This is a genomic window from bacterium (assembly GCA_016699125.1).
Classification (GTDB): Bacteria; Babelota; Babeliae; order Babelales; family Vermiphilaceae; genus AWTP1-30.
Map to the genome: position 1 here is coordinate 115,343 of CP064961.1, position 57,671 is coordinate 173,013.

Sequence of the window (57,671 nt, forward strand, 5' to 3'; positions counted from 1 at the left end):
CATAGAGATTTAATAGTGAAATTCCGTAAAGAATACTTTTTTTGTTTTTAATATACATGGGTCCAGCCTTTTTATTTTATAATATCTAATATACATAATAGAAGACAGAGCTCTTAAAAAGCAACAATTTCATAAAAGTTAAAGTAATCAATCATTTTTTTTAATAACTATAGTTGAATGTACTATAGCCGTAAGCTTTTTCATAACTCGTGTAGCTCGCTGTGTTATTGATGATGTTTACTCAAGATTATATTCTTTGATTCTTCGGCTAACGGAAGATCGGTTGACGCCCAAATAGTGAGCAATCTTGTTCTGATTTTTTTCAAAGCGGTACCACAAAAGGGCAACGGTGTGCCTGTCTTTCAAGGCATTTTTGCCTAGTTTTGCAGCCCGTTCGATTGTGGCATCGGCGGCAAGAAAGCTTGCGGTAATGACCGGTCCAGTATTTTGGACTGGCGCTGTTGGATTTAAATAGTTTTCTTGCATATACACCATGATCTGATTGCGCAAAGCGGCAAATGAAAGCGGTCTTTGAACAAAAATTCGTTGTTTTTGTAAAGCGGTGAGTGACGGTTTGTTTTTGTAGTCACTGTTTTTTCTAATCTGCATCGTATATCCGTCAATAAGTTGAGCTACGTCGTCAGGTTCAAAGGTACTCAGATCGGGCGCGGCAAAAAAGGACTGTTTACAGATCTGATAGAGTGGTGAATCTTTGAGCATGTCGATATCGTTCGGTTCCATCGTGGAATGCAAGAACAGTCTGACGTCTGATTGAAAGACCTCGGTGCTGTAAAATTTGCAGAATGACCCTTTTTAATGTAATCAACCAGCTTTTCTGCCACCTCCGTGCGGAGCTGGTCAACACGTTCAATAAACAGGGAGCCGCCATCAAGTTTTTCAAGCAGGCCGGCTTCTTTGGGTGGATCATACGGAGATGCTTGTATGCCGAAAATGCCGTTCTGATATTCAGGAAAATAGATCGGATCGATATCTTTAAACTCTTTTCTTTTGGTTGCGTGATGAATGAGCTTGGCAATCGCAAGTGCATCGACTCGTTCGCAGCCAAAAAACACCGTTTTGTGTGACAGGATACTTTTTAACATAGCAACTTTTAATACAATGCCCCGTGGCGTGTTGATAGGAAGAAAGGAATGGAGCTGGTTTCCTAACTCGGTTGATTGTAGATGCAACAGATAATCAAACTCATCAACAGAGGGCAGTGCCAAAAGCTGCTTGTGCATCACGTCGGCAATGTTTGGGTGGGCGACCACCATAATAATATGTTTCTCGTCAAGATGCGGAATGGCCATGGCAAGCACGCCTCGACTGTCCTGCTCCGTTTTGATCAGACGGGTGATCATCGTTTTGTGTTCAGTCACCTTTTGAATGAGTGCTTTGCACTGTTTGGTTACTTCATGTTCATGATCTTTGTTCAGGTCAATGTTGATAAAGGTTGTTGCAAAATAGTTGCAGGGATAAAACAGTTTGTTGCGATAAAAAAAGATGCCAACTTCACGAGTTTCCTGCTGATTAAGAAAGGTTTTCACACTCTCTTTGAGCATTTTCAACTCCTGTTTATCTTTGAAGATCTCCTGGCGCAAAAGCCCAACTTCGTCAACGAACGCTTTTCGTTTTCGATGATAAAAGTTGGTAATGACACCTGAAAGATAGCTTCCAAACACACCGACTGCCTCTTTGTATGTCTCGTCGAAAAACTCACCACGAGGCTTACTTTTTTGAATGATGACATACGCAGTGATATCATACTTTTCAAAGACCGGAATAATCGCGTCACAGTTGATGTTTTCAAGTGTAGTCATCATCATCTGCAACACATCACTCTGATCATAAAAGTTTGCAAAATCAAGTTCGTGATAATCGATAATTCGTTTCCTTTTGAAAATCTTGAACATGAGTGAGCGGTTGTACGCAACGAGGTTATCAAGTTCACGCAAAATAAAGTCGATACGTTCACGATAGCCCTGAAACATGCCAAACGTGTAACTGTCTGTGGCCATGCGACTATTCATGAATGCACCGGTTGCTTCGTTTTCCTTGAGCCCATCTGAATCTTCTGCGGGCCTTACCAGCAGGTCGATCTGTTTGTATTCGATGTTTAATGCTTTTGCAATAAAACCACGTGTGTGCTGAATGAGCTGATAATCATGTTCAACCATGCTCAGATCGATGAGTATGTCACGAAATTCGTCATTAAAATCAGGATCTGCAAATGCAGAAAGCATCTTTTTTTTGTCGGGGAACATGTCGATATTCAGCACATGTCGCGAGCAATAATAGAGAAAATAGGCTAAAAGTAACGCCGAAAATCCGACAAATCCCTGATTTTGCACTGCTGATGCAAAATAACTGAATTTGAACGGATTCATGTTGACCAGATCTGACAACACATATGGAATGAAAAGGTGCGAAATGAGTAGCTGCGTATGTTGGCGGACCATGAACGGAATATGAATATCCGTTCGGGTCATCTGCCTGTAGACTATCCACAAAATATAGGGCACCATCATGCACATGGTATACACATTGTACAGACTACGCATGAGATACTCAATCTGTGGTCGATCCGGTCGGTCAACCAGCTCGTACGCCCAGAAGGCCAACGTCAAAAAGTGCACCGCAAAAATACTACTCACAACAGTAAAAAATCTGTGCTCTTTTAAAATCGCCCATCGTTCGCTGCTCAAAAGACTTTGTATTAAAAGTAGCATTGAGTGATACTGAATAATAAATGCTACCCAACCCAACCGTCCTAAAAAATTGCATTTTGGTGTGTGATAATATAAGGAGCACTTCGACTTATTACCCCATAAATCCAGCCAAAATCAACAAACGCACTTGAAACGATCGTGTAAAACATGATTGCTTGAGGCACCGGCCTGTTGGGGTTATCAAGTAGATGGCGCAGGAGCCGTACCATCAGAAAGAACTTGACGCAAAATGCGATCACGTTTGCTGTCAGGACGAATGCGTTATTATCAAAAATGTCTTTTAAAATCTGTATCATTTCATTCATGTGCAATCTGCGTTTTAAAACTGCTTGCAATTTCAAATATTGATGATACACTAACTTCTGTATTTTACAATCTTAATTTTAAGGAGTTCATCATGAATAAGCTGCTCAGTGTATATATGGCACTCTCAAAGTACCGCTCCATGGTTATGCTTGCAATCGCTGTGATTTCTGTTGTTATGTTAGATCCAGCAGGTCCCCATTTGACGGATTTGTGAAGTAAAATTAGATCAAGATTGATTAAAACAAGATAAGCTAATTTTAAGGAGTTCATCATGAATAAGCTGCTTAGTGTATATATGGCACTCTCAAAGTACCGCTCCATGGTTATGCTTGCAAGTGCTGTGATTTCTATTGTTGTATTGGATCCAGCAGGTCCCCCATTTATGGGTTAATTTGAATTTGAATTTATAGTTAGATATTGATTAAAAAAGGTAAATATAAAATAGACTTAAAGCAGTGAAAAAAACAGGTAGTATGTTGTCTTGGTTGAAGTCGATAACTGGATAGATGTAAGTATGAAAAAAGTATATCGTTCTATAAGGGTTCATCTAAAGTGACAGCTTCTTGGTGCCCGACTATTAAAGAATTGATATAATGCTTCAAAGCATTCAATACTAACACACAAAGTTTTTGACTTTCCTAGTAGAAAAAAGGAGGGTGGTAGTGAAGAGAAAGCACGCGCCCTTTTCTATGTGACTCCGGTCCTGGTGGCTAAATATCCATTCTATGTTTTTTGATTCTACGACTCACAGAAGAGCGATTGACCCCTAAATAGTGGGCAATCCTGTTCTGGTTTTTATTAAAGCGTTGCCACAATAATGCCAGCGTTCGTCTGTCTTTGAGGGCTTTTTTGCCAAGTTTTTTGGCTTCTTGAATTGCCAGATCTGTTGCAGCAACAGCTGCAGGGATCGCAGGTTTTTCTTCTGTTTCTGTGATAGTCGGCGCCGGTTTGCCGTCATTTTGTAGCATCAAAGAAAGTATCTGATGACGTAAATCAGTGATGGATAAAGGTTTGTGAAGATGGAGTTTGCGTTTTTGACTTTCAGAAAGAGGCAGGAGGCCGGTATGACCCTTTGCCTGACGAATTTGATGCATATAGGCATCCACGAGCGCGTAATAGTCAGATTCTGTTAAAGATTCTAAAGTAGGCAGCCAGAAGTAGTGTGTTTTGCATGTGGTGTACAGGAAGGAATCTTTTATGGTCTCAAGTGCATCGTAAGATAGTGGTGTGTGTAATATAATCTGTACATTACTTTTTACCTGTACATTGCTATTTATTTTGGTGAATGCGCCAGTTTGAATATAAGTATACAGTTTTTGTTGAGTAGGTATATTTAAATAGGTGATATTTTCAATGAAAATAGTTCCATTATCCAAGGTTTCCAACAGTCCAGCTTTCGGTAGCATATTGTAGGATGTATGTGTACCAAAAAGGACCGCTTCATAATCTGCATATCGCATAGGATTGAACTGTTTGAATTCTCTATTTTTTTTACTTTCGTGAATCAACTTTGCGACTATTAATGCATCTGTGTGTGGACAGCCCAAAAAAAAGACCCTGCTGTTTAACATATTTTTTAATATATGTATTTTTTTAATGATTCCCTCTGTGGTATTAAGGGGGAAAAAAGTATGTAATAAGTTGCCGACTTTTGTTGATTGTAAATAAAGAAAATAGTGCCAGTCTTGGGTAGATGGCATAGATAAAAGTTGTTTATTTAAAACATCTGAAAGATTCGGCTTTGAAAGTATCATGATTACCTGCTTCTGGTCAATATGAGGAATGCCAATAGCCAGGATACCATGACTGTTTTGTTCCGTTTGTATGACTTTTGATAGTACCGATTTTTGTTCAATGACCTGTGCGATCAGTTTTTTGCATTCTTTTGTAATTGTATGGCCTTGATCCATATTCAAATCAACATTAGTAAAGGTAGTTGTAAACCGATTGCACGCAGTGAATAGTTTGTTTTTATATAAAAAAACGCCCACTTCCCTTACCTCTTGCGGCTCTATAAATGCTTTTATGCTTTCTTTTAGAATGTCTACTTCTTGCTCACTTTTAAGAATTCTTTCCATGAACATATGTTCTTTTTCTGTGTGATAGGTTAATTGGCGAGCCTGAAATGAACATATGATTCCGGCAAGATAGTTGCTGAATACGGTGATGACATCTTTGTGTGTTTCATCGAAAAATTGGCCAGATTTACTATTTCTGTCAAGTATAATATAGGCGATAATCTGGTTTTTTTCAAAAACTGGAATAATGGCTTCTGAATTAATGCGGTGTAAGATCTCGATCATTTTTTGGAAAAAATCATTTTGAAAATAGAAATTTGCAAAGTCTATTTCGTGATATTCGATAATCTTATGTTTTTTTAGTGCGGTCAGTACTAACAACCTATTTTGATCGGTGAATTTTTCGATTTCCTGGATAATAAAATAGGTACGATTGGTGTAGTTTTTGAAACTATCGATTGAGGTTGTCCTTTTAATCTTTTTTGCAAGGACACTGATCATGTTGTCCTGTTCAGCTTCAACTGGTTTTACTAGAAGATGAATTTTATTATAAGAAACACCAAGTGCTTTGCTAATGAATTCTCGTGTGTATTGGAGAATTTCATATTCATTTGCAGCGGTACTTAAATTAATGAGCGTTTCTTTGAAATTATTGTTAAAGGTCTGATCATTAAATAAGGAGTAGGTCTCTTTTGTATAAGGGAAAACAGGAATATTGACTATATATCGGGTGCAGTAATAGAAAAATGCGGTGAGTATCAGTGATGCCAAAACAATGAACAATGGATAGGATATGATAAAATAAAATGATTTTTCATGTAACAGATTCATATTAATAAAATCAGATATGACATACGGAATATAAAAATAAATAAGCAGATTGCGTGTTCTATTTTGTATGGCAAGTGGCACGTTTGTTGTTGCATTACGTAAGTGGTTAAACGTAGTCCAGATCGTGTACGGTATAATAAAGCACATAATATATGAAGCGTATAGGTTATGTATGACATATTCTATGTACGTTGTTTTTGTTTGCATTGTGTTATCGCTGTTCATTACAGCACTGAGTATAAAATAGATTCCAAAAAAACCGCTTACAAAGTTGGGCAGTATATGTGTTTTTAAAAGAGATCGCGGTTTTTTTGTTAAAAGGTTTTTTAACAGAAGCATTATTGAATGATAGTGTAACAGGCAGAAAAATAGGCAGAATTTAGTGAAAAAAGTGCTCAGTGTCTGTGGTGTGGTGAGGATTTTACAGTGGTATAGTTGGTTGATGACGCCATGTGTATCAATATAAATGCCTGAAAAAATGCTAATAAGCAGTATGGTTAACAGATATATTCCATGGTCAAGTCGTTTTGAATAATCATGTATTTTAAAAAAGAGGTACATCTTTCCTCCTAATCCCAACGCATGCGCAATAAGGAGAAGGCTGGAAGGTTTTACTAGTTCTTTAAAAAGATATACAAGATGGTTCATATTCAATTTGTCAAAAATTAAGCTCTGTTACTAGTTCATAATACACTAATTTTTCTGTTTTATATACTTTCTATTATTAGCTGAGTGTTTTAAAAAATCTAGTAAAGAAGTAGTTGTATGGAAATCTTTTAGAGAATTACTGATATAAAAGAGAGTAGAATGTGGGGTTTAAACTTTGTGTTTTTTTTAAAAAAAGCTATTATAGTCTTCATATGACGTCTTTTTAAAACTAAGTTATTATATTGCAAAATCCAAAGGGGTTACCATGCCAGTACCAAAACGTAAGCGTTCTCGTGTTCGTCGTGATAAAAGATTTGCCAATAAAGGTATCAAAGTTAAAACAGTGGTTGGTTGCAAAACCTGCAACAGTCCGTTAAGTCCGCATGCGATATGTACCCAATGTGGTCATTACAAAGGTGTTAAGATTTTAAGAACAAAAGTCGATCGCAGTGAAACACGTGCAGTTTTAAAACAGATGAAAACATCCAAACGTGTGCAGACAACTCCTGATGCGGCAACGGAAGCTTCTTAAACCATTCAATCCGAATAGTTAGTCATGCCAAAAATAGCTGTTGATGCAATGGGTGGTGATTATGCACCCATTGCGGTTGTCAAAGGTGCCGTAGCTGCCGCAAGAAAAGGGGTGAAGGTAACCCTTTTTGGTGATCATGATCGTGTAGCTGAGCTTCTTTCTGACGAATGTTCAGATTGGCAATTAAGGTTGCCTATTACGGTTGAGCACTGTTTTGATGTTGTTGATATGGCTGAGGTTGCAATTAAAAAGATGCTTATTAGAAAAGCATCATCGATGGCATGTGCAATTGATGCAGTTAAAATGGGGCGATTAGATGCATTTGTCTCTGCAGGTAATTCAGCAGCGGTACATGCATTTGCAATGTTTCAGCTTGGACGAATCAACGCAGTTTTGAGGCCTGCATTAGCCGGTTTTTTTCCAACTTTAAGTGGTGCGCAGGTCTTTTGTCTTGATTTAGGAGCAAATACCGATTGCAAGGCGGACTATCTGGTACAGTTTGCACAGATGGGATCCATATACGTTCAACATGCTACGGGGGTTAAGAATCCGCGGGTTGCACTTGTTTCAAATGGTCATGAACCATACAAGGGTTGCTCGACTGTGAAAAAAGCATATGAAGTGCTTTCTTGCATGCGTGATATTAATTTTATTGGTAATGTTGAAGCGCGTGACATCTTCCAAGGTGGTGTTGATGTGCTAGTGTGTGATGGCTTTATCGGAAATGTAATGCTAAAAACGGCACAAGGTACGGTTAATATGATGATGCAGATGTTAAAAAAATATGCTGAGCAGTCATTGTTTGATCGTTTTTTACTTGCTTGTAGTGGTCCATTGCTGCAAAAGTTGAAATCTAGTGTTGATTATGTCCATGCAGGTGGGGCCTTGCTGCTTGGTGTGAAAAAACCTGTTATTATTGCGCATGGTAGTTCAAATGCACAGGCGATAGAAAATGCTATTTTATTGGCTGAGCGTACGGTTAAAGACGGTGTTATTGCAAATATTAATAATGCAATACAAGACTGTTTGACAAAAAACCCTTTGTCTGTAGGGTCAAATCTGAATTTTGTTGATAAAGGATTACTGTAAAAAGCTTTTTCTTTATCTTTTTTATCCCCTGTGGTAATTTTGCTTTCATGATTTGTTTAACGTTAAAGATGGTAGGATTTTTATGAATTTTCAAACAATAAAACAGGAAGTATTAGAGCTTTTTAATGGTAGTTTCAATATCTATGAGCAGAAATATATTCAGTACGTATTAGGTTTTGTTCTAGCAATCTTAGTAGCTGGTGGCTTAGGGTATGGATATTCTGCTTATCGAAACATTCAGAACAGCAAAGCATTTGAGGCCTTGTCTGAATGTATTGTACGTTTAGATGAGTTTAGTTTGAAAAAAGAAACCGTTGATTGGCAAGAGTTAGTCACATTTTTTGAGCAAAAAAAACGTGAACATGTTGCGTCGGGCATTGCTCCGTATTTTGATATTCTCATTTCTGATGTGCTGATCAAAGATGGTAAAATAGACGGTGCGTTAGAACTGTTGAAAAATCTGAGAGTTGAAAATAATGCGTTGCGTGACATGCTGCGCTTAAAATATGCGCTTATTCTTGTAGATCAAGATGCACCTGAGCGCCAAAAAGATGGCTTTGTGCTTATTGATGAACTTACAAAGTCTGCTGATCCGTTAGTTAAAGATGCGATTTTGTATCAATCAGCTCGTTGTTATTTTGCTCATAACGATCAACAGAAAGCAAAACAACTTCTGCAGCAGTTAGTTGATGATCAGGCATACAATCAGTTGACGGCGCCTTCATATTGGTCTTCATTAGCACGAGTCAAACTTGGTCAACTTTTATAAATTACATCGTTAGTGAGTATTCATGGAACATAAAACTGTCCGTGTACGTTTTGCCCCGTCACCAACGGGGCATCTCCATGTTGGGGGGTTGCGTACTGCGTTGTTTAACTATCTTTTTGCAAAACATAATAACGGTGTTTACCTTCTTCGTTGTGAAGATACTGATCTTGAACGTTCAACAGAAGCGTTTTTTGATTCTCAGATGCGTTCGTTTGAATGGGTGGGTCTGATTCCTGATGAACCGGTGGTAATTCAGTCTACACGGTTTGCTCAGCATTTTAAAGTTATTGACTCATTAATTGAGCGAAAAAAAGCATATAAATGTTATTGTACGGAGCAAGCGTTGGCAGCACGCCTTGGCAAAACTGATGAAAATGATTTTATTCGTTATGATAGATACTGTTTTTACAATCAAACGGCACATGATGAAAAAGATCCATTTGTTATCCGTTTTTGTATGCCAGAGTCTTTGTCGGAGTATATTTTTGATGATCTGATTAGAGGTCAGATCAGTTTTTCGCCTGAACAGTATGATGACTTTATTATTGTACGTACCGATGGTGTTCCTGTGTATAATTTTGTGGTTGTTGTTGATGATGCTTTTATGGCAATTACTCATGTGATTCGAGGTGAGGAGCATATTGCAAATACGCCAAAGCAGATAGCCATTTATAATGCTTGTGGATATAAGGTTCCATTCTTTGCACATTTACCAATGATTTTGGGCGCTTCTGGGGCAAAATTAAGCAAGCGAGATGGGGCGACTTCGGTAAATGATTATAAGGAGCATGGATATTTACCAGAAGCACTTGTTAACTATCTGGCAAAACTCGGGTGGGCATACAAAGATCAAGAGATTTTTTCTATGCAAGAACTTATTACACATTTTTCATTAGAAGGCGTGGGTAAGAAAGGTTCAATTTTTGATCCTGAAAAACTCAACTGGATGAACGGACTCTATATTAAAAATATGTCTGCACGCACATTATATGAATATATGTGCACTGAGCTTGAGTATAGGTTCGGCGAACTGTTACCAGGTTGGTCACAAGAGCGTATTGAAAAGGCGATTGACGTATTCAAGGGCCGTGTTATAACGCTTGAAGAGTTAAAGAATGAGTTAGGTACATTGCGTGGTCAAGGTAATGTGCTTATTCCTGAATTTACAAAAGAGATGAAGCAGTATGTAGCAATGGTGAGGGAGCGATTTTTAAAGGAGGGTATTTCTGCAAATACTATTAAAGAGGTAGCCAAAGAAGCGGACGTTCCAATCGTTTTAGTTGCACAGCCAGTACGCCTTGCATTAATAGGCAAATTACACGGACCTGGTATAGGCGATTTAATACATTTGCTTACGACGCAAGAGGTGCTGGAAAGACTGAAAAAACTGGAGGACGTCCCATTTATATAAAAAAGGAGTAGGGCGTAATGAAGGTTGCAGTAGTTTTTCCTGGGTATTCAGGACAATATGTGGGTATGGGCAAGGATTTTTATGATAATCATCGGTTTGTGCAAGAATATTTTGAAGAGGCGTCAAGCTGTTTGAATCTTAACTTTGTTAAGTTATGTTTTGCTTCTTCTGATGCTGAACTTGGCAAAATCCATAATGCCTATCCTTCACTATTTCTTGTAAGCACGGCAATTGGTTTGCTGATGATAAACGAAGGCATCATACCATCTGTTTTGGCAGGATATTGTGATGGTGAATTTGCAGCGCTTTCAGTTGCAAAATGTATTAACCTTGCAGATGGTCTTTACTTTCTATCTAAATACAGTGTTTTTTACGAAGATTTTATTAAAAAAAGTAAGTTTTCAGCGTTGCGTATCATGGGTGTTCCTGCAGAGCTATTGCAAGAAGGATGTCTTACAGTAAGTAATGGTAATGAGGTTGTATTTGTTGGTATCTGTTTTTCAGGTACTGATCATATCGTTTCTGGTCATCGCGATGCGCTTGAGCGACTGATCGATTTTTTACATGGACAAAAGGCCATTAAGTTTGAGCATGTCAGCATCGGAATGGGTCTGCATTCTCCAATGATGATCGATATTGTTCGTTTATTAAAAATGTACTTAGAAAAACTTGATTTTAGGCCATTGAAGACTCCGTTTGTGAGTGCATTAAATGGCGAGTTGGTACTTGATGGACCGGCAGCAAAAAACTTATTGTTGCGTCATATTGATGGATCTTTATACTATTCAAAGATTGTGTCTTATTTGGCAGATTATGACCTTATTATAGAGATAGGAAACAGGGTTATGTTACATCACCTTTTGAAAAAAGAATATCCTGAAAAAAAGATATTTGAGGTACGAAGAAGTTCGGATTTACTTGCATTACAGCGATTAATACATAATCAATAACTATGGAGTTGCAGTGGCAGAAAAAAACAGATTAGATACATTTACTAAGATTGCAGAAATAGTTGCAGACAAGTTGAACATTGATAAGGGATTAATTACTGGCTCGGCGACACTTGAGGGGCTGGGTGCTGATTCACTTGATGTGATCGAAATTATTATGAAGATCGAAGAGCAGTTTGAAGTACAGATTGATGATCAGGAAGCAGAGACATTGCATACATTGGATGCAGTAGTTGATTATGTGCAAAAACTGCGTACGTAGGCAAGAAAGTTTTTATTACTATATGTTTTAAAGGAAGTGCATTGAAATTTTGCAATGTGCTTCCTTTAAAATTTTAATCCAAAGTTTGCATCAAGGCTCCAGTGACACGCAGTTTGTAGATTTTTCACACTCCTTTTATTCTGATCATGGTGACCATCAAAACTGATTGCAGTACCGATTCTGTAAAAAGAGTTTACCGTTTCTGTGATGAACTGTTGATATTCTAGTGCACTGAAAAATCTGTGTATCACTGTTAATGGATTTCGAGCAGAATGTATACTTACATCTGAGGTCTGTATATATGTGGTAATGGGATCTGAAAAGCTTGCTTGATCAGTGATAGATCCAGTAGTAATTGTTGTTGTACTTGCAGTTGTGTTGTCAATAGTGTTGGTACTTGTATTGAAAAGATTTTGCGTGCCTTTTATGCCGTATCGTTCTGGAGTGACTGTTTCTTGCAGTTCTATTTTGTCTCGGCTTTTTATATAACCGTTATATCCAATGTGTCCGTTGATATTTTTGTACTGCATGCCAAACATGCATATGCCTTCAAAAATGATGTCGTTACTCACTTTGCATGACAGTGTGGTTACATTGATTGCAGGAATAATGCTGCCTGTTGCTTGGCCTTGATTGAACTCTTTGAGGGGTATATATCTGCTGAGTGGGCCATTTTGTTTAAAATCAAATGAGCGTTTTTCCGTTTTTCCAAATCCGTGGGCAAGCGTGCAAGAGACAAAAAGCTCAATGGTGCTTTCAAAATTTTTGTAAAGTTCCGTATTCCATATGCCAGAAATGCCCATGACTGTCTGACTTCCATTACCAGAGATTGGTTCAAAGACTGTTTTATTTTTTGAGTGACGACTGGTTGGAAATGTAAAGTGAACTTCTGAGGTCAGTTTGTGAATCGGAGTTTTGACCCATTGCAGTCCTAGTGCCCATGATATGTCACCAACTCCTTGTCTGTTTTTGACTTTCAAAAGTCCGTTTTGCAGCGGTTGGAGACTACCAGTTGTTTTTGGATAGGTCACTGCATCGGTAAAACTGGTATATGGTGATCTGGTCGTTTGATGTGTGTTGATTATGTTTCCTGCTGGAAACGCGGTTGATCTGTTTTCTGCGTCGATAATTTCATGCATATGAATGCCAGATTTTTCAAACGACCATGGTATTACTGTGTAGCAGTACATTCCTTCCAGCATAACGTCCAGGAATGTTCCAACGATGGTAGAAACTGTTACGTTATAGTTGATCGGTTTTAACTGTACAGTGCTCGAAAACGATGGAGAAAGACCAAAATAATCGGCAATAAGCGCGGTATCGTTGCGATTGACAACTGAGCTGCCTTGAATAAATAAGGTATCGGAGCCAAATATCTGATCAGCAATCCGTTCGTTTTTAAAGAGGTGTTCAAAAGTGACATCGATGGAACAAAGGTAGTGTGATTCTGTCATGTTTTTCTTTTGGATGTTTTGATGTAGATAAAGCTGCCCAATACCGCTGTAAACTGTTTTGTTTTGATTAACAGATGAAATAGTGTCATGCTTGGTTTGTGCACCCAGTTGACTGTACATGATTATTAAAAAGGTGATTAGCATAACATACATAATGGGTTGCGTATTTTTTGCGACGTTGTTCATCAATGTGACTTTCTTTGGCCTTTTTTAATAGCTTACTGCACAGTTTAACCAGATACCCCATTGTGACACCGGCGTGTGGTGATACATCTTTTTATCCCTGCTTGCGTGTCCCCATTCAACCTGCCCGCCCAATCCAACTGTTGGATTCCATCCATGTATTGCATCAAATGAATAGCTTGTGTTTGCAAACAGTTTGCATGAACCGGCTTGTGTTCGTGCACCTTCAATATCAAGATCATTGAAGGTAATAAATACTGGTGGATTAGAAGTTTTGATTTGTTCTCTTTCCTTTGTGGGATCTAGGTTCGGTGCGTTTGTCAAGCCGGTTGCGGCTGATGTTCCAGTTGTATCTTGAATCTGTGCAATACCAGGATTGTCAATCAGACCATTTTGTACCACCGCAAGGTCTGTTGGACTGTTTTTCTTTGTAAATCTAAGTCCTGAAAATATGGTTGCTTTATTTTGTGTTGCCGATAATGGAATGGCATCCTCTGCTGAAAATCCGTATACCTGTGAATCACCTTTCAATCCGATATCAAAGGTTGGATTGGTGGAAAACTCTATCTTATCTTTGCTGCGCATCCATACGTTAAAACCACAATTAAATGACCAGTTTTTCTGGCTGTATTGTAACATGCCTAACAGTTCTGTTTGAATACTATTTGATACATCAACTTTTAGTGCAGTTGCGTTTGCAACAGGTAAGAAATGTTTTGCAAACTGGTAACCAACTGCTTTGCCGGTTGCCGCACCCTCTCCGGCTCCTGTTTGCAACGTATCGGCAGCTACTGTATTTACTGATTCAAGTTCACCTGCGAGCATATATCGTGACAGTGGTTTATCTTGCAGATCAAATACACGCATTTGTGATGTCCTGAACAGATGGCCAACATAGACATCAAAAGCGAAAGTAAGATTCTGATTTTGATCTGCATTCTGCCACAGTTGCATAGATCCGTTCAGTTTGCCACCAATTTCCCAATGATGTCCATTTCCAGTTACCGGCTCTAAAAGATCTGTGCTTTGAACCTTTTTTCCAGTTGGCGCAGTTATTTCAAATGCAGCACCGAGTGTAGTTTTTTCTGACCATTCTCTGTTGACACCGCAGGTTATGATGGTGTCTGCCATACCGTTGTGTTTTAATGCTTCTTTTCTTATCTTTGCATATTTTAACGGTTCAAATAACGTTTGACTTGTATTTGGAATTTCTGAGCCTGCAAAATAGTCTGATGCTGTTGCAAGTAGTTGTGCGGGTGTTAATAAACTATCCGAAACAAAATAGCCGGCAGGGTGTGTTTGTGTGCCTTGATTCGTCACGGTTTCTTTGAAATTTAAATGAGTCACCATATGTACAAAGGAGGTTCGTGCAGCAAGATATAAACCATCATACCAGCTGTGTAAATCTAATCTGAAGGATGGAGACAATGCAAACTGTTTTATTTTTGGATGAAGGGTGACGATGCTTTCAAAATTTTGCGGCAGATAAAAATAGTCGGCTAACAGTGCTGTATCAAGGCGTTCAGTAATCTGTGAGCCGGAAATTGAGATAAACTTCATGTTATCGTCATCGTTGCTATTAACAGAACTTAATACACCATCAAACAGACAGTTGCTCATAGTTCTTTCTTTAAAATTGCTATTCCATTCGCCAGCAAGGGATAGTCTGCCATTGAGCCCTTTTTTGTTTTGCGTCGGTTGATAGATTGCATAATCTCGTGCATAGTTTCGTGTTGCGGATCGAAATGTAAAATGGGTTACGTTTGCAAAAAGCTGAACAGAAGACAGGAGTCCAATGAATAGCAAGAACTGTGGATTATAAAGTGAGGTAAGCATGTCTCTCCTTTTTATGATTAAAAGACTCTTGACCAGGTATACCTCATTTGCCCAAAAAACGCAATCGATAATAAAAAAGGCTGATTGATTATGCACCAATCAGCCTTGAGTACTATTGCTTTACCATTTGGAGATCTAACACATTAAAAAATGTTACATCTACCTTTAATTAAAGGACAATCCGCCCTTCAACCATACACCCCACTGGGACAACGCGCCATTTACGGTTGAGCTTATGTTGCTTGTAACCGTTGCAGAGGTATTATCATCGTTGTCATTGTGGTGACTTCCACGGCCGAATTCAACTTCAGCACCGATACCAATGAATGGAATCCAATCTTCACGATCGATCCAGGTGTAGTTTACATGGGTGAAGATTTTGTGTGATTGAAGTTTGGTTTCTGCGCCTTCAAAATCAATATCAGTTAATGCAATTAACACAGGAGCTGATGATGTATTGATTGCTGTTCCACTTGGTTTATCATTTAATGCTTGACTGTTAGTTGCGTTGTATGCTGCAACGGCGGAATCAATTCCAATATTTGTTGTTCCTGTTACTTTTGAGCTGTTTACTGTTGCAGCGCTGTCTGTTGCTGACAATGCAATGGTGTTGGTGCTTTCAAATCCGTACACTGATGAAAGGCCTTTTAATGCCCAGGTGTTTGCAGCAAAGGTGATCAGCTTGTCATCGGCGTCGGTATCTTGATGGATTGTTTCGGTGCTTCCGCCAAAGAACTCATAACCAAGATCCAAGCTCCAGCCTCTGCAGGTGAAGTTGAACATACCAACCACGTCTGCCTGTACGCCTACGCTTGTTTTTACATCAAGGGTAGTGATGTTTGCAACGGGAGCATATTCTGCTGCGAACTGATAGTTTGGTTTTGTGGTTGCATTTCCTGCGCCAAGGTCAACGTTTTTCATCATTTTTTCAGCCAAAGCATAACGGCTTAATGGTTTACCTTTTAGATCAAAAGTACGTGTTTGACGTGCTTTTAATAGATGAGTGAAATCAGCTTCAAATACAAAATCAAAGCGTTTTTCGTCATCTTCTGATCTCCACACGGTGTAATGTGAAGTTACGCCACCGCCAACTTCCCAGTGTTTACCGTTACCAGCTGTTGGTTCAAAAAGCAATACTGCATGTGGTTTGCGGCTTGTTGGAGCAGCTGCTTGGAAGTTCAATCCAAAATGGTAGTCTTCATCCAACAAAACGTTATAACCGACTTCAAAACGCAATTCAAACTCATTTTCTGAATGTTTTTGATTGTCTATTTTTGCATATTGCAATGCATTTGCTTTTACTGTTGAGCTGGTTACTGTTTTTGTTCCAGCTGCATAATCAGCAAATGAGCTTAAAAGGTTGCCAGAGGTGATCGCTGTTTTATCAAAAAAACCGGCCTCATATCCAGCGGTACCTGCTTTGTTAACCTGTTCATTAAAGCCTAATTCATGACGTGAATGAACAAATGGTCCAAATGCTCTGAAGTACAAGCCTTCTACCCATTCATCAAAAGCCATATAAAAATTGAAATCTACTTGGAAGCGTTGAACTTTTGGCTTGAATGTTAATGTGCTTTTGAAATCTCTTGGAAGATAGAAGTTTTCAGCAAGTAGATCGCCTGATGCACGTCCAGCAACAGCAGATCCTGAAACAATCACTTGTTGATTATCGTCAGCAGTACCAGTAACGATTGATGATCCTAAAAATGCTTTTGCAATTCCACTTGATTTTAAAGATTCGCTATATTTAAAACGTGAGGACAAGGTACCGTACAGTGCTTCCATTTCTGGGATAGCTGTATGATGACTTGTTGTTCCGACGATTTTGCCAGCAGTGTCGCGTGATGCTGGACGAAGATTTATAAACGGTGCGCTGTTATTATTGCTATCTGCAACTACTGACAGCATGCTTGTAAAACCTATTGCTGCACCTAAAAATTTAATACGTATTGTATTCATAAAACTAACTCCTCATTACTCTGAACTAGATAGATAAACTGTAAAATAAGACATCTTACAGTGACGTGTTGTATAGCCTTTTTTTAGTAGGTCGATTGGCCTCCTTTCGATTCTTACAATGGTGATATTGCCCTTGTCAAACGTAACTTTTATTAAAAAAGTTGTTTGGACATTTTGCAATATCTTATCGATTCAGTCATGCAATTCAAATACTTTATCTAACCCTCCTACAATATATAATGATTTTTTTAAAATTGTAAAGAGATGTTTGATTTGGAGAAGCCATCAGTAGAGCAGTTTCCCTGTTTTGAATAATTATTTAAAACAGCTAGAGCCAATTTTCATTTTACTAGACTCTTTGAATGCGATTGGGTCGTTATTTTTTGATTTTAATTCTTTTGAGTATCTAGAAAGCTGGTTAACAGTTATTAAAGGATCTTTTATAATTTCGATGTGATCGCATTCATAGTTTAGTCTGTGTGTAATATTCTGATTGTTTATCAGTTTCGCTTTATCTTGTGCTATCAATAAATCCTGTTGTTGCATTAGAGTGCCAACTTCTGTTTTGCAGCTACCACTTAAGATAGGTTCATTGTAAGAACTATTGTGCAAAGTAAGATTCATGGCCAGATTTTTGGTAACGGTTAAAAGTAAAAAAATGTGAATAGGGAGGCATATGATTTGTACATTGCAGTTCTTTATCCGTCATTAAAAACAGTACTTTAAAAGTATCTTTGATCATACGGTCTTTGATTCAGTTTCAAATTTTTTTATAAAAAAAGCAATTTTTTAATCTGCTGTAGTTTGCCTTGCTTATCTTGCGATTATTTCTGTACATATTGTAGGATTGAAAAAAGAATGATTAAGGTCTTATTAATGTTGAAAAATATTTTTTTGCAAAATTCTATTTTTGCGTTGTCTACCGTTTTGGTTATGTTTGCCGTTTTCGTGCATCGTTTTGAAAACAATTTCTTTTTGACTGCTTCTGATAATTTTGGTCAAGGACATCCTTTTTTTATTATCTGTAATGCAATTAGTTCTTTCTTATTTTTTTTAGTAGGTTCTATTGGCATGTACGCAGTGGCTTTTGTTTGTGGGGCTATGATGTATTTTTATTTTTTTCAAAACGGTTTTTATCCTTGGGAAAGATTCTTCGCTTTGTTTTGTCTGCCGTTTTGTATTGCAATACTATCTTCACTGGCTTCGTTCCAACAACTACAGGTTTTCTCTTTTGATGCAGGGGGAATCGTTGGCTTTTTCTTTGCGTCTCTGTTAAAAGATCATGCTTCGTTTTGTGATTACATTATTCAGGGACTGTTTTTTATACTGATTCTGTTGATTTATCAGTGTGCGTACATCGAGGGGTTATTGTTTGTTTTAAAAACAGTTTTGTTTCAGCTCTGTGCTTTTTTTCTTTTCTTTTATCAGTTTTTAAAGGGTGTAGTATCAAATGTATATCGAATGTTGTCTTCTGTTACAAAAACCGATTTACAGGCTGAGGATTCCAGATCTAAGCAAAAAGAGGTTTTTGGTCATATTCAAACAGATATTTCTACTAATCATGTTAAAACTGGCAAGCACTATGTGGTGTTGAACGAAAAAAAGAGTGGGTATCATCCCTGTCTTGCAGCTGCCCATTTTACAGAGACAGTAGTGTCAAGCAAAATGGAAGAGCAAGCGGCTCTGCAGATTGATCAAAAGATAGTCGTTTTGGAAAAAAAATTAGCATGTTTTGGGATAGAAGGTCATGTTACTGAAGTTCATATTGGACCAATTCTTGTGTTGTTTGAATATCAGCCAGCTATTGATATTAAGTTGAGTAAGATTATGGCATTGGAAGATGATCTTGCAATGGCTCTTGAGTCAGTTTCAACGCGAATTTTGGCACCCATTCCAGGAAAAGCGGTAGTTGGATTTGAAGTTGCACATACTGCCAGAAGGTTGATTCTGTTTGCAGATCTGTTTGTTGCTGATCAATATTGCAATAGTGACAAGCTATTACCATTAATTTTGGGTGTTAATGTGTTATCCGAACCTGTGATAGTTGATCTTGCGGTGTTGCCTCATTTATTGTTGGCAGGATCGACCGGTTCTGGAAAGTCTGTTGTGCTCAATACGATGTTAGTAAGCTTATTGCATAAAAATAGTTTTGATAAAATGAAGTTGATACTTATTGATCCTAAGCGGCTTGAGTTTTCGGTTTTTGCAGATATACCACATCTGTTATTTCCCATTGTCACTGAAGCACCTGAAGCGGTACGTGTTTTGAAATGGGTAGTTCAAGAGATGGAGGACCGTTATGAAAAAATGGCCGCTTGTGGTGCGCGTAGTCTGTATGAATTTAATCAAATGCATAAAAATAAAGGCAGTGCAATGCCATTTGTTGTGATAGTCATTGATGAGTTTTCTGATCTGATTTTAACTGCAGGTAAAGAGCTTGAAACGCTTATTATTCGTATTGCACAGATGGCAAGAGCATCCGGAATTCATATGATTATTGCGACACAAAGACCTTCTGTTGATGTGGTAACTGGAATTGTGAAAGCAAATTTTCCTGCACGCATCTGTTTGCGGGTTGCTTCTCGGGTTGATTCTCGTACTGTTTTGGATGTGTGTGGTGCTGAAAGGTTATTAACCAAAGGTGACATGCTTTTTTTAAATCCAACAGCTGGAACGTTAGATAGAATACATGGTTCATATTTCAAACTGCATGAGTTAGAGTCTTTTCTTTCTTGTATTCGTAAACTTGGTTCACCTTCTTATATACACTGTGTTGAAACTTCTGTTACAAGCTTACCTGATATGATAGAAGATTCTGATTTTTATAAAGAGGTTATAACGTTTGTTAAGCAGGAGCAGGCCGTGTCAATATCCTTATTGCAAAGAAGATTTCGAATAGGATTTAATCGATCAGCTCGAATTATTGAACTACTTGAAAAACAGGGCATTATCATGCCAATTGAGGGTTCAAAATTGAGGCGCGTAGTTCGTTAATATTGTTTTTCTATGTTTATTTTTTATTTCTTTACTTGACAAAGGATAAAAAAAAGGACATGTTGTTCCCCAAATCAAAGGAAAATATACAATGGTGTGTTATCTAGAGTAAGAAATAGTATTACGTAAAAAGATTGGTAGTAGTGTTCATAAAAGACGGGGTGTCCATGCAATTTGATGAGAAATTTTTGATCCATTCTTTATCGAATGTTTTTATTAAACAGTATTTTTTCCCTAAAGAAGTGTCTGTTTCTATAGATTCAAGGACGCTACAGGTAGGTGATATTTTTATTCCATTAAACGGTAAATGTGTTGATGGACATATGTTTCTTGAAGATGCGCTAAAAAAGGGTGCAGCTGGAATTTTTATAGAGCAGCATAAAGCTGATATCTTATCAGCTATCGACAAGGCATTACTCAAAGAAAAGTTAATAGTTATTGTTCCTAGTACCTTTGATGCGCTCTTACAGTTGGCGTTTGCATGGCGGTCTGCTTATCAGGGTAAAGTAGTCGGCATTACCGGGTCTGTTGGAAAAACGTCAACCAAAGAGGCTTTGTCACATTTATTAACGAGTGCTAATATTGAAAATATTGCATCAATTAATAATCAGAATACACTGCTTGGGAGTGCTATAAATATTATGCGCATACGACCACAGCACAAGGTTGCTATTTTTGAAATGGGTATTTCTCATCGAGGTGAAATGGCTCAGATTGCCAACATTGTTCGACCTACGATAGGTATTATTACCAATATTGGACATCAACATATGGAAGGCCTTGGCTCTTTGAGTGATATTGCAATTGAAAAAAGGGATATTTTTAAGTTTTTCAAGGAAGATAATATCGGTATTATCAATGGTGATCAGTCAATTTTGAGCGATGTATCTTATTTGCATCCTGTCATAAAATTCGGTGCAAAGATGAGTAACCAGATCCAAGCAAGAAAGGTGAGGGTTGTCGGTGCACAGATTAATTTTATTATTAAACTATATAATAAAAAATATACTTTAAACATAAAAAAACCACATGCCGGTATTGTTTTTCAGACCTTAGCGGTTGCTGCAGCTGCACAGCTTCTTGGTGTTGCCGATGAGGTGATTATCAAGGGTATACAGTCGGTCGTGACGGTTGAGGGTCGCTTTCAGGAGATGAGCTGTAAATTTGGTGGTGGCGTTTTAATTAATGACTGTTATAATGCCAATCCTGAAAGCATGAAAGCAGCACTTATGGCTTTTGAGCAGCTTGAAGGCACGGGCAAAAAAATTGCTGTGCTTGGTGATATGCTGGGCCTTGGTATCAATAGTCCATTTTGGCATAGACAGATAGGTAGATTTTTACGCAAAGTTCCCTCCATCAAGAAAGTTATTCTTGTTGGAAAAATGGTCTGCTGGATCCAAAAAACTGCACCCTTTTCAGTCGAAGTTATACAGGTCCCTGATTGGAAGATGGCTGTGGATATTCTCAACCAAGAGATGTTATCGGCTCCTTTTGTGCTCGTAAAGGGTTCGCGTGACGTTGGACTGAGTAATCTGGTTGAGCAGTTTGGCTCTAAAAACTGATTTTTATATTTACATGGGTCATGTAAAGCGTTATATTCAATTACTATAGTGTTGATGGGCAGGGATTAGATTGGGATATACGATTGTTCATGTTTCTGTTCTCAAACAGGAAGTTATTTCTTATTTAATGCAAGATACAGGTATCTATGTTGATGCAACCTTTGGAGCAGGTGGTCACACACGGGCTATCTTAGATTCGGATCCTTTTTGTAAGGTACTTGGTATTGACTGGGATAAGGACTCGCTAGATCAGTTTGGCATGTTAATACATAATGATTTCACCGATCGCTTTATACCGGTCTGGGGTAGTTTTGCACACCTCTATAAACTTTTAAATACGCAACAAAAAGGATCTATAAAGGGGATTTTGGCTGATTTTGGAACATCGTTTATGCAGATACATGAGAAAGATGGGTTTTCTTTTGGTATTGATACTCCATTGGATATGAGAATGTCGGCAAGTCATTTTGGCCAAACAGCTGCAGATTTTGTCAATAGCTTATCTGAATATGAACTTGCGCAACTTATTTGGGATTATGGCCAAGATCGTTATTCAAGGGTAATTGCAAAAGCGATAGTGCAGGCTCGCAAGAAAAAGAGGTTTTCAACAACTGGTCAGCTTGTACAGGTTATTTTATCAGTATGTCCTTGGAAAAAAGATACAAAAATTCACCCTGCAACCAGAACGTTTCAAGCATTGCGTATCAGGGTAAATAATGAACTTGAGAATATTAAATCATTTCTAAAAGGCGCATATGATGTGTTGTTGCCAGGTGGGCGTATTGTATGCATCAGTTTCCATTCATTAGAAGATGAGTTAGTGAAGAGGTTTTTTAAAGACTATGAACAGCTTGGCCATGGTACGGTGATAACAAAAAAGCCAGTAACTCCCTCTGACGATGAACTTAAGCAAAATCGTGCATCTCGCTCGGCAAAATTGCGTGTATTTCAAAAAAAAGCTTAATGTATAGATTTATCAGCTTCAATCTTCGTATAATCAGAACAGGTAGATGATTAGTATGGATTGCAGATATGATACTTCTGGGAGCTCTTTTTTTGTTTGTAAATGTGTTACATAGTATGGACAATCAGCATATTCCTTCACAGGTTACAAAGTTTTTTAGTATTGTGGCGCCAGGAGGAACTATTCTTTATGATCAAGAAAGAGAAGGATGGTCTGTTTTGCTTGATATTGATCAGAACATAGTTGACCTAACCTTTTGTTTCAATAGTCCTGATTTTAAAGATTTATGGTTGACTGACTATAAAGATGAATGTCAGATACTTGATGTTATGGTTAATGATAAGTTAACCGATTTTTCATGTAGCCTCTTTTCTGATGAACTACCAATAACTTTGAGTGATGCTTTTCCTGTAACCTATTTTAATACAGAACGGCTTAAAGAGGCTTGGAGTTATATTAAAAATTATAATAGATTGGTTTTTCTTAATTTTTTAACACATTATGTCCCCAAAGATGAGATACCAGCATTTGACAAAGTTTTGCAGGCCCATAAAAGTTTTACGGGTGCCTCTAAAAAAGATCGGCATATGGAGTTGAAAATTAAACATGATATTTATGCCATGTTGTTGTCAATTGAACTTTTGGTCATTAATAGAGAGTATCTTGATAGGTTAGAACTTCTGAAAAAAACTTTTCAAAATGAATCTTGTCCGTATCCGGGTGAATATAGCAAATTTGATAGGCTCCTTAAACGGAGCTTAAGGTTTGCTTATGCCATTGCAGACACGATAGTAGGTAAAACGACTGCAGCTGGTTCTTCTGAAGCAGAAACAGAGTGTAATTCAGATAGTTCAAGCACGCAGGAGACTCATGAACCGTTTGGAGGAGGTGCCGAAGTTCTTCAGACGGTACCTGTCCCTGAGCATGAGATAAAGCCGCAGGATGAGCAAAAGCTACAACGGAAAGATGAGTTTGTGTCTTTAAAAAAAATGCATTTATTAAGGCTCGTTTTATTTTCGTATGTGTGTAGTTATGGACTCTGTTTTTTTGTGCGTCAATGCAATATTGCTCAGTCTAATAATCAATATGCTCTATTGTTATCCTTACAAGCCTATGCAAGCTTAATTGTATATCTAGGACTCGCTATCAAAAAGGGGTAAAAATGTACCTGTTTTTCACCCCTTTTTTCACCGTTTTATTTTTAAAAAAAGCCTTTTATTAAAAGATAATTCAAAATGTTTGACAAACCTTATAGTTGCGGTACAATAATCTGCGTGTTGGAGTAGTAGAAAAGAAGCACGAAAAGGTTCCGCTTAAGGATTTACGCAATGAAAATATCAGAAGTAAAAGTTTTTCCAACTAAGGAAGTTGGGCGTTTAAAGGCATATGCAACAATAGTCTTTGACAACAGCTTTATCGTTCGTGATCTCAAAGTAATTGAGGGAAATAAAGGTTTGTTTGTTTCTATGCCGTCGCGTAAACGAAGAGATGGTACTTTTCGTGATATTGTACATCCATTGAATGGCGAAACACGTCAGATGATAGAAAGTACCGTGATAGAAGAATACAACAAAGTAATGCAATCGGGTGGTAGCTACAGCTATTCTGATGAAGAAAATTACTAATTATTTGAAAAATCATTAACTGTGGGGCGTGGCCAAGCGGTAAGGCAACGGGTTTTGGACCCGTCATGCGCAGGTTCGAATCCTGCCGCCCCAGCCATGTAGTTTTTAAAATTTATGCTTATCGCATCAGGCATTGTTTGTATGTGCAGATTTTTAATCGCATCATTTATTTGGTAATTTAAAAAAATATGAACATAATAACATAGATAGTCAGGGCGCGATCTGTTTGGCAACTGTGGATTTTCAGGTTCCAAATGGGCAAAAAATGCATTAAAATCATTGTGATTAACTGTTTGTGAACAGGATATACGTGATAAACATTGACAACTTGGTCAAGATTTTGACTGTATCTACCAAAAGTTTTGAGCGACCTGCGGCAGAAAAGATTATTGAAATCTATGGTAAAGATCCATATCTTATATTGATTAGTTGCATATTGAGTCTCCGTACGACGGATAAGATAAGCTTTGAGGCTTCGCGGCGACTGTTTGCAAAAGCCAAAGACCCGATGGCCATGTCCTGCCTTTCTGAGCAAGAGATAGCGACTATTATTTTTCCAGTTGGTTTTTATAAAAAAAAATCGTATACTATAAAGACGATTTCTTCAATTTGCCTAAAGCTGCGCTTTGAAAAAATTGTTCCAACCGTCAAGCAACTCCGGGCATTGCCCGGAGTTGGTCTTAAAACCGCTCATTTAGTTCTTTCGTATGCATATGGTATTCCCGCTTTGTGTGTCGATACGCATGTGCATCGTATCTCAAATCGTTTGGGTCTTGTGCAGACAAAAACAGCAGAGCAGACCGAAGCTCAATTGTGTAACGTGATTCCAGAAAAATATTGGATACAGTTTAATAGTTTGTTAGTAATGTGGGGACAGAACGTATGCCGTCCCCAAAGTCCCAAATGTTCAACCTGCCCATTGTTTTCAATGTGTGCGCGTGTTAGTGTTACAAAGCATCGCTAGTTGTGTGCGTGTGCCTTTTCGATTAGTTTTTCAATTGATAGGTCAAATTCCTGTTTTCCATCAAGATATCGTAATGTTACACTGTTTTTTTCAAGCTCCTTTTTGCCCACAATGATTGCCCATGGCACCGCTTCTTCGTATGCCGTTTTAATCTTTGCTGAAATCTGGTCAGACGATTCATCAATGGCAACGCGAATGCCAGCCTCTTTTACGAGTCGTGCAACCGAATGGGCATAATCGATCTGCTGGTCGGTGATTGGTAATATTTTCATCTGAACAGGCGCAAGCCAGAATGGTAGTTTGCCTTTATAATGTTCAAGCAAAATGCCAAAAAAACGTTCCATTGAGCCGTAAAGTGCGCGGTGAATGATGACTGGTCGAGCTTTTGCCCCAGTCGCTGTGACATAGGTAAGATCAAAATTTTCTGGCTGAAAAAAGTCAACCTGAATAGTTCCGCATTGCCATGAACGTTCCATCGAATCTAAAAGATGAAATTCGATCTTTGGTCCATAGAATGCACCTTCGCCTGGTGTAATTTCAAACTCATACCCTACTGTTTTGAGTCCATGAATCAGAGCATTCGTTGCTGTTTCCCAAAGTTGGTCACTGCTCAATGATTTGGCGGGTTTTGTGGCAACACGAACTGAGGTCTTTTTGAAGTCAAATTTTGAAATCAGCTCATGATGGAGACGAATAAGGTTGGCAATCTCATGATCAAGCTGTTCTGGAGTGCAGAAAATGTGTGCATCATCTTGAGTAAATGCGCGTGCACGAAACAAGCCGTGCAGTACGCCGGAAAGTTCATAACGATGTACGTGTCCAAACTCTGCAAGTCGCAGTGGAAGATCGCGGTAGGATCGTGGGCGCTCTTTATAAATTAACATGGCGCCTGGGCAGTTCATCGGTTTGATTGCATATTCGCATTCATCGATGGTTGAAAAATACATGTTGTCTTTATAAAACTGATAGTGCCCAGACCGTTTCCAAAGCTCATCGCTCAGCATGGTTGGTGTTTCAATCTCAACGTGACCGTAGCGATCAAGTAGTTTTTTTAAAAAACTGGTTAGCACATTTAAAACTGTTTTGCCACGTGGATGATAAAATGGAAAACCGACGCCTTCTTCATGAAATGAAAACAGGTCAAGTTGTTTTCCGATGCGCCGATGATCATATTTTAAGGCATCCTCTTTCTGTTGCTCATAATTCTTTAGCTCCTGTTCCGTCCAGAATGCGGTGCCTGTAATTCTTTGCAACGCTTGTCCATTTCGATCTGCTCGCCAGTAAGAACCTGAAATTGTCAGTAGTTTAAAGTATTTAATTTCTGATGTGTTTTCAACATGGCCCCCGCGACAAAGGTCATAAAAGTCACCCTGTCGTGCAATGCCTACTGTTTCATCGGGTATGCCGTCGATGAGTTCAGTTTTAAATCGATTATCTTTGTAAAGTTCTTTGGCTGCAGTCCTTGCAATTTTTTCATGCGTTAGCGGTAAATTTCTTTTTGCAATCTCATGCATCCGTGCTTCAATAATTTTTAAATCTTCTTCCTTAAAATTCTTTTCTGGCAATACGTCATAAAAAAAACCTTCTGGCGTTGCAGGACCGATGGTCAGTTGTGTTTTTGGAAAGAGCTCTTTGATTGCCTGTGCCAAAAGATGTGCTGCGGAGTGCCTTAGTTTTTCAAGTTTTTCAGTACTGTTCATAACAGCCCTCTATCTATTTTAAAAATGATATGAGATAACTCAAGCATATCTTTACTATGATATTCTTAATAAAGTATAGCGACTTTTGGCCAAAAAGTAATGACAAAAAGAATGACGTATCTAGCTGGCAGGTTGCTGAATATACACTATTTTTTTCTGTTGCAACGGTTTTGGATCCATCTCAAAAATGCACCGCCAAAATAGCCAACAAAAAATCCACTTACCATGAAATCTATATTTTTGCATACATCATTCATGCGTAACATTTCAGTGCCTTGCAATGTTCCAAGCATATATTTTATGCCCAAAAACAGTGCCAGCATGCCTGTTCCATGATATGTGCCCGGTGTCGTGGTCGCACGAAATGCGCGCCAGATCATAAAAGGGGTTGCGTAAGAAAAGAAATATCCGATAAAAACGCCAATGCCAGAGGCGGTTCCAAAATACCAAAGCTGTGTGACTGATGCATTTTTAAAATATTGAACGCTCAAGGTGAGTATGGTTGTTGGCAGGTTGACCAGTGAAACGAGTGTGCTGGCAATACTTTTCGTGCTTTTAATGATCAACGAAATTCCACAGACCAGTCCAATCCATACATACCAGGGTGCTTGGCTCAAGCTAACGAGTGCATATTCCATTGTTTCCTTGCTGTTTGTGATAGTGTTGTTTAGAAGTAAGTAAACCAGAAAAAAATAAAAAATCTATATTTTTAATAAGCTTTTACCGTTTTTTGACAGTTACAGATTTTAGTTTTAGACTGAAAAATAGTAAAAAGTTTTAAGTATTAATGGGTGGAGAATATGGGTAAAAAGCTACTCGTAATAGTTTTGATTGGCCCGGTTGTTATACCGATTACTTTTCAGGCATATAACCGAAGAGTGGTTGAAGATGCTTTAAATCTTGCTGTATCGATCACTTCAGATTCTTGCCAGTCCGAAGCATGGTTTAGAGAGATTTCAAAGCTAATGATTGGCAAGGGATTTGATTTGCAAAAGATGGAAGATTTATCATTAGATCAGTATCTGCGGTTCTGTTTAACTCATCGTAAAACAGAAATGGTGAATATGTTGAATTCGGGGTTCCGAAAATTAGAGGGCTTTGAAGATAGTAAAAATGAAATTAAGGTTGCTGTAGAAAAGGGTATAGAAGAACGTATCACGAAAGAACGTTCTGATGAGTGTAATGTTGAAAAATTTACCAACATAAAAAGTGAAGTATTAAAAGAGGCTAAAGCCGGTGCGGCGGATTATCAGCAAAAGAATTCATTTATAGTTTGGTTTTGGAGTTGGGGAACATATTTTGGGTCTGCATATTACAGTGGTGTTTTGAATGCGTATCGTAGGGATCATGGACAAGCGACAGCTTTGAAAGATAGCCAAAAGGCCAAGGTGTGAACCAAACGAATTGCAATTATGTGAAATTATTGCTTTTATGCGAGGTAAATTGGATAATTGACGTACGGTTGCGAGGTTGTACTACGATTAAAGATGGCGTAGTTAAGCTTTGAGAAGGTGAAAGAGGAAGTTTATGAATAATCTTTTAAAAACAGTAATTTTTATTAATCTAATTGTTGTTTCTGCGATTTTTCAGGCAAACGATCAGGTAGTACCAATGTATGATGATGTCGATGTAGTCGTCCGTATCGGGTTCCAGGCAGATGATCGGTCAGTATTGCTGCTCGATTTCTATAGTGCTTTTGACACATGTCAGTCGGGCGATTTTTTTCGATCGAATTTAAATCTAAAAATTGCTGCTGGGGAATCTATTGAAAAAATCGAAGCTACCTCTATCGTAGAGGATGTGCGGCGTTGTATGCAACATGAGGCAAAAAAAATCTATCCGAACGACGCTGCCGGAAGAAAATTGGTGAATGAACTGATCATGAATGAAAAGCTTGATAAAAAGAAGTTGGAAGAACTTGCGGGTATAAAAAATGAAGTATTGCGAAAGGCTAAAGCTGGTATTGCAGAGTATCCCACCATGCATCCATTGATAGCTGAGTTTTTAATGTTGTGTGGTTACTTTGGGTTTGCATATGGTAATGGTGTTTCGAATGCCTATCGCAGGTCCCACAAAAAAGCTTATATTCTCCTAAGGCCTCTTTCTTTTATATCAGGTCAAAGTTTAGAACGCTAATCTTTTAGTATCAAAAAATCAAAAGATGCAGCACCAACAAGACCCCATGCCATTAAATGTCCAAATGGGTATGTATTGTTTGCTAAAAGCGAAAGCGTTGTTCCTGTACCAATAGATGTTGCAAGTATGTGTAAAATAACAGGATTATGTGGCGTGCGACACAGCTGAAAGAGAGCAGCGACAGTTACTAATGAGACTGTGCACAGGTCAGTTTTTAGCGGTGGATTGGGCAAAAACATACACTGTGCATTGCCAAACGATATAATCAGTCCGAAGATAATGAGGTATTTTTTTGAAAAATTCATTTTGTATTCCTTGAGCTATATTTTTGCGGCTTTTATCACTGATTGGAACATGAACCAATTCAGTGCTGTATGAAGGGTAATAGCTCCGGTGGGTATGAAGAAATAGGATAAAGCATTCTTAGCTGAGCTTTTAATATTATTCTCTGTACAGCTGTTAACAATAAAGGCATACAGAAAAAATGCGGTGCCAGTCGAAAGTGCCAATCCTATCTGCATCTGCCAAAAAGAGTTGTTGACAAAAGTCTGTCCGATCTGTGCAAGGGCCTGTAGCTGATTATTATCATTCAAGTTAAAATTGGTAAAGTTAAAGTTGTTCAGCTTGCTTGAATTCATAAAATTTTCGACGTTTTTAGTCAACCCGCCCCGCACATTGCCAAACGATATAATAAGCCCAAAAAAAATAAAATATTTTGAAAAATTCATACACTGCCCTGCTGGTTGTTGTTGAAAACATAAAATTATTAATGACATATTGTAAATTGATTATAAAAAAAAGCAAGATATTCATTATGTTCAATGAAAAATGTTCTATTTTTGATTACTCTGCTGAAAGCAGTGAAATAAATCTGATGCTACTTGTCTGTGTTACTATTCCTGCTGCATTCATTATCTGAACTGGCTCATTGTTCAAAAAACATTCAAATAACTGCTGATAGGTTGTGATGCCGGCAAATCTCTCATGCAGGCTGCATTCATACACATAGCCACGACCGCCATGATAACCAGCAGCTTCGATGAGTTTACTGTTTTCAATGTCTGAAACAATCATAACATGCCCTTGCACCCAGATGATGTCACCGTTTTGAAGGTTTTCGTAGTTGGTTACTTCTTTACCTTCTGACCCGATCAGTTTTGATACCTTCCATGGAAAATTGATTCCTGCAGTTTGGGCAATCCGCCACACCAGTCCTGAGCAGTCGTAACCGGTATACATTTCTGTCTGTTTGTGTCGGTGCCACACGTCTGAGTCGAGCCAATAATCAGCTTTTTCATGAGCTTCAATGTAGCTGCATCCGCCCCACACATACGCAACGATGCCAGCCTCTTTTTGGGCTGCTGCGTGTTGGATAAGATGTCTTAAAATGCCAAGAAATAAAGCTCGTGTCGTTCGTTTGTCCCGTTTTTCAACCAGAACTGCATCGGCTTTATTGATGTATTCGATCGATATTTTTTCTAGTTCAAACTGTGGAATGTAACATGCATAACTTTCTTGTGTATCACATTCTGGCGCTCGTACGAACCGCGTGCCAACTGAAAAACCGTTCCATGGCGTTATTAAAACAAGATTTTTTTGATTTTTGCGTAAATCTGGAATCGCTTTCATGAGCGAAGGGCTTAGGTCACGTAGCGGTTTGATAGCATTTTTTTTGACCCACATGGTTGAATAAGGCTGTCCGGTGTATTCATCAAATCCATAAATACATCTGTCGTAATCTATTTTTACTGCCTCGGCCCATCCGTAGCAACAGTCAACCAGTTCACCAAAAAGTCCTTGATTTGCTCGCCTGCAACTTACATCTTGTCCTGCAATGGGAGCGTCGTAACAGAATGGAAAATGACTGCTCATGTCGATGACCGGTTTGACAATGACTGCTTTGATATTTGCGTAATCGATCGACTCGGTGACTAAGCGCAACAATCCAACACATAATGCTGTTATCATGCCGCTTTCTTTGAGTTTCATGCAATCTCCTCTGTTAATCTTTTGCAGTATCATAGCAATACTGTTTCAAGGTTGTAAACCATTAGTTTCAGATGAAAAAGTCAAAAATAGGTTTTTGTTTTATGATCGTTGTTTTTTTTGCTATTTTTGTTTTTTCTTTTTTTTTTAAATGATTGTGCGAATTTTATTTCATGCTCGTTGTTTTTTTGTTTTTAATAGTTATGTGTTTTTTGTGGAGGGTTATGCACGAAACCCTCCACGCAGCCCGTGCAACCTGTGCAGGTTGATCGCTTCATTAACGCCGAATATGCGACCTGACTACTTTGTATTCAGATTGCATGACGGCTGCTAAGGTCGACTCTTTCTTGATGTTAAAAAAGTATGTTTATGTGTCTGGTGGCAATCTTTCTTGATTTAAAATGAGGTATAAAATCCGAAGAAGGTGGATGTCCGAATTTTGTTTCATGATCACTGTTTTTTTTGTTTTTAAAGTTGTGTTTTTTTGTGGAGGGTTATGCACGAAACCCTCCAACCCGCCCCGTGCAACCTGTGCAGGTTGACCGCTCCATTAACGCCGAATATGCAACCTGACTACTTCGTATTCAGATTGCATGACGGCTGCTAAGGTCGACGCTTTCTTGATTTAAAAAAAGGTATAAAGATTAAAAATCCGATGAAGGTGGAGGTCCGAAGGCGATGCAGCGAATGAAATGAGCGAAGCGCCAAGTTCACCTGCAATAAAGCATTCAACCTGCAAGGTTGTGCTGGGTGGGTTGGAGGGTTGGGCACGCAACCCTCCGCAAAAAACATGTATCTACTTATTAAGATTGATAAATCTTTTCAAAGCTATGTTTGTTTTTTCTTCTTTTTTCTTTTTTTAGTGATTGTGTAAGTTTTATTTCATGATCACTGTTTTTTGTCTTTAAAGTTATGTGTTTTTTATGGAGGGTTATGCATGAAACCCTCCAACCCGCCCCGTGTAACCTGTGCAGGTTGATCGCTTCATTAACGCCGAATATGCGACCTGACTACTTCGTATTCAGATTGCATGACGGCTGCTAAGGTTACTTTTTGCTTGATTTAAAAAAAGTATGAAATCAGATGAAGGTGGATGTCCGAAGGCGATGCAGCGAATGAAATGAGCGAGGCGCCAAGTTCACCTGCAAAAAAGCCGGTCAACCTGCAAGGTTGTGCAGGCTGCGTGGAGGGTTGGGCACACAACCCTCCGCAAAAACGTTATATTGAATAGAAAGAAAATGAGATCATAAAATAGTTACATGCACTACTTTATTATTCCTAGCGATCTAAGAACTGAATATCCAAGCGCAACAACACCAGAACCGTACATTATAACTATCCCTCTATTTTCTACAGACTCTCTTTGTCTTTGGTTATACTCTTTTAGTCTCTGTTCGGTACTTGATGCGATAATTTCCAAAAGGTTTTTTCCTTTTGATGCTGCTTGAATGATAGTGTACAGATCTTGATCATTAATGAGTTCTGGTCCTTCGCTTATCATTCTTAAAATCTCTTGCTGTTGGCCAGCTGCATCCAATGTTTTTGCATGAGCAATGCTATCATGATAAAATTTCAAACGATTTTCGTATGCTTGATCATTCATTATTCCGGGACAGTATAGATTTTCTACGCCTTCTAAAAGTCTTTCTATTTCTGTGATATCATTCAAATAGTTATGTAGTCTTTTCTGCTCTGCTTTTGTTTTTGATACAAAGATAAGATCTTGGGCATAAAGTCTTTCATCTTTTTTTATGGTAATCTCATTATAATAGTTTTTGTCACTATACTTTTGATAGGCAATAGCTTCGTATTCTTGTGCGTGCGTAGCTAAGGTGTGTCCTCAATTTGAAATGAGGTAATGACGTTGCATTTTTACTACAAAATGATAAGTTTTTTTGTATCAGAAATCAGCAACGAGGATGAGCAATGGTACGTCGAGTTATTACAGACGGTATTTGGTCACAACTAGAAGAGATACTATGTAAGCATGGATGCCACCTGTGGGGCAATGAGCGGAATATAATGGAAGCAATTCTTTGGAAATTGCGGACTGGAGGACCATGGAGGGATATTCCATCCGAATTTTGTCCGTGGCAAACAGCATTTAATCGATTTAATCGTTGGTCAAAAAAAGGGCTATGGGAAGGTTTTTTTTATGCTACGAAAAGAAGTTGATAAAGAATGGGTATTCGCCGACGGAAGTTATGTTAGAGCTCACCAACATGCGACTGGAGCTCAGCGTGGTCAAGAGCGAGCAATTGGAAGATCCGCTGGTGGACTTACTACAAAGATTCATATGTGCACCGATGCGCATGGAAATCCGCTCAATTTTAAAATCACTGGGGGTCAAGTGCACGACGCAAAGGTTGCAAACGAATTAATCGATCTGGCCGAAGGAGCAGAATATTTTATCGCTGACAAAGGCTATGATGCTGATAGTATTCGTATTTATGGACGGACAAAAGGGATGCAAGTAATTATACCAAAAAGAAAAAATAGCACTGGGCTAAATCCAGAATTTGATCCTCATTTATATAAAAATCGGCACGTAGTTGAAAATCTTTTTGCACGACTCAAGCATTTTCGCGGCATTGCTATGCGTTTTGAAAAACTTGCTAGAAACTTTCAATCTATGCTTTACATCGCATCTATGCACATATGGTTGAAGCTTTTATGCCCTGCTAATTAAATTGAGGACACACCTTAGTGATATGGTTGTTGTCAGCAAAATGATATTTTTTAAATTGAACATATGTGTCTCCATGATTTTTTAATTTTTTTGAAATACGGTATTACAATATTTATTGATTTAAATATTTCATAAAAATATAAATCTGTCAATTATTAATGAAAAACTGTTCAAAGCTATAAATATGTCTTTCTATTTGAAATATATATCTATTCACTGATTAAGCGGTCGTTTTGCAAAGAATCCTGAAAAAAATGATCCATAAGGATAGCGCACCTAGGATATAATCAATTCTATTGATTACCGTGGTATGAATATGTATAGTCTATATTTTTGAAGTAGTGTAGATTGTTATAAATCTACGATAATCAATAAATAGGGTAAAAATATGCAGAATAAAACATTTTATTTTGGTATAGTTCATATGTTTTTTGTATCACCTTCTTTGTGTATGTTTGAAGAGCCAGTAGGCTGCATGTTTAAAATGGTAGAAGAAAAACGATATCAAAGGAAATGGGATCAGCGGAATCATGATCATTTTACATTTGTCATTTCTAATTGTGGCAACATAAATAAAAACTATGCCGAACGTTTTAATGATAGAGAGAAAGGACAGGCGTCTTTCACGTATCTGGCAAATCAGGTGGGAAGGACGAACATAAAAAATAAGCCTGTTATATATTCATTCATTGATGGTTTTGCGAACCACTTCAATTATTTTCCCAATAGGCTTTTTGTTGGATTTAAGGAAACAAGAGAATATTTTACTGGGAGGATTTTACATAACAATGCTGATCGAAGCCCTCAAGAAGATAATGAGAGCATATTTCATCAGCACTCACCTCTCAGTAGAAAAATGAAGGGTGCGCTTGCATCACTATATCTTGTTGCATTACTGAGACCACAGCTGCCATTGAAGGGGGAAGCTAAAATTGCGATACTGTTTGATAGGATTGATCAGGAAACTGGGGAAGAAAAAACAGGCCTTGAACGCTTTTTTGTAGCAAACGATGCACCGGTTAAAGGTTGGTATTTCAGATTCAAAAAGGTTAAAACGGAAATATTGGATGAACGTTTATATAATAAACAGAATAAAAATGTAAAACTATTCAATGAAGAGGAAATAGAGTCCTTATGTGTTGAACCTGATATGGAAGAGCAAACGGAAGATCAAAATTTTTCTGAGCAAGTTGCAAAGGTAGAAATCCAAGAAAATAACAAACAAAAAGTTGAAATGCTTGCGGATATTTTTGAATTGTTACAAGAATGCTCAACAGACAGAGGTTTTTTAAATTTTCTCCGACATGAGCAAAATCTTATACTCGACGTTTTGAAAAAAGGACCCGAGTTTAACGCAACTGAATTAGAAAAACAGTCTTTTTTATGGTCACTGGTCATGCTTGTTACAAAGTCAACTGATGAGCAGTATCAAAAAATGATTTTGAAAATTTTAAAAAAGATTAGCAGTAGGAAGTTAGAGGTGGATCTTGCGGTAGAAGAAAAATTTAAACTTGATCAGCTTGATAACCTTATTCAGGTTGAAAATATTGACGATATCAAGATTATAAGTGACTTTCTTCAAGCTGAAGAGGTTAAGGATGAAGAGGTCGAAAAGCTATTAGAGTTACCGGCTGCCAAGCATGTGGAGCCAGGTGGTAATGGCGCACCAGCTGATCAACTTAATCAAGTTGCTCAAGGTTTAACTACAGATGGAAATGGTCAATCAACTGGCGCTGCTACAACTCCTGAAAATCCTCAAAGTCCGTCCGAGCAGCCACCTTCATTATGGAAATGGTTTTTGCAAGCGCCAGTTCGTTTCTGGAAGTGGTTAATGAGTCGCTTTTCTGAGCTATCTTTTTGAAAAATAGTAGGTTATAAAAAATGTCGTTAAATAGATGAGAGGAGCAGTTGCAGGTTGTATTTGTGTCTGTAACTGCTCCTTTTTTTGTAGGTGGATGTACATTTTTAAAAAACATGATACAATAGAAAATTGTTTTGTTTTTTAAAAATGGTTCAATGATTATTTATATTATAAATTTTATACTTTTCTTTAATTTTGTTTTTCTGTCTGCTGTTGTAAATACTGATCCCTTGCACGTATCACAGAATGAAAAACTGGTTCATCTGTATTCCCATGGGTTTGGTGAAAATGGACCGTTTGGCAAAGGCACTGAGTATACTGCAGACGTTGAGGGCCCAGCTTATCCAGATGCGCCCGGTCGGCTTGACGCAGCTGTTTTTTATACCAAGCCTGCCGTGGATGTTTTGGCTGATCATGTCAAACAGATTGTAACGCGCTTGCCAGAGCAGGAGCCGTTTTTACATCCACTGCGGGGCAAAGACATTCAAAATAGGCTGCTGGTTGAGGGGCGTTCGTGCGGCGCCGGTACTTTCATTAATTTTTTGGCAAGGCTCTATGCTGGTGAGCATGATTCTGTAGAAAAAGAGACCATGACAAAAATTGATGCAGCGTTCAAGGGCTTTATTCTCGATGTGCCGTTTTTGGATGTTAAACGTGTCGCATCTCTCTGTTATGCAGCAAAAGTGGTTGCGATAGGCATTGCTGCTGGTTCTTGCAAACTCCTTAATCTTGTTTTAAAAAAATATAGCACAACAGTCGATACTGGTAAAACAACCGATACGGCCAAAAAGCTCGCAGCCTATTGCATGGTGTTGCCATTGACTTATTTTGTTGCACACAAAGCTTTTATGCATAGCACAACCCGCCTTATTTTTCCCTGGTTTACCGGCTACCATTTTGATCCAACCTATCCAACGCCACTGGAAAACCTGGAAAAAATAAGAGGTAAGATCAAAGTGCCTGTATTGCTGCATTTTTGCAAAGACGATGGTACTTTAATCAATGAAAAAGATGATATTCTCAAAACATACCGAGCATTCAGGGCTGGCAATGAAAAGCAGACGTTTATTGTTTTGACTGAACCTGGCGAAGGTTCGCATAACCAACTATCTGACCGGTGGAAAGTAGCACGCAAAGCGTTTATCAATGCCGTCAAGCAGAATCAAAGCTTTGATGAGTTAAAACAATATTGCATTTCGCCAGAAGAGCTTGAAAGGCAGCTTGGTCAATAGTTTTTTAGCTTCGATTATTTTAAAAATCGGCTATACTTTTAATAAAGCATTTTGTTTTTAGGGTATGCTGTGCGAACTTACTTGGTGGCTGGACTGCTAGCGTTCTGTCTGTTTTCTTTTATTGTTTATAAAACGGTTCGTTTTGAGAGAACAAAAGCAGACAAACTTTCAATTGTATGTACAACAGGGATGATTGCATCAACGGTACAGTCGATTGTTGGCAATGAAGCAGACGTGTTCTGTTTGATGGGCCCGGGAGTTGATCCGCATACGTTCAAAGTCCGTCCATCAGATGTTGCACGTATTCGCTCTGCAGATCTGTTGGTTTTTAACGGGTTGCACCTGGAAGGCAAGATGACCGATCTATTTGAGCAGTCAGATATTGCCGGCAAATCCTGTTCCGTCCAAACCTGCATTGATACAAAACAGCTTATTGAAGTGGCGCCTGGTGTATATGATCCGCATGTGTGGCATGATGTTTGGTTGTGGGCATCTGTGATTGATCCGTTAGCCGAACGTATTATACAGCTAATGCCTGAGAAAGCAGATAGTTTATATAAAAATGTTGCTGAATATAAACACAGGCTGCTGCAGCTGCATCAACAGCTGCTTGAAACGTATGCAAAAATTCCGGTTGCACAAAGAATATTAATTACCGCGCATGATGCGTTTGGCTATTTTGGACGAGCGTATGGGTTTCAGGTTGTTGCGCTGCAGGGGGTGAGCACCGATGTGCAGGCAGGATTGGCTGACCTGCTTGGATTAGCAAACTTTATTGTAGATCACAAAGTGCCAGTTGTTTTTTTGGAATCATGTATTCCGTCAAAAAGTATGATTGCGGTAGTCGAAAAGGTCGAAACGCTCGGTTTTAAAGTTACTCTTGGAAACGAGCTACTTGCAGACGCGGTGGGCATGCAGGGTGCCGATCCGGCGGCGTATCAACAGATGATGCTTGATAATATGCGTACCATTGTGGATGGGTTTGGGTATCCAGTTTTGCCAGAGCCTTTTGAAAGGAAATAAGCGATGATTGATACAGCGCCACATACGTGTATCTTAGACGTGCAGGGGCTTACAGTTTCTTATGATGGGAGCCCTGTGTTGGATGATCTGTCATTTACCGTTCCTCGCCACAGCTTTGCAGTCATTGTGGGGCCAAACGGTGGTGGAAAATCAACGTTAATGCAGGCGTTATTGGGTATTAAAAAGCCAGTTTCAGGATCGATACAGTTTCACATGCAAAACAATCTGCCCGCGCCCGTTGCGTATGTGCCGCAGAAAAAAAATATCGACTGGCATTTTCCAATTACGGTATCTGAAGTGGTGATGATGGGGCGTTATCCGTACCAAGGTTTTTTGGCGCGAGCATCAGAGTATGATAAACAGATCGTTTTTCAGTCACTCAAAACAGTTGGCATGGATGTATATGCGGATCGCCCAATTGGACGACTGTCCGGGGGCCAGCAACAGCGTGTCTTTTTTGCTCGCGCGCTCGCACAGGAGCCTGAACTGTATCTGCTTGATGAACCGTTTGCAGCGGTGGATGTGGCAACAGAAGCTGAGCTTTTGGCTGTGCTTGAAGCTGAGCAATTGAAGGGCAAAACGATTATCATGGTTCACCACGATCTGAATACGATTTCGACGTATGCGGATTACATAGTGCTTCTGAACAAAAAGCTCTTTGCAGCGACCGACCTTGCTTCCTGTTCATATGCTGATCTGGTCCGCGCGTACGGCAGAGCGGTGGTTTCCTGGCACAAGGATAGTGTATGATGCTTGCATGGCCAGTGTACGTAGGTATGAGTTTTTTTGCCGTGTTTGCAGCCTTTTTTGGGGTTTATGTTGTCCTGCGTCGAATGAGCTTGATGACTGATGTACTGTCGCATGCGACCTTGCCGGGCGTGGTGCTCGGCTTTTGTCTTTTTCAAGGCAGTTATCTGTGTATGCTTGTGGGTGGTATGCTTTCCGGTTTTCTGGGTGTTCTTTTGACCGGTTTTTTGGAACGACATAGCTTTTTAAAGATGGATGCGATTTTAGGTGTTATTCTTTCAATTTTTTTTGGATTTGGGCTATTTTTATATTCCTTTTTGCAGCGTTATGCGGGTGCAGATCAGGCGATGATTATGCGATTTTTGCTTGGCAATCCGGTGCTTTTGACGCGTCAGGACTGTATCTATATTGTTGGTTTGGGAATTATAGTATTTTTTGTGTGTGCGACTTTTTATAAACCTTTGCAGTTAATCGCTTTTGATCGACTGTACGCGGCTTGTCTTGGTTACAATATTGTTTTTTATGATTTTCTGCTTCTGTTTTTCTTGCTTGCGATTATCTCATTGGGGCTGCCGCTGGTTGGTGTGATGTTGACAAGCAGTTTAATGGTTGCTCCCGCAATGGTTGGGTTGCAGTTTTGTTCCAGGATCCGTGCAGTGCAGATTGTTGCAATGTTGGTTGCATTCTTTGGCAGTGGGCTTGGCCTATTGCTGAGTGCGTCTTTCAAACAGATACCTGCAGGGCCGTTGATCTCTATCTTTGTCATCAGTGCAGCTCTGTTTTCGATTGCGTATTGTTCTTTTAAGTCCATGTACCACAGCAAAAAGGGTTAAGATGGTAAAAAAGCTTCTTCTTGTTGCAACTGCAACGTCGCTTGCCTGTAGCTCAGTCGGATTTTTTCTGGTTTTGCGAGGCACTGTGCTTGTTGCTGACGCGATTTCACATGCGCTCGTGCCGGGCATTGTTGTGGCGTATCTGTTGACCGGCTCAATGCATCCTGTTGCCCTGTTGATCGGTGCACTTGTATCTGGCATTGGCACTGTTTTGTTTACAGAGTTGTTGAGCTCTTTTGTTGATGAGCGCAAAGAGGTGGCGCTTGCGTTGACCTTTCCACTGTTTTTTTCAGTCGGCGTGCTGCTCGTGAATCTGTACACATCATCCTTGCACCTTGATATTGATATGGTACTTCTGGGAGAGATCCTGTTTGCAAGCATGCACAAACTGTCTATTTTTGGAGTTGACGTCGGACCGCAGCATTTTTGGGTGATGTTGTGTATTTTTTTGGTCAACGTTTTGGTAAGTACGGTTTTGTTCAAACCGTTGCAGTACCTGTTATTCGACAAAGACAGCATGTTGCTTCCTCGTCATATATCGCGATTGCTGTTTCTGTTTCTTACGTTTGCGACCGGTTGGACGATCATGGCAACGTTGGAGGTGGTCGGTTCTCTGGTCACCGTCTGCCTCATGACTGTTCCTGCAGCATCGGTCCTGCTGTTTTCAGGTTCAATGAAGTCCGCGTACCTTTTGACCCATGCTTTGGCAGGTTTAGTTGCCGTGGCCGGTGTGTTGACCGGTTTGTGGTTCGACTGTTCAATTGCCGGATCCATGGCGTTGTGGGCAGGCCTTTTTTTTGGAGGAGCGTATGTTGCAAGCAGGGGTTATTGAGGTTGGATTTTTAAAATAGACTTTTTGTTTTTTTAACCTGCGTTTAAAGGTTGTCTTCTTCTTCTTTAATCTTTTTTTGCAGGGCTGCTATTTCCCGAGTTAATCTTTTGATTTCCTTTCCGTTTGGCTTTTCGTTTTCCTGGTCGTTTTGCAATTCTGCTTCTTTTTTCTTGAGCTTTTCTTTCAATTGTTCTATTTTCTTTTGTGCGGTTTGCGGTTCATGTCTTATCATTTTTTTTACATTGTCTTGTTCGATTTCATGTTCTTTTTGTTTTTTAAGTAGTTCCTGCTCCTCTCTTGCCATTTCTTCCGCGCTTTTCAACGTGAGCAAATACAGTTTATCATATTTATCAACCAAAAAGCTTGTTTCATCCAGTGCTACAAACTGATGCATCGCATTGTGGATGGCAAAGCTTTTTTCTTTTGCAGTTTTTAAGTTGGTTGTATCTTTAAAAAGTTTTTTCTGGTCGTCTGGTTTGAGATGGATAAACGCTAGCACATTTTTATCTATTGTTTTTTCTTGCTGTTCTGTTCTTGGTTCATCTGATGGGTCAAGCAGATACAGTTTGTTATTATTTTTTAAAATGTATGGATATGTTATACGCGAGGCCAGAAGTTTCATATTTATAGTATCATCATTATCGTTTTGATTTATGAACAGATCCCTTGCTTGATTTAAAAGTAGCTCTTTGTTTTCAGTTGTTAAGTCACCACTTGAACCTGTCTGAAACATATATAAAACATGATTGACAGTAGTAGCAATTACAGGCATTTCTTCAAAAAACTGGTAGGATTGTATTCTGTATGTTTCGTTAGAATTACTGTTCAAAATTTCTTGAAAGTGTTTTGGGTATTGTAGTATTTGTGGGAAACCTCTCTCATAAATGCACAAATCCTTTTCAACGTACTTGAATAGTTTAAGGTTGAGCTTGTGCGTGAATGCACTCGTTGATGGGCTGGCAATAAAAACACGTTTCGCAGCAGTATCTAACAGATACGCATTTTCAAACTCGAACGGTTTTTCGTTTTCCTTACTTATTTTTGTCATGAGTGTGTTTGCATAGCCGGATGAGGTGAGAATGTAATCATTCTTTTCATAAGTTATGTGCCTGATAATGTATGGCCTGCTGTTATGATTTCTGATCGGTTTTTCAAAAAGGGGTTGAAAGGAGGATGTTTTTTGTTCATCGTTTGATATTCTAAACAGTTGTAGTTTTGAATGGCTGATCATGGGCAATAAAAATTTGACTGATTCATCTTTCTCTCTTGGTACAAATGGCTGTCCAAGCAGAAGTGATGGAATATCATTTTCAGAATCGGGTTGAAAAAGTGGGTCGTGGGTCATGTCATAAAAATAGCCATCGATCTGTTTTTTTGTCCTTGTTGTTCCATGTGTTTTTGAATCTCTGATACCGTTGATACTGTAATATTGCAAACGACAAGATAGTTTCCCTGCCTTTTCATAATAGTTTGCTGGGGTGGTAGTATCAGTTGTTACTAGATCGTTTACAACCTGATGAATCAATTGTTTTTTCTGGTTTTCAGAAAGATCGGAGGTCGGTCTTTTCTTTTGATCACTTGAACGTATGAGTTTATCTAGCGTAGTCTTTGCGATCTCAACAAAACCGTAAACATACGAAGGGATTTTCTCTTTTTTTACGCCAAGTGAGGTCAGAAAATCCTTTTTTTCTGGTGCAAAACAGAATCTGAATCTGCCGACAAAATAGACGTTTGTGTCACTGGTGACAATGTTTCCCATGATTGCATCAAGTTCATAGTGAACATTATGCTTCAAAGGTGAAAGTTTCATTTTAAATCCAATGGGAAGATGGTTTTTGAAATCGAACTCTTTTAACGTGTAACTGACATGATCAGAGGTTGTTGGTGCGACTGGTGATCCTTCAAGTTCCATTGCCTGCATGAAGTAATTTGTGCTCATGAGTAATGCGAAAGTTGTTATGCGTACTGCGTGATAGATTTGAAGATATTTCATAATCATTCCAGACTTTAAAATAGAGATAATCAGCTTGTACTAAAAGCTGTCCTCAAAAATCAATGATCGGTGTAAAGAGCCACTTGTACTGTTTATGCAGCGTGTCAAACCATCTGACAATCGTATTGTTGCCAAAGTATGTTTTTTGACTTGAATACTATTTGGCGGTACATTGTATTATGTGAAAAACTGTTATTTTAAATATAAATCCTCAGGCGTTATGTCTGGGCACAGTGAGTTGCATTATGAAATTTTATGTCACCACGCCAATCTATTATGCCACTGCAAAGCCGCATCTTGGTTCGTTGTATTCAACAGTGGTTGCTGATGTGCTTGCAAAAATAGCAAAACTTGATGGTAAAAAAACGTTTTTTTTGACCGGAACTGATGAACATGGTCAAAAAATTGCAACAGCGGCTGCCAAAGCGGGAAAAGATATAAAAGAGTTTGTTGATTCATTCATTCCTGCATACAAACATGCCTGGCAGCTCTATCATATCGATTATGACCATTTTATACGGACCACTGATGTATCACACAAAGAGAATGTGCAGAAACTGGTTCGTGCACTGCTGGCAAAAGGAGATATTTACAAAGGTTCATACGAAGGCTGGTACTGTGTGCCGTGTGAAACTTTTTTGACCGAAAAAGAGGCAGAATCGGCTACACAAGACAGAAAACCTCTGCATGCATTGTGTAATCGTGAAACGGAATGGTTAAAAGAAGAGAGCTATTTTTTCAGGTTATCGGCCTATCAACAGCGGCTGCTTACGTTTTATGAGCAAAATCCGCACTTTATTATGCCAAAAGAGCGTGCGCAGGAGGTGATCAGTTTTGTTCAAGCTGGACTGAAAGATCTTTCTATTTCACGTACTTCGGTAAAATGGGGCGTTGCGTTTCCTGATGATCCTGAACACGTTTTGTATGTTTGGATTGAAGCGTTGTGTAACTATATTACCGGTGTTGGTTATGGTCAAGATCAGGTACTGTTTGACACCTGGTGGCCTGCAGATGTTCAGGTGATGGCAAAAGACATTGTGCGATTTCACGGTGTGTTCTGGCCTGCTCTTTTGATGGCAGCCAATCTACAAGCACCAAAACAGCTTCTGGTGCATGGCTGGATTAAGGTCAATGATCAAAAAATGTCAAAATCGTTGGGCAATGTCGTTGATCCGGTTGAGTTGGCCCAAAACTATCATCCAGACTGTATTCGGTATTTCATGATTCGCTATCTTTCTTTCAATCAGGATGGGGAGTTTAACATTCAGCTCCTTGAAAACTCCATTAATGCAGATCTGGCAAATGATCTGGGCAATCTTCTGAACCGCATGATTATGCTTGCAGACAAAAATGGATTAAAGCATATCCCTATGCCGACAAGCTGGTCGCCAGAATCTGAAAAACTTCAGAAAAGTGCAGACGAGATGATAGAACAGTTTTTCAACCATGCCGATGAGTTTCAGCTGCATCTGGCATATGCGCGACTCTGGCAGTTTGTCAATCAGACAAATGCCTATTTTCATGAGCAGGAACCATGGAAGTGTGCAAAAACAGATCAGGCACTTTTTGCGCAAGTCATGAGTGCGACGGCCCATGCATTGTATACGATTGCAACGTTATGTTTGCCGGTAATGCCCACCAAAATGGAGGAGCTTTTTGTGCAGCTTGGTGCTTCAAGGACTGAGCGAACGAAAGTATCGATAGATATGCCGTGGAATATGACTTTTCATTTTAATCTGCAAAAACCGTTATTTGAAAAAATACAACGGGAACAGGAGTCGACCGCTCCAGGACCTGCAGAGCAAAAACAGGAAAATATGCCGCAAAAAAATCAATCGGATGAAGCAATTAGTATCGATCTTTTTGCACAGATACAGCTGCGTGCCGGTACGGTGATTGCCTGCGAGCCGGTTGAAAAGACGGATAAGTTATTAAAACTTACTGTTTCGTTTGGCGCTTGTGGTACACGTCAGATTGTAAGTGGTATTAAACAGTTTTACAAACCGGAAGGGCTTGTCGGGCAGCAGTTCATTTTTCTTTATAATCTTCAACCGCGCACCATGGTCGGTCTTCAGTCACAGGGCATGATCTTGTGTGCACAGGATGCGACTGCAAAACCGATTCCTGTACGGCCAGTACAACATGTTGAAGATGGAACGATATTAAAATAAACATTGATCGATACGTATTGTTTGGTTGGACTTCGTATGAAATCTTTCTATTAGTTTCCACTTGAGTTTTCTGTTTTTATTTGAATTATAATTGATCGATAGGTAAACCACCAGTTAGACTGGTGAGACTGTCAAGGCTCGGCCCCCGGATTCAAGAAGAAAGATGATGTTGTAGAAATGATAAACTATTGTTGGGCTTGACGGGCCAACAATAGGAATTAGCAATGGAAAACAGAACAACATCATCATATGCAAGTTTAAGTCATTCGAAATGGAACTGCAAATATCACATAATATTTGTTCCGAAATACCGGAAGAAAATTTTGTACGGAAAAGTCAGGCAATTTTTGGCGGAAGTATTTCATGAATTGGCGAGTCAAAAAGGATGTAAAATAGAGAAAGGGAATATGGTTCAGGATCATGTTCATATGTTGATAAGTATACCGCCAAAATATTCTGTAGCAGAAGTTGTAGGATTTATCAAAGGTAAAAGTGCGATAGCTGTTGCGCGAAGGTTTGGTGGAAGAGCAAGGAATTTTAACGGTGAACGATTGTGGGCACGAGGTTATGCTGTTTCTACTGTTGGTTTTGAAAAAGCACAGATATACGCTTACATCAAAACCAAAATCAACTTGATTCTCTTGGTTACGATGAATCCGGTGAATTTTAAAACGACTTAGTATATTTTTTATCTGGCAGTCTTCGAGACTGCTCCCATCCGCTAAGCCCCTCATTTTATGAGGGCGTTATAACTAAATTTGAAGAAATGTCTATTTCTTAATATGATAAAAAATAGACATTTGCAGTGTCAAAGTGGATGTTTATATTTTTTCCTATTACATGAAGGTCATAATATAATGAAATTGTATAAAAAAGTAATGGTTCTTGTTTGTTTTGCGTGGACGGGCAATCAGTTTGGTAATTTTGGTTTATTGAAACAATGTTTTAATAAGTTGTTTCTATTCAATGCAAAAAGTTTGTACCAAAAAAATGGAAAATATTCGGCGCCCATAATAAAGCATCGAATGCCAGAGTTAAATGAAAAAAATAGATTAGTGGCACGTATCAACTACAAGCAAAAAGAAGCAGCTGATATTTTGAAAATCAGGCAAGCTGAGCTTGAAAAAAGTGAAAAAAATATTGTAGGTTTGCCAGAGTCTGAACTATTGAAATGGGAACTTACAGCAGTGACTTATAAAACTCCGGCGCCTTTTGTATGGACGCAGCATTCTAGACCCTATGATCTTCAAGAAGATAAAGATAAAAATCTGATAGATATGTGTGTAAAAGAACCTGAGACTGGTAAAGAGTTCAGTTTTTTTGACTATGGATCAGAAAAACGCAATGAGCAGTTTATAAAGCAACGATATTCAGATTTAAGCTATGCGCAGATTAAAGACTTGAAAAATATAGTAGTTGATTATCATACATTAAAGGCTAGTATTACTGAGGGTAAGCGTATGGCTGCAAATCAGTCATCAGAAAATAGCTCGATGGAAGAGTTGAACCAGTTGCGTAAAAACCTTGATCTAGTTTCTCAAAAAGCTTATGATCAGATGAGTTTTCATGTACAGGTTGATGATTATGTTAAAGGGCGAAAAAAAAGTCACTTAGCTGAAGAATAATAATAAGTTGATTAAAAACATAAGCGAGACTGAAAATAGTACACCGTTTTCAGCCTCGCTTTTTTGCTCTTCAAATTTGTAAAAAGAGGCAAAATGAGCTACTTTTAAAACTGGTGTGTTTTTATATCCATTTTAAATGTTACAGATTTAAAGGGGCTTTCGTGAGCAAAATTATTCTTTTTTACAAATATGTCGATATTCAGTATCCAAAGCGCATTGCAAAGTGGCAGCAGAAAATCTGTTCGGATTTGCAGTTGAAAGGTCGTGTGATTATTGCGCACGAGGGCATTAATAGTACCCTTGGTGGCACAGACCAGCAGATTGAGCGATACAAACGATTAATGGAGCAGCATGAGCTGTTTGGATCGATCGATTTCAAAGAAAGTGCGGGTGGTGCAGACTGTTTTCCACGGCTTTCTATTAAAGTAAAAAATGAGATTGTGCGCATGGGCGTTGACCCTGCTGTTTTGACAATTAAGCAGGGTGGGCAGCATCTGATGCCAGAAAAGGTTCATGAACTTTTAAACAAAAATCCAGAGGATCTTGTTATTTTGGATACGAGAAACAGGTGCGAATCGGATATCGGTGCGTTTCAGGGTGCGCTTAAAGCGGATATTAGATATTTTAGAGAGTTTCCTGACTATATTGATAAAAACATCGATCTGTTTAAGGACAAGCAGGTTTTGATGTACTGCACCGGTGGCGTGCGTTGTGAGCGTGCAACTGCCTATCTGAATGTCAAGAATGTAGCCAAAAAGATCTATCAGTTGGAAGGTGGCATTCATCGGTATATTGAAAAATATCCAGACGGTTTTTTTCGTGGTAAAAACTATGTTTTTGACGGTCGTCTGTCAGTTGCTTCAAATGAGGATATTTTGAGCCGTTGTGCGTTGTGTCAAAAGACCTGCGATGAATATAACAACTGTCTGAATGCATCCTGCAATAAACATTTTGTCTGTTGTCAAGGCTGCAAACAGCAGTTTCATGGTACATGCGGGCCAGCATGTCAAACCCTGGTCAGTCAAGCGGCCGTGCCGATCCGTCCTGAATTTAAAGTAGTAAAAGTATGAATGAGCACCTTTTGTTTGATCGTTTTGATGGGCTTATTCAGGAAAATGTCAGTTTAAAAGATAAAAACTGGTTTCAAACGGGCGGCTGCGCATGGTATTTTGCCGCACCTTCAACCACTGAGCAGTTTCAGGCTACTATTGGCTTTGCCATTCAAAAGTCAGTACCGCTTTTTATGTTAGGGCAGGGTGCCAATATTCTGGTAAGCGATGATGGATTTGCAGGGCTTGTCATTCAGCCCAAGCTCAATGAGATTATTCAAACAACTGAAAATCGGGCCGATATTGCACATATTGTTGCAGGTGCTGGTGTTTCAATGGCCACGTTGATTGACTGGTGTCTGGAGCGAAATTTTGTAGGACTTGAAGAGTTTAGTGGCATTCCCAGCAGTGTTGGTGGAGCTGTGTATATAAATCTGCATTATTTTGAGTTTTTGTTGCAGCAGTTTTTGGTTTCCGCCAAGCTCATTCATGCCAAAACTGCGCAACTTGAAGTTGTTGGTGCCGAATGGTTTGATTTTAGGTATGATTATTCAAAACTTCATACAAAAACCCACTATTTGGCATCAGCAACCTTTGCAGTCAAACATGTCAGTAAAATTGAGGCTGCGTATGCAAAGGGCAGAAGTGTTGAGATTATCAGGCATCGAGCGTTTAAATATCCACAAAATAATACGTGTGGCTGTTTTTTCAGGAATTTTCGGGAAAGTGAAGTTCCTTTTGAAATCAATGGCAAAAAGATGTTGTCCGCAGCCTATTATCTTGATTCAGTAGGTGTTAAAGGCTCCCTGCGTGTTGGTGGTGCAGTTGTTTCGCAAAAGCATGCGAATATGATTGTCAACGATGGTACTGCGACCAGCCAACAGATTATTGAACTTGCTTTGCAGATGCAGGAGATTGTCAAAAAGCGATACGGGCTGCTGTTGCAGCCGGAATGCCAGTTTTTGGGTATTGATAAAACGATTTTTGGTGTTTAAAGATTGACATTAGCTGTTTGATCCCAATAAGTAATGGGTTGGATCGAGTGTAAAATATTCTGGATGATTTGTCCACTCATTTAAAATAAACTGCCAAGGGGTTTTGCCTTTGAGAGCCTTGAGGCGTTTAGCAAAGTTAAAGGCCATTAAAAAGGAATGCAAATGCTGCTTTAGCTCGCAATTTGAAGCGTAATGAAAAGTCTTTACAGTAGCATCTTTGAGAGTTCTATTCATTCGCTCAACCTGCCCATTGGTCCAAGGATGTTTCACTTTGGTTTTTCTGTGTACTATCTGATGTTCATTGCAAACACGCTCAAAGATGTGAGGCAATGCCTTTGTATGATGAGCATGATTAGTAAATTGAATACCGTTATCTGTAAGTATTTTATGTATTTTGTATGGGACGGCTTTAATAAGATTGCGTAGGAACCCTGCCGCAATCAATTTGGTAGGACTTTCATGAAGCTCTGCATACGCAAATTTTGATGTTCTATCGACTGCGACATACAGATACAACTTACCTTCAGCTGTTCTTACTTCTGCAATATCTATATGAAAATAACCGATGAGATACTGCTTAAATTTCTTTTTGTCGCAGAAGCTGATGTCGATTGTTTAGGTAAAACAGAACAGCCATGACGCTTCAAACAACGATGAAGACTCGATCTGCTCAAATGAGGAATAGTTTCTTGTAAGCTATATAAAACATCATCCAAAGGCAGCCCCGTCGTTTTCCTGAATGCTACTATTGTTTCCTCTTCAACTTCTGAAAGAACCGTGGATTTTACCTTTTTGGGGCCCATTGGCAGATCTTTTGTATCGTTTCGCTTTCTCCATTTCATTATTGTTTTTGGGTTGACATTAAATCTTTTTGCTGCTTTTACTATACTTTCTTTACTATTACGGATCTCTCTACGCACAGCCTCTGTCGTTCTGGCCTTTGGATGCAATACTTGTCCCATAAGTTTTTTCTCCATAAATCATTATCTTCGTAGTATACACCATAATTCTCAGGGACCAAACAATTAGCTGCTTTGTTATGATTAGCTTATTCAGATTGTAATTTGGCTAGGAGCGTTTTGTGTTGAATGATTTTTTTAGCGCTTTTTTTTCAGTATTCCATGTGGTTATTCGCTTGTCATTTGGTTGCACGGCCTTCATTTGGGCAATGCATCAAATTACTATTCCTATCCAAACTACAACACTTGCTAGCCTCGCATCTAAAGAAATACAAAAAAATGATCTGATAATTGCTATGGCAAACCAAAATTTTAATATCAATATGCCATTCGTTCAGTTATGGAATCAAATGATAGATGAAAATTGGGATCAGAATATTGAGAAAAATATTAATATGTTTAAAGTGCCACTTTCTGTATTTAAAACTATTTTTGAAAAACATGTTCAAGTATACGAAGCGAGAGTCTTTTTTGATTTTTTGAACTGGTTTACTTTATTAAAAAATCTTGTGCAACCAAAAAAAGGGAGAGCTCAGGCTGATATTTATTTTACAACCTTAATAGGTTCGACTGCTGAAAATAAGGTGTTTTATAGTCAATGGGTGCCGATGACCTTGTACCTTGGAGTTCGTCAGTGGACTACATATAGTGGATATCAGGAAGCTCGTAAATATTCTAATTATTTCCAACAACTTGCCATGTGCCAGCATCGTGCAGAGCTTTTTGATAGTTCAAAACCACTTAAGAAAAACATTCATACGCCATTTTTTGATTTTAGAGAAGGAATGTTTGATGATTGGATCGGCGAACTCTGTTTTAGAGGTAAAAAAATAGACCGAACTTGGCTTGCAAAAACGTTATATTCAAGTAACACTGACACATTAAATATTATTAACCCCGCATTTTATAATCCACAGTATATTGAAAACACCCAAGTTAAAAAAAGTTTTGATGCCGAATCTTTTAAAAGTCTTTCAAATTTTCTTCAGAGTTGCATAGCCAAGCATTTGAAAGACTTAGAGCCTTTAATGGCAACTGAGTTACAAAAGATGCGTAACACTATTTCTCAGGCTTTTGCCGAGATTGAAGGTGGAAACGTGTCTGTAAAGATGATGGTTGATGCTAGCTTGCTTGAGGTAGAGAGGGATACGAAGGCTGCAAATAACTTGAAAAATGATGATCCGCAAATTGTGTATAGATATTTGGCAAAATTTTTTCGTAGGATAATGATTTTAAAATTTAAAAAAACGGATGAGCAAGAGATGATAGGAGGGTTTTACAAATCATTGAATGAAAAAGAACGTACTATATTTAATACGTGTAAAACTACGCTTTTGGGTGTAACTTCATTTTTGGAGTTGACGCATTTATTGAATGTTGAGGGCTCGCTTTTTGAATCAAAAGTACAATATGAAGCTATAAACGGATTCTTAAACGACTATATCTCAGCTATTTCAAGTCTAAGTGTTTTTTTGGATAGTCAAAAACATTTAAAAGAAGCAATTGAAAGTCTATTGGTTGATGAATATAACATTTTAGAATTACTGTTACCTCAGTTACAAAGCGCTGTAAAGAATGATTTTGAAACATTAAAAGATGGTGGCTATCAAGTGCCAACAAGTTTACAGTTACGCTGGGGATTTGCTTCGGTGAGTGGCGTTGATGATATTATACAGCGTGTTCGTAAAGATGAATCAAAATTGATGATATTATTTAATAAAGAGATAGTGATAAAAAATAAAGGTGAGGTAGATAAAAAAGTATCCGCACTTCAGTATCTTCTTGACTTGTTATACTTTAAAATTATCAAGAACGACGATCAGTTTGAGGACGTTGTTGAGTCATTATTGAAGAGCACAGATAAAGCATTAGAAATATTGTATACCGAGCTTTACAAAACAATAGGTCAGGGGAATGCTGACGGAGGAAAAATTGAAAAGATAGTTGAAGCACCTGTGCTATTGCTCACGGGTGGTGGTACTGAAGCGAATGAATGTACGGATGATCAGTCAACTGCAGGACAAAGCGATGGTGGCGGAGTTAATCAAACGGATACCAATCGATTTGACCAATCAACTGATCTTAACAGGTTGACAGAAACACAAAATATCAATACAGAGCAAATGCCGGTTGATAAAATTCCTGAGGTCCAAACACTTCATGAAATAGTTCCTGAAGTGAGTGATGAAAATAATCGATTATCAGGTCAAGTAAAACCAGAAACTGCAACAATCAATCCTGTTGAACCAACCGTTCCTCCAATTGAACAATCAGCAACTCCAATTTCACCTGCAACTCCGATTGAACCAGAAGCTCAGAATGCGTTTTTAGTATTTTTAAACAAGGTGTGGAATGCTTTGGTTTCATCAACCTTTGTGCAGTTCTTGGCTGGTTTTGTGAGAGGACTTTTTTAATCTCACCATTGACTTTTTGATTAGTTAGGAAGGTACGCCCAGTACATGAAAGCTCCAGTTAATAAAGAGAGAGGTCCATATTTGCCTGGTCTCAGCAGATTTCTTATGTGTTTTTGTTTCATATATTGGGGAAAATTATGAATATTTTTTTGAAAAGCCTCTGCATTTGCATTAAAGTTGGCTTCTGTGGGTGATAGATTTAGTGCTTTGATTAATGGTGCATCTTTTCCCCGCAATGTTGCATTCTTTCTTAAGTGTTCTTGAAACTCATGTGTATTCATATTTTTTGCTGGTTCTATCAATGTTTTTTCTACTGTATTATTATAATTCTTTTCTATCGCATCATTGTAAAACTCAGCTTCTATTCTCGAACTAAGGTAAGTCAAGCCACCTTGGAGCAGGGTATCAGGTGCTAGAGTGTATTTAATAATTCTTTCTCCATATGAGGTTTTTTCCGGTTCTGCTCCAAAAAGAGCTGATGTCATGATACCTGCTATTATAATTTTCTTCATATGTATCCGCATGTATTTAAAAAAGTTAAAATTTAAAATTATCACATTAGTTTAATTATACATTGTAAATTTTATTTTTCAAGCAAAAAACGATCCTTGTTCGATATTTTAATAAAAAATTGACAATTTTTAAATTTTAATTATAATTAAGCTAAGTAGTATCAAAATAAGGTTTAAAATGAAACGTTTTATCAAAATGGCATTGTTGCCTTTGGGCCTCTGTTTTGCTTCTTTTGTGCAAACAAATCCTCAAAAAGAGTTTGCTCGTAGCTGGATACAAGAGCTAATCTATTGTGATGGGCTACCATGGTTGCATTTTCTTGGACTAACTGGTACGCGAACAATTTCAGAAAAAGACGCATGGATAATGGCAAGAAACAATATTGATCTGATTGTGCAAAATTTTTATGTAGAATATAAGGATATTTTTGTTGGTCGACTAAAGGACCGATCAAGTCATGCTCAACTACCCTATCAGCATATCATGGAGCAAGGTTTTGAGGTTTCAAAAGCGTTGCAGGCTGGTCAATCGTACGAGGCTTTTGCCCATGACAATAAAAACAACTCCTTTATTTTATATAATGATATCATAAGATTAGAGGCGATTAGAAATGATGATGCTTTCAGTAAAAAAATCCGATCTTATATGATCAAAACAGTCGATGCATATGCGGCAAAAGAGGGCTATGAGCATGATCCGAAAAAATTTAGTGAAATTGCACAGACAAAAAGACAAAGGTTTGTTGATCTTTTAAAATACGGGACCGATATTGCAGAGCAACAGAAAGTGCGTTCTGAAAAGGAAGTTATTTCAGAAGTGCCGATGGCGAACGGAGTCAAGCTTGTAGGATTTGTCTCTAGTGAGCCTTATTGTAACAAAAACTGGGATTCGTTTGTTGGAGAGAATATAGTTCCACCATCCTGTTATTATGCAAATTATATTGACCCCAAAATAACCTCAACACTACCAGGATATGACGATTATTCTGATTTAGAAGATAAAAATCAGGTGCCCTGGTTGCTTCATCCGTTTGAAAAACTTGCAACCACTTTGTTTGGACAAGCTGCTTATAAACCGTTGCTGTTCGGGTTGAATAGCATTTATATGAGTGCCTTTGGAACAGGTGCGATGATTGCCGGAGCTATTGCTTGGGTAGCATATAAGTTCAAACAAAAACGTGCCGAAGAAAAGAAAAAGCTTGCTGAAAAGCAATAAGAAAAAACAAACAGGCGAACAGCGTTTTGTGTCTGTCCGCCTGTTTTAGTTAGTTAAGTTTTGTTTTACAGGTAATATCAAGTGTTGTTTTTTCCATTAAATGGTTATAAAACGGTTCAATGGTGCAGGTGGTATTTTCATCAAGTTGTACTGTTTGTGCCGTTTCAAAAGTAAGATTCATTGCGGCTATGTCATTCAAAATAACCGTATCCAACTCATTCCGTTTTTTTTCTGCATACGCTTTGGCCGAGGTACCAAGATGTTTTTTCAAAAGAGCGCGTGCAAGTTTTTTACCAATTGAGATTCCAAATATTTTCATATGTTTGACGTTTGCGTCATTAAATATTGTTCTAAATAACTCTTTTGTAGGAACGTTTTCTTGTGATTCTTGAAAAAGTATTCTAGCGTTTTGCAGCACAGATTCGATTGTCATCCCCATTTTTCTCATCCCATTGATTGCATCCACCAGCAATATTGGCCTTATGATAGATGGATACTGTTCAGGCTTTTCTGAAAATAGAGTTATATTCTCCTGCATCGATTCAACTATCCGGTTATTAGTTCCGTCTTGCGATTCAAAAAGTTTCAGATACTGTGGGTTTTTGAAGAACTGTTCTTTTTGATATCCTTTAAAATAATCAATGATGGCATCTAAAAACTGCTCGTCAGTGAAACTGTTAAAATTGCGGAAAATAGCTGTCGATTTTTCAAGGTGAGGTCTTAGCTTTTCTTTTAATTCTTGATCATCAATCTGATTGAGAAAGGTCTCATTTGCAATTTCAGTTAGACTACAAGCATCTTCAAATTCTTGTTGTGTGAATTCTGAAGGAGCATCGAGTAGTGCGAAAATTTCATTATATTCAGTTTCTTCATCGATATTTTTCAGTAGATCGATTGGCGTGTAATGTAATGTGGTGTATAAAAAATTCTGTCCATTTTCATTGTTTGTGTACATGCTATAACAAAAGGTTTTTTTATCAGCTTTATAGGTATCAATGATATACGTATCCAGGCTTTGAGCTCGCGCATTCACCTGTTTTAATTTGATATTTGTGTTTAAAGTAAAAGTTTGACATTGAATGATTAATAGAAATAACATAATAGAGTTGTATATTAGACCTTGCATTAGCACTCCTTGATTGATAGTGGTAGTGGTGGTGAATATGTAACTATGAGTATAAAATATCATTGATTCGTCCAAAAATCTATACTCTAAAAATGGGTTAATAAGTATAAAAAAGATCGACTATTTTTCAATAAAAAACAAAAGAAGATGGTCAACAAGATGAGTGGTTTGATAGAAGAACGGATCGAATTTTTTATCATTTTAAATTTTAAAAATCCTTGAGTTTCGTCTAATTTTTGGGTTGAAAAATCAATAGATGCCTGAGAATATCGATTGATTTGTTTTTCCTGCCGGTCAATGAAATCGTCTATTTCGTTTTGAGGTAACTGTTTAATGATTTCAATTTGGCTATTGCTAATATATTTTTTGTTTGCTTGTATTACAGTTTTTATCTGTTCTAATGAAATAGTATTATTTTCTTTTCTTGCTTTCTTGATTTCATCAGTAAGATCATGTCTTATGAAGTAGTCAAAAGATCCTATGTCGCAACTGTTATTATTTCTGAAATCAATGCGATTTAATGTATATTGTGGAAGCGCTTCTGTTGATTGAGTATCAGATGCAGTGGTAGTCTCACATTTTTTTTCTAAATCAGTTAACGTTTGCAGAATGGCGTTCTTTTCGTTGTGTATATTTTGAATATAGCTTTCAAAGGTTTTATCTATCTGTTGCTCCAAATAGGCTTCCTGTGCTGATGAGTGAGAGCTTTTGTCAAAAAGTATGTAGAGACAATAAGCGAAAAGAATCTTATCTTCAGTTTTGCATCGATTGAAACAAATGTTATTCAAATAAAGATCGCCTGAAAAAGTATCTAATTGCCCGTCCTCTTTTGGCCTCGGAAATGAGATCGGTTTTGAGTTATGTACATTATTTTTAATTCTTATTGTACGGAAAGTTTTTTGGTTCCTTGTAGGATTTAAGCTTGTAGGATTTATAATGTTACTTAGCATAAAGATGTATTTAAATTGTTCAACAGTGCTTGTGTTGCTATCTAACTTGTAAGCGTTGTGCTGCTCAGTGATATCAAATGTTAACAAAAAGATTTGAATTAAGGATGGATCTGATCTGTTTTTCAACATTTCTAAATGTGCAAAAAACTTTTGGTGGTCCGGTATTGTAATCTGTTGTTCAATGAGAGCGCAGATGTATGCATATACTTGTATCTGTGCATTTTTCAACATAGCTTTTAGTAATGTTTGATATTGAGTAGACAAAAACTGCTTTACAACTGTTTGAACAGTTGTAAAGCAGTTTTTGTCAAAAGCATATATCAGCAACGAATGATAAATCTCTTTATCGATTTTAAGGCTCGCTGAAACGCTACAGTTTCGAGTTCGAAAGAAACAGTTTTTTTTGTTTGTAATAGCTTTTCTAGCATTATCAATGTGCCATGCGTAGGTGAATATTTTTAATAATTCTTTACTGAAATTTCTGCAATGATCGTCCAAAGATAGGTCTGCATTTTGATATGAGGTGTCAAAACTGATTTTGCAATCTTGTTCTATCTCATTTTGTACCTTGAGTAACTGTTTTTTTGCCAGCGGTTCAAATAGCTTATTCAAATCTGACTGCTCAAGTTCGGTGACTATCCTTAGGTACCATTGAATATTTTCAGGTGACACAGTAACTAACCTGTTTGTAAGGTTTGTGAGCGACATGATTTGGCACGAAATATCTGTATCAGGAATCTGTTCTTCAAAATAAGATTTGCCATGTTCTTTATATTTCTCTGCCATGTTTTCAAGTCCATTCAACATGACCTCTTTTGAAAGTGGTACGGTACTGAGAAGTTGAATTTCTCGATCCATACTAATCAAAATAAATGATTGTAAAAAAAGAATTAATGATAGGCCGTATAAAATCATAATGAGTACATGTTATTTTTGACATTCTTCGTAAAAATAGGAAGCCTCTGTTGCTGGATCCTGAGCTTTCAAAATTGCTGATCCAACAATAATTCCTTCCGGTTTGAGTGTATGCATTGTTGGCATGAGCTGTCGATTGATTTTGCCGCCGATAAAAATAGGTAAATTTGTATTGCCTCGTACCATCTCCCATTTTTCAATAAGTGTCATCGGTTCGATGTGGTCTTCCGTGTTGTGAATAATAAGACCATGAAAGCCGAGTGTTTTTGCCTCCATTGCCGATTGCCCTGGTGTATGGGAATCTGAAAGATCAAGCATCAGTTTTATTTTTGCATTTTGAGCATGGGTGCAGGCTGTTTGCAGAGTATCCTTATTTGCTTCTGCCATGACAGTGAGAAACTGTACATTAAATGGCTCAAAAATGGCTATCGACTCTCGTGCGCGATCAACGATTTTTGTATCAACAAGAAGCTGTTTTTGTGGAAACGTTTCCCTGAAAAGCTTGACTGCTTCAATACCATATTTATATACAAGCAATGTGCCAATTTCAAATATATCGGCGTGTGATTCAACATTTTTTGCTAGCTCAATCGCTTTTTCTAAATCTGTTAAGTCAAATGAGATTTGCATTTTCATAAGTACCGTTCCTTTTATGATACGATATTGCGAATTTTTATAATGGTAACATATTTTATTCGGTTAGTATATGTATCAAAGTTTATACCCTCTTTTATGGCGGGGTGATAAGTTGATACATATTGAACTGTTTGTTCTGTGTTGGTTCTGCAGATGCAAAAAGATGTCTGACTGATAGTAAAAAGAGCGATGATTTAATCGGATTAGCCTCTTTTGTTATCATGAGTGGAGGCAACGCAATGTTAGGCAAAGTCATATGTTTGCTTTCTTTTGTATCTGAACTGAAATAAAAATGCGCTGGATTGCCAAACACGATAATAGTTTCTGAAGGTATGACTAAGTTTTCTGGAACTTCTATTTCTATAATATTCCAGGTGGCCTGTGCTGCATGTTCATCTGCAGTTAATTTGTAAAATGTGACCGGGGCATCCTTTATAAACTGCCAATGACTTACCGTGTTTTCGACTCTCATTACAGGTACGATTTCCTGTGTGATGGCAAGATAAATAACGGGAGTTGCGTGCTTGCGGGTGAAATTGATATAGCCTTCATGATTTGAAACACCAATAAAGCCTGCATAACAGGCGCAAAAACCTGCTGTTTTGTTTTTCCCAATCAGACTGCTTAACTGCTCTGAGGCTAGCTGATTTTTTGTCTGGAGTTTTTTAAGCATTCGTTTTTGTATCGCATCTTTATCTTGGACAAAGTGGAGCTGTATAATTGGTTGAGCTGATAAAGCTATTGAAAATAATATATAAAAAAAAGAAACTAAAGCTTTTTTTAATTTCATAAACCGTTATTCTTTTAGTGAGCGGATAGTTATTTATACTTTCATACAAAGTTTACTTTCTGTTGTGTGATAAAAACCACATTTCGTTTAAAAATGAACAGTAATGTGTGGTGGATAAGGGAAATTTTTATGTCAGGTCAGGTTCAAAAAATAGTACCAGAAGATTTTTTAGACGAACGTCAGAGGGAACAGCTT

51 protein-coding genes, 1 tRNA gene and 1 pseudogene (2 of these 53 running past the window's edge) are annotated in these 57,671 nt (G+C 38.2%); 31 read left to right on the top strand and 22 right to left on the bottom strand.

Annotation, left to right across the window (positions count from 1 at the left end; translation table 11 throughout):
* The 5 genes from IPG37_00590 to IPG37_00610 form a co-directional block, all read right to left on the bottom strand.
* A protein-coding gene (locus tag IPG37_00590) for a hypothetical protein (protein ID QQR53912.1) crosses the window boundary here: on the bottom strand, positions 1-58 show its start. It extends 491 nt beyond the left edge of the window; only the first 58 of its 549 coding nucleotides appear in the window; the start codon lies at positions 56-58; its stop codon lies off the left edge, out of view.
* A 179-nt stretch (positions 59-237) separates the two neighbouring features.
* Positions 238-720 carry a hypothetical protein gene (locus tag IPG37_00595; GenBank protein ID QQR53913.1) on the bottom strand — a complete coding sequence of 161 codons (483 nt, stop codon included), beginning with the start codon at positions 718-720 and terminating at the stop codon, positions 238-240.
* Complete coding sequence (locus tag IPG37_00600; GenBank protein ID QQR53914.1) at positions 657-2,729, bottom strand: hypothetical protein; 2,073 nt, start codon at positions 2,727-2,729, stop codon at positions 657-659. The genes IPG37_00595 and IPG37_00600 overlap by 64 nt, the downstream gene beginning before the upstream one ends.
* Before the next feature lie 41 nt (positions 2,730-2,770).
* Positions 2,771-3,034, bottom strand: a complete 264-nt coding sequence (locus IPG37_00605) for a hypothetical protein (GenBank protein QQR53915.1) — start codon at positions 3,032-3,034, stop codon at positions 2,771-2,773.
* A 711-nt stretch (positions 3,035-3,745) separates the two neighbouring features.
* Entirely contained in the window at positions 3,746-6,532 is a 2,787-nt protein-coding gene (locus IPG37_00610; GenBank protein QQR53916.1) for a sigma 54-interacting transcriptional regulator, read from the bottom strand.
* 265 nt (positions 6,533-6,797) lie between these two features.
* On the opposite strand from IPG37_00610, the gene rpmF reads away from it, so the two are divergent.
* The 6 genes from rpmF (at position 6,798) to acpP (ending at position 11,545) form a co-directional block, all read left to right on the top strand.
* Positions 6,798-7,064, top strand: coding sequence for a 50S ribosomal protein L32 (rpmF, locus tag IPG37_00615; GenBank protein ID QQR53917.1), 267 nt, complete (start codon positions 6,798-6,800; stop codon positions 7,062-7,064).
* Positions 7,065-7,088: 24 nt separating this feature from the next.
* Positions 7,089-8,153, top strand: a complete 1,065-nt coding sequence (plsX, locus tag IPG37_00620) for a phosphate acyltransferase PlsX (GenBank protein ID QQR53918.1) — start codon at positions 7,089-7,091, stop codon at positions 8,151-8,153.
* 82 nt (positions 8,154-8,235) lie between these two features.
* Entirely contained in the window at positions 8,236-8,922 is a 687-nt protein-coding gene (locus IPG37_00625) for a tetratricopeptide repeat protein (GenBank protein QQR53919.1), read from the top strand.
* A gap of 22 nt (positions 8,923-8,944) precedes the next feature.
* Entirely contained in the window at positions 8,945-10,333 is a 1,389-nt protein-coding gene (gene gltX, locus IPG37_00630; protein QQR53920.1) for a glutamate--tRNA ligase, read from the top strand.
* A gap of 17 nt (positions 10,334-10,350) precedes the next feature.
* Positions 10,351-11,283, top strand: a complete 933-nt coding sequence (locus tag IPG37_00635; GenBank protein ID QQR53921.1) for an ACP S-malonyltransferase — start codon at positions 10,351-10,353, stop codon at positions 11,281-11,283.
* A gap of 13 nt (positions 11,284-11,296) precedes the next feature.
* Positions 11,297-11,545, top strand: coding sequence for an acyl carrier protein (acpP, locus tag IPG37_00640; protein QQR53922.1), 249 nt, complete (start codon positions 11,297-11,299; stop codon positions 11,543-11,545).
* Positions 11,546-11,610: 65 nt separating this feature from the next.
* Here acpP and IPG37_00645 read toward each other — a convergent pair whose 3' ends face one another.
* From IPG37_00645 to IPG37_00660, 4 genes are all read right to left on the bottom strand, one after another.
* A complete protein-coding gene (locus IPG37_00645; protein QQR53923.1) occupies positions 11,611-13,185 on the bottom strand; it encodes a hypothetical protein in 1,575 nt (524 codons plus the stop codon).
* Between the two features lie 24 nt (positions 13,186-13,209).
* Positions 13,210-15,018 carry a hypothetical protein gene (locus IPG37_00650; GenBank protein QQR53924.1) on the bottom strand — a complete coding sequence of 603 codons (1,809 nt, stop codon included), beginning with the start codon at positions 15,016-15,018 and terminating at the stop codon, positions 13,210-13,212.
* Positions 15,019-15,183: 165 nt separating this feature from the next.
* Complete coding sequence (locus IPG37_00655; protein ID QQR53925.1) at positions 15,184-16,977, bottom strand: hypothetical protein; 1,794 nt, start codon at positions 16,975-16,977, stop codon at positions 15,184-15,186.
* 315 nt (positions 16,978-17,292) lie between these two features.
* The gene (locus IPG37_00660) at positions 17,293-17,601 is read right to left on the bottom strand and encodes a hypothetical protein (GenBank protein ID QQR53926.1); all 309 of its coding nucleotides are present in this window, start codon (positions 17,599-17,601) and stop codon (positions 17,293-17,295) included.
* A gap of 252 nt (positions 17,602-17,853) precedes the next feature.
* On the opposite strand from IPG37_00660, the gene IPG37_00665 reads away from it, so the two are divergent.
* The 7 genes from IPG37_00665 to IPG37_00695 all read left to right on the top strand — a co-directional run bounded on the left by IPG37_00665 (position 17,854) and on the right by IPG37_00695 (position 25,086).
* Positions 17,854-19,971 (top strand): DUF87 domain-containing protein, encoded by a 2,118-nt coding sequence (locus IPG37_00665; GenBank protein ID QQR53927.1) that lies wholly within the window; start codon positions 17,854-17,856, stop codon positions 19,969-19,971.
* Positions 19,972-20,138: 167 nt separating this feature from the next.
* Positions 20,139-21,533, top strand: coding sequence for a UDP-N-acetylmuramoyl-tripeptide--D-alanyl-D-alanine ligase (locus tag IPG37_00670; GenBank protein QQR53928.1), 1,395 nt, complete (start codon positions 20,139-20,141; stop codon positions 21,531-21,533).
* Between the two features lie 70 nt (positions 21,534-21,603).
* On the top strand, positions 21,604-22,497 hold the full coding sequence (gene rsmH / locus IPG37_00675) for a 16S rRNA (cytosine(1402)-N(4))-methyltransferase RsmH (GenBank protein QQR53929.1): 894 nt from the start codon (positions 21,604-21,606) through the stop codon (positions 22,495-22,497).
* Between the two features lie 68 nt (positions 22,498-22,565).
* A complete protein-coding gene (locus IPG37_00680) occupies positions 22,566-23,657 on the top strand; it encodes a hypothetical protein (GenBank protein QQR53930.1) in 1,092 nt (363 codons plus the stop codon).
* Positions 23,658-23,825: 168 nt separating this feature from the next.
* Positions 23,826-24,122, top strand: a complete 297-nt coding sequence (spoVG, locus tag IPG37_00685; protein ID QQR53931.1) for a septation regulator SpoVG — start codon at positions 23,826-23,828, stop codon at positions 24,120-24,122.
* A gap of 22 nt (positions 24,123-24,144) precedes the next feature.
* Positions 24,145-24,219, top strand: a tRNA-Gln gene (locus tag IPG37_00690).
* 207 nt (positions 24,220-24,426) lie between these two features.
* On the top strand, positions 24,427-25,086 hold the full coding sequence (locus tag IPG37_00695) for an endonuclease III (GenBank protein QQR54276.1): 660 nt from the start codon (positions 24,427-24,429) through the stop codon (positions 25,084-25,086).
* Here IPG37_00695 and thrS read toward each other — a convergent pair.
* Positions 25,083-26,786, bottom strand: coding sequence for a threonine--tRNA ligase (thrS, locus tag IPG37_00700; protein ID QQR53932.1), 1,704 nt, complete (start codon positions 26,784-26,786; stop codon positions 25,083-25,085). The genes IPG37_00695 and thrS overlap by 4 nt on opposite strands.
* Positions 26,787-26,932: 146 nt before the next feature.
* A complete protein-coding gene (locus IPG37_00705) occupies positions 26,933-27,424 on the bottom strand; it encodes a hypothetical protein (protein ID QQR53933.1) in 492 nt (163 codons plus the stop codon).
* Positions 27,425-27,586: 162 nt separating this feature from the next.
* On the opposite strand from IPG37_00705, the gene IPG37_00710 reads away from it, so the two are divergent.
* Both IPG37_00710 and IPG37_00715 read left to right on the top strand, forming a co-directional pair.
* Positions 27,587-28,180: a hypothetical protein gene (locus IPG37_00710; GenBank protein QQR53934.1), complete on the top strand. Its 594-nt coding sequence runs from the start codon at positions 27,587-27,589 to the stop codon at positions 28,178-28,180.
* A gap of 133 nt (positions 28,181-28,313) precedes the next feature.
* Positions 28,314-28,922, top strand: coding sequence for a hypothetical protein (locus IPG37_00715; protein ID QQR53935.1), 609 nt, complete (start codon positions 28,314-28,316; stop codon positions 28,920-28,922).
* On the opposite strand, the gene IPG37_00720 is transcribed toward IPG37_00715, so the two are convergent.
* The 3 genes from IPG37_00720 to IPG37_00730 all read right to left on the bottom strand — a co-directional run bounded on the left by IPG37_00720 (position 28,919) and on the right by IPG37_00730 (position 30,911).
* Positions 28,919-29,227, bottom strand: a complete 309-nt coding sequence (locus IPG37_00720) for a hypothetical protein (protein ID QQR53936.1) — start codon at positions 29,225-29,227, stop codon at positions 28,919-28,921. The two genes, IPG37_00715 and IPG37_00720, sit on opposite strands and share 4 nt — an antisense overlap.
* 15 nt (positions 29,228-29,242) lie before the next feature.
* Positions 29,243-29,650: a hypothetical protein gene (locus tag IPG37_00725; protein QQR53937.1), complete on the bottom strand. Its 408-nt coding sequence runs from the start codon at positions 29,648-29,650 to the stop codon at positions 29,243-29,245.
* A 115-nt stretch (positions 29,651-29,765) separates the two neighbouring features.
* Positions 29,766-30,911: a C40 family peptidase gene (locus IPG37_00730; protein QQR53938.1), complete on the bottom strand. Its 1,146-nt coding sequence runs from the start codon at positions 30,909-30,911 to the stop codon at positions 29,766-29,768.
* 1,090 nt (positions 30,912-32,001) lie between these two features.
* On the opposite strand from IPG37_00730, the gene IPG37_00735 reads away from it, so the two are divergent.
* The gene (locus IPG37_00735; protein ID QQR53939.1) at positions 32,002-32,139 is read left to right on the top strand and encodes a hypothetical protein; all 138 of its coding nucleotides are present in this window, start codon (positions 32,002-32,004) and stop codon (positions 32,137-32,139) included.
* A gap of 33 nt (positions 32,140-32,172) precedes the next feature.
* On the opposite strand, the gene IPG37_00740 is transcribed toward IPG37_00735, so the two are convergent.
* Complete coding sequence (locus tag IPG37_00740) at positions 32,173-32,577, bottom strand: hypothetical protein (GenBank protein QQR53940.1); 405 nt, start codon at positions 32,575-32,577, stop codon at positions 32,173-32,175.
* A gap of 257 nt (positions 32,578-32,834) precedes the next feature.
* Between IPG37_00740 and IPG37_00745 the strand changes: the two genes are divergently transcribed.
* The 7 genes from IPG37_00745 to IPG37_00775 all read left to right on the top strand — a co-directional run bounded on the left by IPG37_00745 (position 32,835) and on the right by IPG37_00775 (position 40,125).
* Positions 32,835-33,597 (top strand): IS5 family transposase gene (locus IPG37_00745; GenBank protein ID QQR53941.1). Its coding sequence is split into 2 segments (ribosomal slippage): positions 32,835-33,067 and positions 33,066-33,597, totalling 765 coding nucleotides; the frame shifts between segments, so codons are not numbered across the junction.
* Positions 33,598-33,985: 388 nt separating this feature from the next.
* Entirely contained in the window at positions 33,986-35,458 is a 1,473-nt protein-coding gene (locus tag IPG37_00750) for a hypothetical protein (protein ID QQR53942.1), read from the top strand.
* 155 nt (positions 35,459-35,613) lie between these two features.
* Entirely contained in the window at positions 35,614-36,690 is a 1,077-nt protein-coding gene (locus IPG37_00755; protein QQR53943.1) for a hypothetical protein, read from the top strand.
* A gap of 51 nt (positions 36,691-36,741) precedes the next feature.
* Positions 36,742-37,713, top strand: a complete 972-nt coding sequence (locus IPG37_00760; protein QQR53944.1) for a zinc ABC transporter substrate-binding protein — start codon at positions 36,742-36,744, stop codon at positions 37,711-37,713.
* Positions 37,714-37,716: 3 nt separating this feature from the next.
* Positions 37,717-38,463 (top strand): metal ABC transporter ATP-binding protein, encoded by a 747-nt coding sequence (locus IPG37_00765; GenBank protein QQR53945.1) that lies wholly within the window; start codon positions 37,717-37,719, stop codon positions 38,461-38,463.
* Positions 38,460-39,293, top strand: coding sequence for a metal ABC transporter permease (locus tag IPG37_00770; GenBank protein QQR53946.1), 834 nt, complete (start codon positions 38,460-38,462; stop codon positions 39,291-39,293). Before IPG37_00765 ends, IPG37_00770 begins: the two co-directional genes overlap by 4 nt.
* 1 nt (position 39,294) lies before the next feature.
* A complete protein-coding gene (locus IPG37_00775) occupies positions 39,295-40,125 on the top strand; it encodes a metal ABC transporter permease (protein QQR53947.1) in 831 nt (276 codons plus the stop codon).
* Between the two features lie 43 nt (positions 40,126-40,168).
* Here the strand turns inward: IPG37_00775 and IPG37_00780 are convergent, their stop codons facing one another.
* Positions 40,169-42,118, bottom strand: a complete 1,950-nt coding sequence (locus IPG37_00780) for a hypothetical protein (GenBank protein ID QQR53948.1) — start codon at positions 42,116-42,118, stop codon at positions 40,169-40,171.
* Between the two features lie 245 nt (positions 42,119-42,363).
* Here IPG37_00780 and metG point away from each other — a divergent pair, with 245 nt between their 5' ends.
* From metG to murB, 5 genes are all read left to right on the top strand, one after another.
* Positions 42,364-44,289, top strand: a complete 1,926-nt coding sequence (gene metG, locus IPG37_00785) for a methionine--tRNA ligase (GenBank protein QQR53949.1) — start codon at positions 42,364-42,366, stop codon at positions 44,287-44,289.
* A gap of 224 nt (positions 44,290-44,513) precedes the next feature.
* Positions 44,514-44,969 carry an IS200/IS605 family transposase gene (gene tnpA / locus IPG37_00790; GenBank protein ID QQR53950.1) on the top strand — a complete coding sequence of 152 codons (456 nt, stop codon included), beginning with the start codon at positions 44,514-44,516 and terminating at the stop codon, positions 44,967-44,969.
* Between the two features lie 177 nt (positions 44,970-45,146).
* Entirely contained in the window at positions 45,147-45,914 is a 768-nt protein-coding gene (locus IPG37_00795; protein ID QQR53951.1) for a hypothetical protein, read from the top strand.
* A gap of 161 nt (positions 45,915-46,075) precedes the next feature.
* Positions 46,076-46,984: a rhodanese-related sulfurtransferase gene (locus IPG37_00800; protein ID QQR53952.1), complete on the top strand. Its 909-nt coding sequence runs from the start codon at positions 46,076-46,078 to the stop codon at positions 46,982-46,984.
* The gene (murB, locus tag IPG37_00805) at positions 46,981-47,958 is read left to right on the top strand and encodes a UDP-N-acetylmuramate dehydrogenase (protein ID QQR53953.1); all 978 of its coding nucleotides are present in this window, start codon (positions 46,981-46,983) and stop codon (positions 47,956-47,958) included. Before IPG37_00800 ends, murB begins: the two co-directional genes overlap by 4 nt.
* Positions 47,959-47,967: 9 nt before the next feature.
* Here murB and IPG37_00810 read toward each other — a convergent pair.
* Positions 47,968-48,920: pseudogene (locus IPG37_00810) on the bottom strand (IS481 family transposase).
* 119 nt (positions 48,921-49,039) lie between these two features.
* Between IPG37_00810 and IPG37_00815 the strand changes: the two are divergent.
* A complete protein-coding gene (locus IPG37_00815; protein ID QQR53954.1) occupies positions 49,040-51,331 on the top strand; it encodes a hypothetical protein in 2,292 nt (763 codons plus the stop codon).
* 20 nt (positions 51,332-51,351) lie between these two features.
* Here IPG37_00815 and IPG37_00820 read toward each other — a convergent pair whose 3' ends face one another.
* On the bottom strand, positions 51,352-51,843 hold the full coding sequence (locus IPG37_00820) for a hypothetical protein (GenBank protein QQR53955.1): 492 nt from the start codon (positions 51,841-51,843) through the stop codon (positions 51,352-51,354).
* A 178-nt stretch (positions 51,844-52,021) separates the two neighbouring features.
* Between IPG37_00820 and IPG37_00825 the strand changes: the two genes are divergently transcribed.
* Positions 52,022-53,059, top strand: coding sequence for a hypothetical protein (locus IPG37_00825; protein QQR53956.1), 1,038 nt, complete (start codon positions 52,022-52,024; stop codon positions 53,057-53,059).
* A gap of 49 nt (positions 53,060-53,108) precedes the next feature.
* On the opposite strand, the gene IPG37_00830 is transcribed toward IPG37_00825, so the two are convergent.
* The 4 genes from IPG37_00830 to IPG37_00845 form a co-directional block, all read right to left on the bottom strand.
* A complete protein-coding gene (locus tag IPG37_00830; protein ID QQR53957.1) occupies positions 53,109-54,185 on the bottom strand; it encodes a hypothetical protein in 1,077 nt (358 codons plus the stop codon).
* 86 nt (positions 54,186-54,271) lie between these two features.
* Positions 54,272-55,993 carry a hypothetical protein gene (locus tag IPG37_00835; protein ID QQR53958.1) on the bottom strand — a complete coding sequence of 574 codons (1,722 nt, stop codon included), beginning with the start codon at positions 55,991-55,993 and terminating at the stop codon, positions 54,272-54,274.
* Positions 55,994-56,062: 69 nt separating this feature from the next.
* The gene (locus IPG37_00840; protein ID QQR53959.1) at positions 56,063-56,686 is read right to left on the bottom strand and encodes an orotidine 5'-phosphate decarboxylase; all 624 of its coding nucleotides are present in this window, start codon (positions 56,684-56,686) and stop codon (positions 56,063-56,065) included.
* A gap of 94 nt (positions 56,687-56,780) precedes the next feature.
* Complete coding sequence (locus tag IPG37_00845; GenBank protein QQR53960.1) at positions 56,781-57,476, bottom strand: hypothetical protein; 696 nt, start codon at positions 57,474-57,476, stop codon at positions 56,781-56,783.
* A 129-nt stretch (positions 57,477-57,605) separates the two neighbouring features.
* On the opposite strand from IPG37_00845, the gene rsmG reads away from it, so the two are divergent.
* Positions 57,606-57,671, top strand: partial view of a 16S rRNA (guanine(527)-N(7))-methyltransferase RsmG gene (rsmG, locus tag IPG37_00850; GenBank protein ID QQR53961.1) — the beginning only. Its footprint extends 582 nt past the window's final position; only the first 66 of its 648 coding nucleotides appear in the window; it begins with the start codon at positions 57,606-57,608; the stop codon falls past the right edge of the window.

Bases quoted from the DNA above. Each gene is read 5' to 3' on its own strand.
- IPG37_00775 (QQR53947.1), top strand. From the start codon at position 39,295: ATGGTAAAAAAGCTTCTTCTTGTTGCAACTGCAACGTCGCTTGCCTGT.
- IPG37_00625 (QQR53919.1), top strand. From the start codon at position 8,236: ATGAATTTTCAAACAATAAAACAGGAAGTATTAGAGCTTTTTAATGGT.
- IPG37_00735 (QQR53939.1), top strand. From the start codon at position 32,002: ATGTCCGAAGGCGATGCAGCGAATGAAATGAGCGAGGCGCCAAGTTCA.
- IPG37_00830 (QQR53957.1), bottom strand. From the start codon at position 54,185: ATGCAAGGTCTAATATACAACTCTATTATGTTATTTCTATTAATCATT.
- IPG37_00710 (QQR53934.1), top strand. From the start codon at position 27,587: ATGGGTAAAAAGCTACTCGTAATAGTTTTGATTGGCCCGGTTGTTATA.
- IPG37_00825 (QQR53956.1), top strand. From the start codon at position 52,022: ATGAAACGTTTTATCAAAATGGCATTGTTGCCTTTGGGCCTCTGTTTT.
- IPG37_00835 (QQR53958.1), bottom strand. From the start codon at position 55,993: ATGGATCGAGAAATTCAACTTCTCAGTACCGTACCACTTTCAAAAGAG.
- spoVG (QQR53931.1), top strand. From the start codon at position 23,826: ATGAAAATATCAGAAGTAAAAGTTTTTCCAACTAAGGAAGTTGGGCGT.
- IPG37_00600 (QQR53914.1), bottom strand. From the start codon at position 2,729: ATGCTACTTTTAATACAAAGTCTTTTGAGCAGCGAACGATGGGCGATT.
- IPG37_00795 (QQR53951.1), top strand. From the start codon at position 45,147: ATGAAATTGTATAAAAAAGTAATGGTTCTTGTTTGTTTTGCGTGGACG.
- IPG37_00755 (QQR53943.1), top strand. From the start codon at position 35,614: ATGATTATTTATATTATAAATTTTATACTTTTCTTTAATTTTGTTTTT.
- IPG37_00635 (QQR53921.1), top strand. From the start codon at position 10,351: ATGAAGGTTGCAGTAGTTTTTCCTGGGTATTCAGGACAATATGTGGGT.
- IPG37_00650 (QQR53924.1), bottom strand. From the start codon at position 15,018: ATGCTTACCTCACTTTATAATCCACAGTTCTTGCTATTCATTGGACTC.
- IPG37_00750 (QQR53942.1), top strand. From the start codon at position 33,986: ATGCAGAATAAAACATTTTATTTTGGTATAGTTCATATGTTTTTTGTA.
- IPG37_00665 (QQR53927.1), top strand. From the start codon at position 17,854: ATGTTGAAAAATATTTTTTTGCAAAATTCTATTTTTGCGTTGTCTACC.
- IPG37_00660 (QQR53926.1), bottom strand. From the start codon at position 17,601: ATGAATCTTACTTTGCACAATAGTTCTTACAATGAACCTATCTTAAGT.
- thrS (QQR53932.1), bottom strand. From the start codon at position 26,786: ATGAACAGTACTGAAAAACTTGAAAAACTAAGGCACTCCGCAGCACAT.
- IPG37_00840 (QQR53959.1), bottom strand. From the start codon at position 56,686: ATGAAAATGCAAATCTCATTTGACTTAACAGATTTAGAAAAAGCGATT.
- IPG37_00725 (QQR53937.1), bottom strand. From the start codon at position 29,650: ATGAATTTTTCAAAATATTTTATTTTTTTTGGGCTTATTATATCGTTT.
- murB (QQR53953.1), top strand. From the start codon at position 46,981: ATGAATGAGCACCTTTTGTTTGATCGTTTTGATGGGCTTATTCAGGAA.
- IPG37_00610 (QQR53916.1), bottom strand. From the start codon at position 6,532: ATGAACCATCTTGTATATCTTTTTAAAGAACTAGTAAAACCTTCCAGC.
- IPG37_00820 (QQR53955.1), bottom strand. From the start codon at position 51,843: ATGAAGAAAATTATAATAGCAGGTATCATGACATCAGCTCTTTTTGGA.
- rpmF (QQR53917.1), top strand. From the start codon at position 6,798: ATGCCAGTACCAAAACGTAAGCGTTCTCGTGTTCGTCGTGATAAAAGA.
- IPG37_00655 (QQR53925.1), bottom strand. From the start codon at position 16,977: ATGAATACAATACGTATTAAATTTTTAGGTGCAGCAATAGGTTTTACA.
- IPG37_00670 (QQR53928.1), top strand. From the start codon at position 20,139: ATGCAATTTGATGAGAAATTTTTGATCCATTCTTTATCGAATGTTTTT.
- metG (QQR53949.1), top strand. From the start codon at position 42,364: ATGAAATTTTATGTCACCACGCCAATCTATTATGCCACTGCAAAGCCG.
- tnpA (QQR53950.1), top strand. From the start codon at position 44,514: ATGGAAAACAGAACAACATCATCATATGCAAGTTTAAGTCATTCGAAA.
- IPG37_00845 (QQR53960.1), bottom strand. From the start codon at position 57,476: ATGAAATTAAAAAAAGCTTTAGTTTCTTTTTTTTATATATTATTTTCA.
- IPG37_00780 (QQR53948.1), bottom strand. From the start codon at position 42,118: ATGAAATATCTTCAAATCTATCACGCAGTACGCATAACAACTTTCGCA.
- IPG37_00705 (QQR53933.1), bottom strand. From the start codon at position 27,424: ATGGAATATGCACTCGTTAGCTTGAGCCAAGCACCCTGGTATGTATGG.
- gltX (QQR53920.1), top strand. From the start codon at position 8,945: ATGGAACATAAAACTGTCCGTGTACGTTTTGCCCCGTCACCAACGGGG.
- IPG37_00595 (QQR53913.1), bottom strand. From the start codon at position 720: ATGCTCAAAGATTCACCACTCTATCAGATCTGTAAACAGTCCTTTTTT.
- IPG37_00765 (QQR53945.1), top strand. From the start codon at position 37,717: ATGATTGATACAGCGCCACATACGTGTATCTTAGACGTGCAGGGGCTT.
- IPG37_00770 (QQR53946.1), top strand. From the start codon at position 38,460: ATGATGCTTGCATGGCCAGTGTACGTAGGTATGAGTTTTTTTGCCGTG.
- IPG37_00645 (QQR53923.1), bottom strand. From the start codon at position 13,185: ATGAACAACGTCGCAAAAAATACGCAACCCATTATGTATGTTATGCTA.
- IPG37_00605 (QQR53915.1), bottom strand. From the start codon at position 3,034: ATGAATGAAATGATACAGATTTTAAAAGACATTTTTGATAATAACGCA.
- IPG37_00730 (QQR53938.1), bottom strand. From the start codon at position 30,911: ATGAAACTCAAAGAAAGCGGCATGATAACAGCATTATGTGTTGGATTG.
- plsX (QQR53918.1), top strand. From the start codon at position 7,089: ATGCCAAAAATAGCTGTTGATGCAATGGGTGGTGATTATGCACCCATT.
- IPG37_00680 (QQR53930.1), top strand. From the start codon at position 22,566: ATGATACTTCTGGGAGCTCTTTTTTTGTTTGTAAATGTGTTACATAGT.
- IPG37_00720 (QQR53936.1), bottom strand. From the start codon at position 29,227: ATGAATTTTTCAAAAAAATACCTCATTATCTTCGGACTGATTATATCG.
- IPG37_00715 (QQR53935.1), top strand. From the start codon at position 28,314: ATGAATAATCTTTTAAAAACAGTAATTTTTATTAATCTAATTGTTGTT.